Below are 57,671 nucleotides of genomic sequence, written 5' to 3'. Positions count from 1 at the left end.
GGGTGCAGGCGCCCGGTGTCGAGGCTGAACACCTTGACGTTCTTGTTCAGCTTCCAGGCCATGTCCACCAGCACCACATCCTCGGCGCCGCTGAAGGAGATCCACAGGTCGTCACCGAACTGGGCGAAGGCCAGCTTGAGAATGTCCTGGGCGGATTTGTTGGCATAGGTCGCGGCGAGTTCAGCGACGTCGAACGATGGGTTCATCAGGGCGGTTTCCTACAGGTCGGTGGCGCTGTGCGCTCTATAGGGGGGCGATCTTAACAAAATCCACCCGGCCCTGGCGCGCTCCTCTGCGTTGCGCCTGCGCAGGCGAGTCGCTAGAGTTCGGCAGTCCTTTTGCTCGCTCAACGTCAATAATCAGAACCAATGGGAGTGTCTTGTGGAAATTGCCTGTCTCGATCTGGAAGGTGTACTGGTCCCGGAAATCTGGATCGCCTTTGCCGAAAAAACCGGGATTGAATCCCTCAAGGCAACCACCCGGGATATTCCCGACTACGACGTATTGATGAAGCAGCGCCTGCGGATTCTCGACGAACACGGCCTGAAGCTGTCGGACATCCAGGAAGTGATCGCCACCCTCAAGCCCCTGGAGGGCGCGGTGGAGTTCGTCAACTGGCTGCGTGAGCGCTTCCAGGTGGTGATCCTTTCCGACACCTTCTATGAGTTTTCCCAGCCGCTGATGCGCCAGCTGGGTTTCCCGACCCTGCTGTGTCACCGCCTGATCACCGATGACGGCGGTCGGGTCACCGGTTACCAGCTGCGCCAGAAGGACCCCAAGCGTCAATCGGTGCTGGCCTTCAAGAGCCTGTACTACCGGGTGATCGCCGCGGGGGATTCCTACAACGACACGACCATGCTCGGCGAGGCCGATGCCGGCATCCTGTTCCATGCCCCGGACAACGTGATCCGCGAGTTCCCGCAGTTCCCCGCGGTGCACAGCTTTGCCGAGTTGAAGCAGGAATTCATCAAGGCTTCCAACCGCACCCTGAGCCTGTAAAGCGCACCTGTAGCCGCTGCCGCAGGCTGCGACAAGCCCCGCAGGGGCTTCAAGGCCTCAAGGGCGACGCCTGCTTCGCAGTCGATCGCAGCCTGCGGCAGCGGCTACAGGGGTTCAGAGCCCCTGCAGCGTTTCCAGCAACACCCGCACCTTGGTGATGGATTCCTGGTACTCCGCCTGCCAGTCCGAATCCGCGACGATTCCGCCGCCACCCCAGCAACAGATCTGCCCGTCCTTGGCCAGCAGGCTGCGGATGGCGATCGAGCTGTCCATTTCTCCGCGCACGTCCAGGTACAGCAGCGAGCCGCAGTACAGGGCCCGTCGTGTGGGCTCCAGCTCGTCGATGATCTGCATCGAGCGGATCTTCGGCGCGCCGGTGATCGAGCCGCCGGGGAAGCTGCCGGCAATCAGGTCCAGGGCGTCCTTGCCGGGTGCCAGTTCACCGGTGACGCTGCTCACCAGGTGGTGCACGTTGGGGTAGCTTTCCAGGCTGAACAGCTCCGGCACGCGCACCGAGCCGGTGCGGCAGGTGCGCCCCAGGTCGTTGCGCAGCAGGTCGACGATCATCAGGTTTTCCGCGCGGTCCTTGGGGCTGGACAGCAGCTCGGCGGCGTTGGCCGCATCTTCGGCCGCATCCCGGCCGCGCGGGCGGGTGCCCTTGATCGGCCGGGTTTCCACCCGGCCCTGGCTGACGTGGACGAAGCGCTCCGGCGACAGGCTGAGCACCGCGCCGCCGTCCGGCAGGCGTTGAAAGCCCGAGAAGGGCGTCGGGCACGCCGCGCGCAACGCGCAGTAGGCGACCCACGGCTCGCCCTGGTACTGGCCGCGAAAGCGTTGGGCGAAGTTCACCTGGTAGCAGTCGCCGGCCTGGATGTAATGCTGGATGCGCTGGAATGCCTGACGGTAATCCTCGGCACTCAGGTCGGCCTGCATGGGCCGGCTGAGTGTGAACGAGCCTGCCGCCGTGGCGGGCGGTTGGCTGAACAGCTGGATCAGGCGCCGACGCTCTGCCTCTTCCAGGTTGGGGTGGAACAGCAACTGGCTGGTGCCCGCCTGGTGGTCATTGATCAGCGCCCAGGCGTACAGGCCAAAGCGTGCGTCCGGCAGGTGCAGGTCATCCCGGGCCTGGCTCGGCAGGCGTTCCAGATGGCGGCCGAAGTCGTAGCTGAGGTAGCCGATCAGGCCGCCGGCGAAGGGCAGTTCATAGGGCGCCGGGACCTGGGCCGGACCCAGTTGCTGCAGGTTGTGCCGCAGGCGCTGGAGGAAGTCGCCGCCACTTTCGTCGGCGGCCACCGTCAGCTCGGCCAGCGGCCAGGCGCTGAGCAGGTCGTAGCGACCGCGCTCGGCAGTGGGCCGGCCGCTGTCCAGCAGCACGGCGCCGGGAGCGTGTTCGATTGCCGCGAAATACTCGGCGGGGTTGGCGCGATAGGGGAGCGGGTGTACGGAACAGGTCAACATGCGGGGCAAATCAGCCATCGGAGCGCGGTTGGCGATTGTATGCCTGTGCAGGAGTTGCTCCTAGAGGGGATGTCGGCGATTGCCTGATTCACGGCGCATTCACCGACCTGTAGCCGCTGCCGCAGGCGGCGAAAGTTGCCTTCGCACCCCGCGGCAGTCGTTATCAGCCTTCCACCGGCGGAATGTGACCGAACAGCTCCTGGGCGAAGCGCACCCGCTCTTCGACGCTTTCCACGATGCCGCGGGTCTTGAGTTGCTCAAGGTGGGCTTCGATGGCGTGGGTACGCTGGGTCAGGCCGCAGTCGTTGGCGATCTGGATGTTCAGCCCGGGACGGGCGTTGAGTTCGAGAATCAGCGGGCCTTTGTCCTGGTCCAGGACCATGTCCACGCCGATGTAGCCCAGGCCGCAGAGCTCGTAGCAACCGGCCGCCAGCTTCATGAAACCGTCCCAGTAGGGCAGTTGCACGCCGTCCACGGCGTTGGTGGTGTCCGGGTGCTTGGTGATGATGTTGTTCAGCCAGGTGCCGCGCAGGGTCAGGCCGGTGGCCAGGTCGACGCCGACGCCGATGGCGCCCTGGTGCAGGTTGGCCTTGCCCCCGGACTGGCGGGTCGGCAGGCGCAGCATGGCCATCACCGGATAGCCCATGAGCACGATGATGCGGATGTCCGGCACGCCTTCGTAGCTGATGCTCTTGAAGATCTGGTCCGGGGTCACCCGGTATTCGATCAGCGCGCGGTCGCGGTGGCCGCCCAGGGAGTACAGGCCGGTGAGGATGCTGGAGATATGGTGCTCGATTTCCTCGTGGCTGATGATCTTGCCCGACACCGTGCGATAGCGGCCCTCGAAGCGGTCGGCGATCACAATGATGCCGTCACCGCCGGCGCCTTGCGCCGGCTTGATCACGAAGTCGTTGCGTTCACCGATGATCGCGTCGAGCTTGTCGATTTCCTTCTCGGTGGAGATCACCCCGTACAGTTCCGGCACATGGATGCCGGCCTTGATCGCCCGCTCCTTGGTGATGATCTTGTCATCGACGATGGGGTACAGGCTGCGCTTGTTGTACTTGAGCACGTAGTCGGCGTTACGCCGGTTGATGCCCATGATTCCCCGCGCTTCCAGGGCTTTCCAGGTCTTCCACAGGCCGAACATCAGGAATCTGCCTTGACGAAGGCTTTGAAACGCACGAGTTCGGTCAGGCGGTAGCCGCGATAGCGACCCATCGCCAGCATGAAGCCCACCAGGATCAGCAGCATCGCCGGGAAGGTGAAGACGAAGTACGTCAGCTCCGGCACGCTCATGATCAGGTGCGCCAGGGACGCGGCGAACAGGGTGCCGATGGCGACTTTCATTGCATGGCCGGCGCCGCGCTCTTCCCAGGTGATGGACAGGCGTTCGATGGTCATGGTCAGGATCACCATCGGGAACAGCGCCACCGACAGGCCGCGCTCCAGGCCCAGCTTGTGGCTGAACAGGCTGATGGCGGCGATCAGCACCACGACGAAGGTCAGCACCACCGACAGCCGCGGCAGCATCTGCAGTTTCAGGTGTTCCAGGTAGGAGCGCAGGGACAGCCCGAGCGCGGTGATCACCGTGAACAGCGCGATACCGAAGCCCAATTGGGTTTCGCGGAACGCCAGGGCGATCAGTACCGGGGTGAAGGTGCCCAGGGTCTGCAGGCCGATCAGGTTGCGCAACACCAGGATCACCAGCACGCCGATGGGGATCATCACCATGATCATGAAGGTCTGCTGGGTCTGCAGCGGCAGGCCGTAGAGCGAGTATTCGAGGAAGTTGGCGTCAGTGTTCTCGTCGGTCAGCTTGGCCAGGCGAATGGCGTTCATTTCGCTGTTGTTGAGGCTGAAGGTGACGTTGGCTTTCTTGCCGCCATCGACGGTGATCAGGTTGTCGTCACCGGTCCACCACAGCAGGCGGTCGCTGGGCATGCCCTGTTCGCCGGTTTCCGGGTTGAAGTACAGCCAGTCGGTGCCATTGAAGCTGCGCAGCCAGAGCTCCGGAGTCTGCTGCTGGTCGGCCACCAGGCGGATGGTGTGGACCTTCTCCATCGGCACATGGGCAATGGACAGCAGCAGCTCGACGATCTTGGCCTTGTTGGCGCTGGACGTGTCGCCGGCCAGCAGCAGCTTGGCGTTGTCGTCATTGGCGTTGTTGACGCGCTTGATGGCTTCGCTGATGAAGGTCTCGACGTCCGCCGAGTGCTGGCGGATCGGCGCCAGCAAGGCTTCGGCGGCAATCTTTTCCGGGCCTTCCACGGCCATGCTGTCGCGGAAGGTCGGGCCCTTGATCTTGGATTTCTCGGCGCTGTAGCGCTTGGTCAGCACCAGGCGGTAGTACAGGGTCTGGTTGCCCTTGGCCCGGCGCGCCGACCAGGTGACCTTGCGGTTGCCGTCGACGCGGTTCACCGCCACCCCATAGTTGTTGGAGATGAAGCTCTCGTTGAGGCTCACGTAGTCGCGGCTCAGGGGCGGCACGAACATCTGGATCTTGATCGGGTCCTTGCCGTTGGCGACGAACTCGACCTTGGCATCGATGTTCCACAGATCGTCGGTGGCGTCTTCGGTCACTGGAATGCCCAGCACGAAGATCTGATAGGCCGTGATCGAAATGCCCAGCACCACCAGGATGGCGATCAGGACTTTCAGATGAAGGGTAAGAGAGCGCATTGGAATTACTCTGCGGTATGAGCGTCGGTGGCGCAGGCGGGTTTGCCAGCAGCGTATTTAAGACTGGGGTCGACCAGGGCATCGAAGCGTTTCAGGGCTTCGGAGCCAATCAGCAGCGGGTATTGGAAGGCGCTGCGGTCGGTCAAGTTCACTTCGATGCTGCGCAAGGCGCTGCCCATGCACACATCCAGGGCGATCACCGGCCGGGCGGTGTAGTTCTTGTCTTCATCGGGGTCATAGTCGCCGGCGCGGCGCTTGATCTTGCTGACCCGGGCCAGAGGCCGCTCGATGGGGTGGCTGTGGGCGGTGTCGATGGCCAGGTAGAAACGCACCCAGGATTCGCCATTGCGCTTGAAGCGCTTGATGTCGCGGGCACTCAGGGACGCGGTCTTGGCGCCGGTGTCGAGCTTGGCCGCGACTTCCAGGTCAATGTCCGACAACCGTGCGTATTCATTCAAACCGTAGACAGTCTTGCCGGCGGCGGCGCTGATGCCGGGAAGGGCAAGCAGGCAGAGGAGGGGGGGAGGGCCTTGAGTCTCATAGATCCTGATGGGCATGGGTTCTTCAATTCAAGGCGACCGGCATTGCTGCGCAAGCTCCCTCGTGTGCGTGCCATAAAAAGATGACAGGCCAATGCGGGCGGCATTCTAGCATGCTGGTTTTGCCGCGCCAGGGCTGGGGGCGGGCCTTTTGTCTCGTTTTGGTGCAAAGGGTTATTAGACGATTGTCGACAATCTCAATTTTTCCTTTGACTGTTTTCGGGGTATTGGCTAGTTTTTGCCTCATTGATTTTCAAGGTGTCGACAATATGCTGGATCAACTGGAACATCCGCTGCCGGCGCAGGACGATTCTGAAACCCTGTCCGAAAACGTCTTCCGGCGTATCCAGGCCGCCATCGTCAAGGGCGAGATCGCCCCGGGCAGCAAGATCTCCGAACCGGAATTGGCCCGAACCTACGGCATCAGTCGTGGCCCGTTGCGCGAGGCCATCCACCGCCTGGAAGGCCAGCGCCTGCTGGTGCGGGTGCCCCATGTCGGCGCCCGGGTGGTGTCCCTGAGCCACGCCGAACTGATCGAACTCTACGAAATCCGCGAATCCCTGGAAGGCATGGCCTGTCGCCTGGCGGCGGAGCGCATGACCGGCGAGGAGATCGACGAACTGCGCCGGGTGCTCGATACCCACGAGCGCGATGCGGCGTTCCAGGCCGGCGTCGGCTACTACCAGCAGGAAGGGGATTTCGACTTCCACTACCGGATCATCCAGGGCGCGGGCAATCGCACCCTCACGCAGATGCTCTGTGGCGAGCTGTATCAGCTGGTGCGCATGTACCGCATCCAGTTTTCCGCGACCCCCAACCGCCCGCACCAGGCCTTTGCCGAACACCACCGGATTCTCGATGCCATTGCCGATCGCGACGGCGAACTGGCCGAGTTGTTGATGCGCCGCCACATCGGCGCCTCGAAACGCAATATTGCGCGTCACTACCAGGACAGCGCCCATCAGACAGCCACTCCACGAGGTGAGTCATGAGTTCCAACAAGAGCACTCCAGGCCAGCGTTTCCGCGATGCGGTCGCCAGCGAACAGCCGTTGCAAGTGGTCGGCGCGATCAACGCCAACCACGCCCTGCTGGCCAAGCGCGCCGGTTTCAAGGCCATCTACCTGTCCGGTGGCGGGGTCGCCGCAGGCTCCCTCGGCGTACCTGACCTGGGCATCACCGGCCTCGACGACGTCCTCACTGACGTGCGCCGCATCACCGACGTCTGCGACCTGCCGCTGCTGGTGGACGTGGACACCGGCTTCGGCTCCTCGGCCTTCAACGTGGCCCGCACCGTCAAGTCGATGATCAAGTTCGGCGCCGCGGCGATCCATATCGAAGACCAGGTCGGCGCCAAGCGCTGCGGTCACCGCCCGAACAAGGAGATCGTGTCCCAGCAGGAAATGGTCGACCGCATCAAGGCCGCGGTGGATGCCCGCACCGACGACAGTTTCGTGATCATGGCGCGCACCGACGCCCTGGCGGTGGAAGGCCTGGAATCGGCCCTGGAGCGCGCCGCGGCGTGCATCGAGGCCGGTGCCGACATGGTGTTCCCGGAAGCCATCACCGAGCTTGAGATGTACAAGATCTTCGCCGACCGGGTGAAGGCGCCGATCCTGGCCAACATCACCGAATTCGGCGCGACCCCGCTGTACACCACCGAACAACTGAAATCCGTGGATGTTTCCCTGGTGCTGTACCCGCTGTCGGCGTTCCGCGCCATGAACAAGGCGGCGGAAAACGTCTACACCGCGATCCGTCGCGACGGCACCCAGCAGAACGTGATCGACACCATGCAGACCCGCATGGAGCTCTACGAGCGCATCGACTACCACAGCTTCGAACAGAAGCTCGACGCGCTGTTCGCACAGAAGAAAGGTTGAATGAATGCTTGCTCGCGACGGCCGTCAACGCTGACGCGCAGCCCCTGACTCGCTGGAGCGCGCGGGCCTGGATCGCGAGCAAGCTCGCTCCTACAGTGTCGGGGTGAGTCCCGACCAACGAAGTTGCCAAGTCCCTAACAAATTCAAGATTGGAGAGAGCAATGGCCGAAGCAAAAGTATTGAGTGGTGCAGGTCTGCGCGGCCAGGTTGCCGGGCAAACCGCGCTGTCCACCGTGGGCCAGGCCGGTGCCGGATTGACCTACCGCGGCTATGACGTGCGCGAACTGGCGGCCGATGCGCAGTTCGAGGAAGTCGCCTACCTGTTGCTGTACGGCGACCTGCCGACCCAGGAACAGCTGGCCGCCTACAGCGCCAAGCTGAGCAAGCTGCGGGATCTGCCGCAAGCCCTGAAGGAAGTGCTGGAGCGGATTCCGGCCCAGGCCCATCCGATGGACGTGATGCGCACCGGATGCTCGTTCCTCGGCAACATCGAGCCGGAGAAGGACTTCTCCCAGCAGCACGATGTCACCGACCGCCTGCTGGCGGCCTTCCCGGCGATCATGTGCTACTGGTACCGCTTCAGTCATGAAGGCGTGCGCATCAACTGCGTCAGCGACGAGCAGACCATTGGTGGTCACTTCCTGCACTTGCTGCACGGCAAGAAGCCCAGCGACTTGCACGTCAAGGTGATGAACGTCTCGCTGATTCTCTACGCCGAGCACGAGTTCAACGCCTCCACCTTCACCGCCCGGGTCTGTGCCTCGACCCTGTCGGACCTGTACTCGTGCATCACCGCCGCCATCGGTTCGCTGCGTGGCCCGCTGCACGGTGGCGCCAACGAAGCGGCCATGGAGCTGATCGAGCGCTTCCACAGCCCTGAAGAGGCGACCGCCGAACTGCTGCGGATGCTGGAGCGCAAGGACAAGATCATGGGCTTTGGCCACGCGATCTACAAAGACAGCGACCCGCGCAACGAGGTGATCAAGGGCTGGTCGAAGAAGCTGGCTGACGAAGTCGGTGACAAGGTGCTGTTCCCGGTGTCCGAAGCCATCGACAAGACCATGTGGGAGCAGAAGAAGCTGTTCCCCAACGCCGACTTCTACCACGCCTCGGCGTACCACTTCATGGGCATCCCCACCAAGCTGTTCACCCCGATCTTCGTCTGCTCGCGCCTGACCGGCTGGGCCGCCCATGTGTTCGAGCAGCGGGGCAACAACCGCATCATCCGTCCAAGCGCCGAGTACATCGGCGTTGAACAGCGCAAGTTCGTGCCAATCGAACGCCGCTGACCGGGAGGGCGCCGGCACCGTGGCTTGAATGCTCCACACCTGTAGGAGCGAGCTTGCTCGCGATCGCGATGGATCAGCCGACAGCGATGTCGGATCGGATTCAGTCATCGCGAACAAGCTTGCCCCCACAAGGGATGGATGCCCATTCAGCCCCGTGCCGGACGCTCCCTTTGAAACTACCGTGATCGAGTCCCCTGACCATGAACACTGAATTTCGCAAGACGCTGCCCGGCAGCCAGCTGGACTATTTCGACGCCCGTGCGGCGGTCGATGCGCTGCAGCCCGGGGCCTACGACAGCCTGCCCTACACCTCCCGCGTACTGGCGGAAAACCTGGTGCGTCGCTGTGATCCGGCGACCCTCAACGCCTCCCTCGGGCAACTGATCGAACGCCGCGACGACCTGGACTTCCCGTGGTTCCCGGCCCGCGTGGTGTGCCACGACATTCTCGGCCAGACCGCGCTGGTGGACCTGGCCGGCCTGCGCGATGCCATCGCCGATCAGGGCGGTGACCCGGCCCTGGTCAACCCGGTGGTGCCGACCCAACTGATCGTCGACCACTCCCTGGCCGTGGAATGCGGCGGTTTCGACCCGGACGCCTTCGACAAGAACCGCGCCATCGAAGACCGGCGCAACGAAGACCGTTTCCACTTCATCAACTGGACCAAGAAGGCCTTCAAGAACGTCGACGTGATCCCGCCGGGCAACGGCATCATGCACCAGATCAACCTGGAGAAAATGTCCCCGGTGATCCAGGTGCGCGACGGGGTGGCCTTCCCTGATACCTGCGTCGGCACCGACAGCCACACCCCTCACGTGGATGCCCTGGGCGTGATCGCCATCGGCGTCGGCGGCCTGGAAGCCGAGAACGTCATGCTCGGTCGCGCTTCGTGGATGCGCCTGCCGGAAATCATCGGCGTCGAGCTCACCGGCAAGCTGCAACCGGGGATCACCGCCACCGACATGGTGCTGGCGCTGACCGAGTTCCTGCGCAAGCAGAAAGTGGTCGGGGCCTGGCTGGAGTTCTTCGGCGCAGGCGCCGCGGCCCTGACCCTGGGCGACCGTGCCACCATCTCCAACATGGCCCCGGAATACGGCGCCACCGCGGCGATGTTCTACATCGACCAGCAGACCATCGACTACCTCAAGCTCACCGGTCGTGAAGACGAACAAGTGCGCCTGGTAGAGAGCTACGCCAAGCACACCGGCCTGTGGGCCGACAGCCTGAAGAGCGCGCGTTACGAGCGCGGCCTGCAGTTCGACCTGTCGTCGGTGGTGCGCAACATGGCCGGGCCGAGCAACCCCCACGCTCGGGTCGCCACCCGCGACCTGGCGGCCAAGGGCATTGCCGGGCAGTGGTCCGAAGTACCGGGGCAGATGCCCGACGGCGCGGTGATCATCGCCGCCATCACCAGCTGCACCAACACCAGCAACCCACGCAACGTGATCGCCGCCGGCCTGCTGGCGCGCAACGCCAACAAGCTGGGATTGACCCGCAAGCCGTGGGTCAAGTCGTCCCTGGCCCCGGGTTCGAAAACCGTGGCCATGTACCTGGAAGAAGCCGGCCTGGGCCATGAGCTGGAGCAGCTGGGCTTTGGCGTGGTGGCCTTTGCCTGCACCACTTGCAACGGCATGTCCGGTGCCCTGGACCCGGTGATCCAGAAAGAGATCATCGATCGCGACCTGTACGCCACCGCCGTGCTGTCGGGCAACCGCAACTTCGACGGGCGCATCCACCCTTATGCCAAGCAGGCGTTCCTGGCTTCGCCGCCGCTGGTGGTGGCCTATGCGATTGCCGGCACCATCCGCTTCGATATCGAAAAGGACGTGCTGGGCTTGGATGCCGACGGCCGGGAAATCCGCCTCAAGGACATCTGGCCGAGCGACGAAGAGATCGACGCCGTGGTCAAGTCAGCGGTCAAGCCGGAGCAGTTCCGCAAGGTCTACATCCCGATGTTCGCCATCCACGAAGACACCGGCCCGAAAGTCGAGCCGCTGTACGACTGGCGCCCGCAGAGCACCTACATCCGCCGTCCGCCTTACTGGGAAGGGGCGCTGGCCGGTGAGCGCTGCCTCAAGGGCATGCGCCCGCTGGCGGTGCTGCCGGACAACATCACCACCGACCACCTGTCGCCGTCCAACGCCATCATGCTCGACAGTGCGGCGGGCGAGTACCTGGCGAAAATGGGCCTGCCGGAAGAGGACTTCAACTCCTACGCGACCCACCGTGGCGACCACTTGACCGCCCAGCGTGCGACCTTCGCCAACCCGAAACTGTTCAATGAAATGGTCCAGGAAAACGGCAAGGTCAAGCAGGGCTCCCTGGCGCGGATCGAGCCGGAAGGCAAAGTGACGCGGATGTGGGAAGCCATCGAAACCTACATGCAGCGCAAGCAGCCGCTGATCATCATTGCCGGCGCCGACTACGGCCAGGGTTCGTCCCGCGACTGGGCGGCCAAGGGCGTGCGCCTGGCGGGCGTGGAAGCCATCGTCGCCGAAGGCTTCGAGCGCATCCACCGCACCAACCTGGTGGGCATGGGCGTGCTGCCGCTGGAGTTCCTCGCGGGCACCGACCGCAAGACCCTGGGCATCGACGGCACTGAAACCTACGACGTGATCGGCGAACGCACGCCACGGGCGCAGTTGACCCTGGTGATCAACCGCCGCAACGGCGAGCGGTTGGAGGTGCCGGTCACCTGCCGCCTCGACACCGCCGAAGAAGTGTCGATCTACGAGGCGGGTGGGGTGCTGCAACGCTTCGCCCAGGACTTCCTGGAATCGGCCGTAGCCAGCTAAGCAACGTACCGGGGGCGGGCCGCAAGGCACCGCCCCCGGTCATTATCGGGACCTGAAATTCATGGCATTTGTAGCGCAGATCAAGATTCCCGCCACCTACATGCGTGGCGGCACCAGCAAGGGCGTGTTCTTCAACCTCAAGGACCTGCCCGAGGCGGCCCAGCTGCCGGGCGCGGCCCGCGATGCCCTGCTGTTGCGGGTGATCGGCAGCCCCGATCCCTATGACAAGCAGATCGACGGCATGGGCGGCGCCACCTCCAGCACCAGCAAGACGGTGATCCTGTCCAAGAGCATCAAGGCCGATCACGACGTCGACTACCTGTTCGGCCAAGTGGCCATCGACAAGGCCTTCGTCGACTGGAGCGGCAACTGCGGCAACCTCTCGGCGGCGGTCGGTTCGTTCGCCATCAGCAGCGGCCTGGTGGACCCGGCGCGCATTCCGCAGAACGGCGTGGCGGTGGTGCGTATCTGGCAGGCCAATATCGGCAAGAGCATCATCGCCCACGTGCCGATCACCAATGGCGAGGTTCAGGAAACCGGTGATTTCGAGCTGGACGGCGTGACCTTTCCGGCGGCCGAAGTGCAACTGGAGTTTCTCGATCCGGCGGCCGAGGAGGAGGGCGCCGGCGGTTCGATGTTCCCCACCGGCAACCTGGTGGACGATCTGGAAGTGCCCGGTGTCGGCACCTTCAAGGCGACCCTGATCAATGCCGGGATTCCAACGATCTTCGTCAACGCGGCGGACATCGGTTATCGCGGCACCGAACTGCAGGGCGACATCAATGGCGACCCCAAGGCCCTGGCGATGTTCGAGACCATCCGCGCCCACGGTGCCCTGCGTATGGGCCTGATTCAGCACCTGGACCAAGCCGCTCAGCGCCAGCACACGCCGAAGGTGGCCTTTGTCGCGCCGCCGGCGGATTACCAGGCCTCCAGCGGCAAGGCGATCAAGGCCGGGGACGTCGACCTGCTGGTGCGGGCCCTGTCCATGGGCAAGCTGCACCACGCGATGATGGGCACCGCCGCGGTCGCCATCGGCACCGCGGCGGCGATTCCGGGGACCCTGGTCAACCTGGCGGCCGGCGGCGGTGCGCGCAGCGCGGTGCGTTTTGGCCACCCTTCGGGCACCTTGCGCGTTGGCGCCGAAGCCACCCGGAACGGCGATGACTGGACCGTGGTCAAGGCCATCATGAGCCGCAGCGCGCGGGTGCTGATGGAAGGCTGGGTGCGAGTGCCTGGCGACAGTTTCTAAGCAGAGTAGTGTCGGTGGTGGCGGGGCTTAAGGTGGCGCGGGAGCTTGCTCCCGCTCGGCCGCGTAGCGGTCGTAAGCCCTGAGTTCGCGATTGACCTGTTGCAACGCATGGACCGCCTTTGGGGCGGCTGTGCCACCCAGCGGGAGCAAGCTCCCTCGCCACCACCGCCAAGCGTGACGTTGTTATTGAATCGCTGAGCAGGCGCAGACCTGCGATGCCGTTATTGACCTGTACCCGAGGAATCACCGCTACCCACAACCTTGCAACAGGAGTGAAGCCCTCATGAGCGCCAACGTAGACCTGAACAACCGTCCCGAGTACGACCAGGTCCTGCAGGACATCGCCGACTATGTCCTGACCTATTCCATCGACTCCCAAGAAGCCCTCGACACCGCTCGCAACTGCCTGATGGACACCCTGGGCTGCGGCCTGCTGGCCTTGCGTTTTCCCGAATGCACCAAGCACCTGGGGCCGTTCGTCGAAGGTACCGTGGTGCCCTTTGGTGCGCGGGTGCCCGGTACCAGCTACCGCCTCGACCCGGTAAAGGCGGCCTGGGACATCGGCTGCATCGTGCGCTGGCTGGACTACAACGACACCTGGCTGGCGGCCGAGTGGGGGCATCCTTCGGACAACCTCGGCGGGATTCTGGCGGTGGCCGATCACCTGTCGCAAAAGCGCGTGGCCAATGGCGAGGCGCCGCTGACCATGAGCGATGTGCTCAAGGCGATGATCATGGCTCATGAGATTCAGGGCGTGATGGCCCTGGAAAACTCCTTCAACCGCGTCGGGCTCGATCATGTGCTGCTGGTGAAAGTCGCCTCCACCGCCGTCTGCGCCCAACTGATGGGGGCCGATCGCGAGCAACTGCTGGCGGCGCTGTCCCAGGCCTTCGTCGATGGCCAGGCGCTGCGCACCTACCGTCATGCGCCGAATGCCGGTTCACGCAAATCCTGGGCGGCGGGGGATGCAACCAGTCGCGGGGTGCGCCTGGCGGATATCGCCCTGCGCGGCGAGATGGGCATTCCCGGGGTGCTCAGCGCGCCGCAGTGGGGCTTCTATGACGTGCTGTTCAGCCATACCAACAAGGACCTGGCGCTCAAGCCCGAGGGCCAGCGGCAGTTCCAGCTGGCGCAGGAATACGCCAGCTATGTGATGGAAAACGTGCTGTTCAAGATCAGCTTCCCGGCGGAGTTTCATGCGCAGACCGCGTGTGAGGCGGCGGTGATCCTGCATCCGAAAGTGCGCAATCGCCTGCACGAAATCGACCGCATCGTCATCACCACCCATGAGTCGGCGATCCGCATCATTTCCAAGGTCGGGCCGCTGGCCAATGCCGCCGATCGCGATCACTGCCTGCAATACATGACCGCCGTGCCCCTGGCCTTCGGCACCCTGGTGGCCGAGCACTATGAGGACGACTTCCACGCCGCGCACCCGATCATCGACCAGTTGCGCGAGAAGATGCAGATCGTCGAGGACCCGCGTTACACCCGGGAATACCTGGAAGCCGACAAGCGCTCGATCGCCAACGCGATCCAGGTGTTCTTCAAGGACGGCTCCAGCACCGAACAGGTGGCGGTGGAATACCCCATCGGCCACCGGCGCCGCCGCGCCGAAGGCATCCCGCTGCTGGAAGGCAAGTTCAAGGCCAACCTGGCCACGCGCTTCACCGCCCAGCGCGCGACGCAGATTTTCCAGCTGTGCAAGGACCCGGCACGGTTGCAGGCGACGCCGGTGCACCGGTTCGTCGACCTGCTGGTGATCTGAGGCCGTTCCCTCCCTTGTAGGAGCGAGCCTGCTCGCGAAGCACGTCAAGGATGACGCGGACTTGCCGGGCGAACGGGGTGCCCTCAGAAGCATCGCGAGCTAGCACGCTCCTACGGATTTTCCTGGGGTTGGGCAGCTGTTTTGGACAGCCATTTATCCAGCGGCAATTTGGTGATGGCGAAGCCGCCGAGCAGGGTCGAGGCATACAGCAGCAGGTCGCTGGACAGGCTCAGGCCTTCGTACCAGGCGCCGATGATCACCGCGAACACCGGGAAGATGATGAAGACGAAGGACAGGATCACCGGGTTCAGGCGCTTGAGCAGGAAGAAGTAGACGATAAACCCGCCCACCGAGGCGACCAGTCCCAGGTACAGCAGGGCGCCCCAGGAGCGGGGACTGATGGCCGAGTAATCCGGGTTTTCCATCCACAGGCCGGCCAGGCACAGCAGCAGGCCGGCGATGCCGATGGGCAGGGCGTTGTAGGTGATGACGCTGATGGCGCTCCCGTGTTTCTTGGTGACGACGTAGCACAAGGCATGCAGTAGCGCCGCGCCGAGAATCGCCAGCACTCCCGAGAGTTCGTTGTGATCGTTGAGCAGGCCCTGGCCGCGGATGATCTGGAACAGGCTGGCAAAGCCGACGGCGATGCCGAGTACCTGCGCCAGGTGGATTTTTTCCCGCAGCAGCAGGGCGGAAAAGATCAGGATGAACACCGGCATGCAGCTGAACAGCAGGGCGGTCAGACCCGAGGACACGTGCACCTCGCCATAGTTGAGCAAGGTATAGGGCAGGCTGAAGTAGCACAGGGTGACGAACAGCAGGAAACCGCGGCTGCCCTTGGGGAACATCAGCGGCTCGCGGCGCAGCCAGGCAAAGCAGGCAAACAGCGGAAAGGCGATCAAGAAGCGCAGCCCGGCCGCGGTCAGGGGCGGCGTGCTGGCCACGGCCACCTTGATCCCCAGCCAGGTGGTGCCCCAGCTCAGGCAGACAATCAGGAACAGGGTGCAGGTCACCAGGGTGGCGAGCCAGTGGCGCGCAGGCACTTGAGCGGTCGGTGCTGCCGTGGTGGTTGTGGTCACGCTGACACTCCTTTCGTGATCGGTAATTGACACCTATATTGAGCGGGTCATTTCCGGTGATTGAACCTGTAAAGCACGTTATTGGGGTAAATGATGGCTGTCAAAGTAAGTATTGACATGGTGTCAATGTTGCGTTCCGCCTTGCACGAAGGTGCGGGGCCCAAGTACAAGCGCCTGGCCGACGCACTGGATCAGGGCATTGACCAGGGGCTGCTGGCCCCTGGCAGCAAGCTGTTTCCCCATCGGCAGCTGGCCGATCAACTGGGGGTGACCATTGGCACCATCAGTCGCGCCTATGCCGAGCTGGAGCGCATGGGGCAGGTGGTGGCGCGGGTTGGTGATGGCACCTACGTGCGTCAGGACGGCTTGCAGCGTTCGCGCGACGCCGGGTTTCGTCACGTCGGGGACGAGTCGCCCGCGCTGTTCGACATGAGCCGCAATACGCATATTCCCGGTGCGGAGAGCCGTTTGCTCGCTCAGGGCCTGCGGGCGCTGGCGGACGATCCCCAAGGGCTGCTGGAGGTGGCTCGCTACAGCCCGGAGGCCGGGCTGGCGCGCTATCGCGAGGCCGGCGCGCGCTGGCTGACCCAGGCAGGGTTGCAGGTCGATGCCTCGCAGGTGATTTGCGTCAACGGCGCCCAGCACGGCTTGCATATCGCCCTGCTGGCGCTGCTCAAGGCCGGGGATACCCTGGCCACCGAGCACCTGACCTATCCGGGCCTGATCAGTACCGCACGGATGCAGGGGATCAAGTTGCTGGGCCTGCCCATGGATGAGCAGGGGCTGCTGCCCGAGGCGCTGGAAGAAGCGTGCCGGCATCATCGGCTGACGGCCCTGTATTGCACGCCGACCTTGCAGAACCCCAGCACCGCGGTGCAGTCCGCGGCGCGCCGGGAGGCGATCGCCGACGTCTGCCGGCGGCACAACCTGTTGATTCTGGAGGACGAAACCCACGCGGTGCTGATGGCCCGGCGGCCGGCGCCGCTGGCGCATTTTGCCCCTGAGCGCACGGTGCTGATCAGCAGCTTGAGCAAGGCCGTGGCCGCGGGGTTGCGGGTCGGTTTCCTGTGCGGGCCGGCGCCGCTGGTGGGACGATTGGCCGCAGCGCTGCGGGCGACCTGCTGGATGGCCACGCCGCTCGCCCTGGAGCTGGCTGCCGGTTGGATCGACAACGGTATTGCCGAACGCCTGCGTCAGCAGCAAATGCTCGAGATCACTCGGCGCAAGGGGTTGGTGGCGGGGCTGCTACAGGGGTTGCAATGGCGCAGTCCAGAGGCCTGCCCGCATTTCTGGATCCGTGTTCCCGAGCCCTGGCGGGCCTCGGAGATCGAGGCGCACCTGAAGCAGCAGCACTATCTGGTGGCCACTGCCGAGACCTTTGCCGTGGGTCAGGCGGCGGTGCCGCAGTTCATTCGTGCCAGTGTCTGCAACACCACGGCCGATGATCGGAAGCTGACCGAGGGCTTTGCTGCCCTGGCGACGGCGTTACGCCAGGAGCGCGGATTGCCGGGGTGGTGACGGGGTGATGGGGGCAAGCCTTGTGGCAGGGACGATTCCTTGCCACATCGGGCGGGCTGAAGCCGTGGCGCGGCCTACTTGAAGCGGCGCTCCACGCCTTTTTCCACGAGGATCTTGGCCGAGATCTCTTCCACCGAGAAATGCGTGGAGTTGATATGGGGAATGTTTTCGCGGCGGAACAGGTTCTCCACTTCGCGCACTTCGAACTCGCACTGGGCGTAGCTGGAGTAGCGGCTGTTGGGCTTGCGCTCGTTGCGGATCGCGGTGAGGCGGTCGGGGTCGATGGTCAGGCCGAACAGCTTGTGCTTGTGGGCGCGCAGGGCATTGGGCAGTTGCAGGCGCTCCATGTCTTCTTCGGTCAGCGGGTAGTTGGCCGCGCGGATGCCGAATTGCATGGCCATGTACAGGCAGGTTGGGGTCTTGCCGCAGCGCGACACGCCCACCAGGATCAGGTCGGCCTTGTCGTAGTAGTGGGTGCGGGCGCCGTCGTCGTTGTCCAGGGCGAAGTTCACCGCCTCGATCCGCTCCATGTAGTTGGAGTTGTGGCCAATGGAATGGGACTTGCCGACGGAGTAGGAGGAGTGCTCGCTGAGCTCCTGTTCCAGGGGCGCGAGGAAGGTCGAGAAGATGTCGATCATGAAACCATTGGAGGTCGCGAGAATCTCACGAATGTCCTGATTGACGATGGTGTCGAAAATGATCGGCCGATGGCCGTCTTTTTCGGCGGCCATATTGATTTGTTGTACCATGGCCCGCGCTTTTTCCATGCTGTCGATGTACGGCCGCGTGAATTTGCTGAAGGTAATGTTTTCGAACTGCGCCAACAGGCTCTGGCCGAGGGTTTCCGCTGTGATACCGGTACCGTCGGAAATAAAGAAAGCAGATCGTTTCATTTGCGGCTTGGGCCTTAAGCTAGTGACGATTCTTGGATATGATAGGCGCGATTTGTCGGCCGGGAATGGCCCGCATTCTCACTTATTTTCCAGGTCCAGGCCATATAGCGGGCAAACGCTCCCCCGAGCAGCCGGCTTCTGAGCTTTTCCAACACAGTTAGTGGAGAGATCACCTTGGTAGAGTACGTAGTTTCCCTCGATAAGCTCGGCAAACACGATGTTGAGCATGTGGGGGGCAAGAACGCATCCCTGGGCGAGATGATCAGCAACCTCGCAGGTGCGGGCGTATCGGTCCCTGGTGGCTTTGCCACGACAGCTCAGGCTTATCGTGATTTTCTTGAGTTGAGCGGTCTGAACGACCAGATCCATGCCGCCCTCGATGCGCTGGATGTCGATGACGTCAACGCCCTGGCCAAGACCGGCGCGCAGATCCGTCAATGGATCATGGAAGCCGAGTTCCCCGAGCGCCTGAACACCGAGATTCGTACCGCCTTCGCCGCGCTGTCGGCCGGCAATCCTGAAATGGCCGTGGCCGTGCGTTCCTCGGCCACCGCCGAAGACTTGCCGGATGCCTCCTTCGCCGGCCAGCAGGAAACCTTCCTCAACATCCGTGGCGTGGACAACGTGATCCGTGCCGCCAAGGAAGTGTTTGCCTCCCTGTTCAACGATCGCGCCATTTCCTACCGCGTACACCAGGGTTTCGACCACAAGCTGGTGGCCCTGTCTGCCGGTGTGCAGCGCATGGTGCGTTCGGAAACCGGCACTGCCGGCGTGATGTTCACCCTCGACACCGAATCGGGCTTCCGTGATGTGGTGTTCATCACCGGTGCCTATGGTCTGGGTGAAACCGTGGTCCAGGGCGCGGTCAACCCGGACGAGTTCTACGTCCACAAGAACACCCTTGAAGCCGGCCGTCCGGCCATCCTGCGCCGCAACCTGGGCAGCAAGGCGATCAAGATGATCTACGGCGACGAGGCCAAGGCCGGTCGCTCGGTGAAGACCGTGGACGTGGACGCGGCCGATCGCGCACGTTTCTGCCTGACCGACGCCGAAGTCAGCGAGCTGGCCAAGCAGGCGATGATCATCGAGAAGCACTACCAGTGCCCGATGGATATCGAGTGGGCCAAAGATGGCGACGACGGCAAGCTGTACATCGTCCAGGCCCGTCCGGAAACCGTGAAGAGCCGTACCCAGGCCAACGTCATGGAACGCTACCTGCTCAAGGAAACCGGCACCGTCCTGGTGGAAGGCCGTGCCATCGGCCAGCGCATCGGCGCCGGCAAGGTGCGGATCATCAAGGACGTTTCCGAGATGGACAAGGTCCAGGCCGGCGACGTGCTGGTTTCCGACATGACCGACCCGGACTGGGAGCCAGTGATGAAGCGCGCCAGCGCCATCGTCACCAACCGTGGCGGTCGTACCTGCCACGCGGCGATCATCGCTCGTGAACTGGGGATTCCGGCGGTAGTGGGTTGTGGCAACGCCACCGAGCTGCTCAAGGATGGCCAGGGCGTGACCGTTTCCTGCGCCGAAGGCGACACCGGCTTGATCTTCGAAGGCGAACTGGGCTTCGACATCAAGCAGAACTCGGTAGACGCCATGCCGGAACTGCCGTTCAAGATCATGATGAACGTCGGCAACCCGGACCGCGCCTTTGACTTCGCCCAGTTGCCGAACGCCGGCGTGGGCCTGGCCCGCCTGGAGTTCATCATCAACCGCATGATCGGCGTGCACCCCAAGGCGCTGCTGAACTACGCCGGGCTGCCGCAAGAGATCAAGGACAGCGTCGACAAGCGTATTGCCGGCTACCGCGATCCTGTGGATTTCTACGTCGACAAGCTGGTGGAAGGCATCAGCACCCTGGCTGCGGCGTTCACTCCGAAGAAGGTCATCGTGCGTCTGTCGGACTTCAAGTCCAACGAATACGCCAACCTGATCGGCGGCAAGCTCTACGAGCCGGAAGAAGAGAACCCGATGCTGGGCTTCCGTGGCGCCTCGCGCTACATCAGCGAATCCTTCCGTGACTGCTTCGAACTCGAATGCCGTGCGCTGAAACGCGTGCGCAACGAGATGGGCCTGACCAACGTCGAAATCATGGTGCCGTTCGTGCGCACCTTGGGCGAAGCCAGCCAAGTGGTTGATCTGCTGGCTGAAAATGGCCTCAAGCGCGGCGAAAACGGTCTGCGCGTGATCATGATGTGCGAACTGCCTTCCAACGCCATCCTGGCTGAGGAATTCCTCGAGTACTTCGATGGTTTCTCCATCGGCTCCAACGACCTGACCCAGCTGACCCTGGGCCTGGACCGTGACTCGGGGATCATCGCCCACCTGTTCGACGAGCGTAATCCTGCGGTCAAGAAGCTGCTGGCCAATGCCATCGCCGCCTGCAACAAGGCCGGCAAGTACATCGGCATCTGCGGCCAGGGACCTTCGGACCACCCGGACCTGGCCAAGTGGCTGATGGAACAGGGCATTGAAAGCGTCTCGCTGAACCCGGACTCGGTGCTGGAAACCTGGTTCTTCCTGGCCGAAGGTCAGGGCGCGGCGTAATCGGTGAACGAAGAGCCGGTCGCGCTTGGGCGGACCGGCTCTTGAAGATTCAAGCAGGGCGTGCTTCTTCTGGATGCCGCCCTTTTTTGTGCAAGAAGAATATGCAAAGCAGCAGCAACCTATTTCCCGTCGCCTTGATCAGTGCCGAGCGTCGAGGCGACCTCAGCGAAGATGTCTATCGCTTGAAACCCGGCAACAGTCCGGACCCTTCGGTCGAACTGGCCGTGACCCGTCTGGGGCTGGCGGATGAGCCGCAAGCCCGGGGCGTGCCTGTGGTTCTGCTCCACGGCAGCTTTTCCAACCGGCGCTTCTGGTATTCGCCCAAGGGCGTGGGCCTTGGCGCCTACCTGGCCCGTGCCGGTTTCGATGTGTGGATTCCCGAGATGCGCGGCCATGGCTTGTCGCGCCGCAATGCCGACTACCGCAAGAACCGGGTGGCCGACTACGCGCGCTACGATCTGCCGGCGATTGCCGCCTTTGTCCGTGAGCAAAGCGCCCAGATTCCCCACTGGATCGGTCATTCCCTGGGGGGCACTACCCTGGCGGCGGCGCTGGGCGGGCAGTACCTGGGCGAGGCGGGGGTGGCTTCGGCGGCGTTTTTCGGAACCCAGATCAGTCGGACCTACTGGCCGTTGAAAATCCCCATGGTGGAATGGGGCGGGCGCCTGCTCATCAAGCGCTTTGCCCAATTGTCCGGTTCTCGGCTCAAGCGCGGGCCGGAAGACGAGCCTATTGGCCTGGCCCTGGAAAGCATGCGCTGGCACGGCCTGTTCGGTCGCTTTGGCGATGCCGACAAGGACTGGTGGGCCGGACTGGCGCAGGTGACGGTGCCGGTACTGGCGGTCAGTGCCGCCGGGGATCATCAGGATCCGACCTGGGCCTGTCGCAAGTTGTTCGATCAGCTGGCCAGTGAGCAGAAACAATTTATCTGCCTGGGGCGTGAGCTAGGGTTCAGTAGCAATTTCGGCCATGTCGAGATGCTGGTGAGCAAGCCGGCGCAGGCCGAGGTCTGGCCATTGGTGGCGCGCTGGCTCCAGGATCAGCAGACGCCGTTGCTGGCTTCTGCTGGCGAACAGGTGGCTGAGGTTTGAAGCGAGGGCTCTGACAAGGGCATTTCGTTGGATAGCGCTTGCGGCTAAGATATGACGCATTGTGCTGTTCTGGTCACATTCAGTTATTGAGTCGACTTTCCGTTCAGGTGGCAGGGCTGCAGATGCGCGACAGGCTGATCTGCTGCTTTGAGGGGCAGGTTAAACCTCGGCTTGCCGGACTCGTATGTCCAGAATGGCCCCCTGAAATGGCCGATACCTTCGATCGTGTTCTTTCTGCTACAGGAGTTTCTCGATGAATCATTACCTCACTCCCGACCTGTGCGACGCCTATCCGGACCTGGTGCAGGTGGTTGAACCCATGTTCAGCAACTTCGGCGGTCGCGATTCCTTTGGTGGTGAAATCGTCACCATCAAGTGCTTCGAGGACAACTCGCTGGTCAAGGAGCAAGTGGAGCTCAAGGGACACGGCAAGGTGCTGGTGGTCGATGGCGGCGGTTCCCTGCGCCGTGCGCTGCTGGGAGACATGCTGGCCGAGAAGGCGGCGAAAAATGGCTGGGAAGGCCTGGTGATCTACGGGTGCATCCGTGATGTGGATGTCATCGCCCAGACCGATCTCGGGGTTCAGGCCCTGGCCAGTCATCCGATGAAGACCGACAAGCGCGGCATCGGCGATCTCAATGTGGCAGTGACCTTTGCCGGTGTGACTTTCCGTCCGGGTGAATATGTCTACGCCGACAACAACGGCGTGATCGTGTCGCCAAGCCCACTGAAGATGCCTGAATAAACCATTGGCCTGACAAGGGATGAGGATGTTCGAGGAAGACAACGCGCAATGGGGGCTGGTGCATGCCCTGGTGCTGGATGGTGAAGGTGGTGCGCGTTCGATAGCCCGGACTGAGCTCGACGATCTGCAGTTGCAGGCCCATGAAAGCCTGTGGCTGCACTGGGATCGCAGTCATCCGCAAACCCAGACCTGGCTGCGCCGCTCCAGCGGCCTGAGCGAATTCAGCTGTGATCTGCTGCTGGAGGAAAATACCCGGCCGCGCCTGCTGTCCTTGCCCGACTCGGAGTTGCTGCTGTTCTTGCGCGGCATCAATCTCAATCCGGGGGCCGAGCCTGAGGATATGGTGTCGGTGCGGATCTTCGCCTCTTCCAAGCGGGTGATTTCCCTGCGTCTGCGGCCTTTGCGCGCCACTGACGAGCTTTTGCTGCAACTGACCGAAGGCAAGGGGCCGAAAACCGCTGCCGAACTGCTCCTTTATATGGCCGAGTATCTGACCCATAAGGTGCAGCATCTGGTCAGCGACCTGTCTGAAGTGGTCGATGTCGAAGAAGAAAAACTGGATGCCGACGAACGGTATACCCCGGAGCATGGCAGCATTTTGCAGATCCGGCGCCGGGCTGCCGGGCTGAAGCGGTTCCTGGCTCCGCAGCGGGATATTTTTGCCCAGTTGAGTCGGATAAAACTGCCCTGGTTTGCCGTCGACGATGGTGACTACTGGAATGAGTTGCACAACAGCCTGACCCGCTACCTGGAAGAGCTGGAACTGACCCGAGAGCGCGTGGGGCTTGTGCTGGAGGCCGAAGACCGGCGCTTGAGCGTGCGCATGAACCGCACCATGTACCGCTTCGGGATCATCACCGGGATCTTCCTGCCCATGAGTTTTCTCACCGGTCTTCTGGGGATCAACGTCGGTGGGATTCCGTTCTCCGCGAGCCCCTATGGATTCATCATCGCCTGCCTGCTGCTGGTGGCGGTGGCCCTCGGACAATGGTGGTTGTTCCGCCGTTTGCGCTGGGTGTGATGATGCGTCATGTGACCCGAATAAAACTGACCGCGTCTTTTCCAGACATCACCAGAGGTGCGTATGCACGATCCGTTTGAACAGTCTTTGCGTGACATGCTCAAAGCCTCGCCATCGAGCCGCGATGATGACGCCTGTCTGGGCCGCGTACTGAAAACCGCCAACCGCCAGGTGGGGGCGGGGGATCTGTTCAGCTTGCTGGGCCGCTGGCTGCCGGCGCTGATGATCGCCTTGAATAATGGATCGGCCCATATCGCGCCGGTATCCCGTCGTAAACCTTCTGCTCGCACTGCTGATAAGGCTGATTGAATATGGAACTTGATCTCTGGACGCAGAGCCTCGTCACGGCGATGACTGCTTTGTGGACCAAGGTGGCGAACTTCATTCCGAACCTGTTCGGCGCGTTGGTGGTGCTGTTGCTGGGCTTCGTGGTGGCCAAGCTGCTGGACACCCTGCTGTCGAAATTGCTGGCCAAGCTGGGCCTGGACCGTCTGATGGGCGGTACCGGCTTGACCAAATTGCTGTCCCGCGCGGGACTGCAGGTGCCGATCTCCACCTTGATCGGCAAGATTGTCTACTGGTTCGTCCTGCTTATATTTCTGGTATCTGCTGCTGAATCCCTGGGCCTTGAGCGAGTTTCGGCTACGCTCGACATGCTTGCGCTGTATTTGCCGAAGGTTTTCGGTGCTGCGCTGGTGCTGTTGGTGGGGGTTCTGTTGGCGCAACTGGCCAACGGCCTGGTGCGCGGAGCAGCGGAAGGCGTAGGTCTGGATTACGCCAGTGGCCTGGGGCGCATTGCCCAGGGGCTGGTGATCATCATCAGTATTTCCGTGGCGATCAGTCAGTTGGAGGTCAAAACCGACCTGCTCAACCATGTGATCGTCATCGTATTGATTACCGTTGGTCTGGCCGTTGCGCTGGCCATGGGGCTGGGAAGCCGGGAAATTGCCGGGCAGATTCTTGCGGGAATCTATGTGCGTGAGTTGTACCAGGTTGGGCAACAAGTACGTGTTGGTGAGGTCGAAGGCCAGATCGAAGAGATTGGCACGGTTAAAACTACATTGCTGACCGAGGAGGGTGAGCTAGTCTCTCTGTCCAATCGGATCCTGCTGGAGCAGCATGTAAGTAGCCGCTAACCCGGCAAACCCTGCTAATGTATGCCGCCGCAAAATGCCCTCACCGGGCAGCGGCGGACATTGACCTGACTGTCGGCACGACTCGTTTTGAATAAAACCCAATCGCTATCCACGCGCTATGACCCCCGTGAGCTCTCTGATGAGGAGTTGGTTGCGCGCTCACATACGGAGCTGTTTCACGTAACACGCGCCTATGAAGAGTTGATGCGACGCTATCAGAGGACCCTATTTAATGTTTGTGCACGTTATCTGGGGAACGATCGGGATGCGGATGATGTCTGTCAGGAAGTGATGTTGAAGGTGCTGTATGGCCTTAAGAACTTTGAGGGTAAATCGAAGTTCAAGACATGGCTATATAGCATCACGTACAACGAATGCATCACGCAGTATCGCAAGGAGCGGCGCAAGCGTCGGTTGATGGACGCTTTAAGTCTTGACCCCCTCGAGGAGGCCTCTGAAGAGAAGGCGCCAAAACCAGAGGAAAAGGGCGGACTTGACCGCTGGTTGGTGCATGTGAACCCGATTGACCGGGAAATTCTGGTGCTACGATTTGTCGCAGAGCTGGAGTTCCAGGAGATCGCAGACATCATGCACATGGGGTTGAGTGCTACAAAAATGCGTTACAAACGTGCTCTTGATAAATTGCGTGAGAAATTTGCAGGCATTGCTGAAACTTAGTTCGGCGCAAATATCTCTTACGTCTAGGTGAGTTCTGATAGACTTACCGCCGAGTTGTCCCCCGGTATGTGGGACTGCTTTACAATCACCAGATGGGGATTTAACGGATGAAACTGAAAAACACCTTGGGCATTGCCATTGGTTCTATTGTTGCCGTGACTTCGTTCGGCGTTCTGGCGCAAGGCCAAGGCGCGGTCGAGGGTGAACTGTTTTACAAAAAACAGTACAACGACAGCGTTAATCACGTTGAAGACGGCTTCAACCCAGGCGCATCGATCGGTTACTTCCTGACCGACGACCTGTCGTTGAACGCTACCTACGACAAGACCAACCACACCCGTTCTAACGACGGTACTGGTAACCAGAAGATCAAAGGCGACAACTTCGGCCTGAACGCTCAGTACCACTTTGGTACCGTGGGTGACGCTCTGCGTCCATACGTTTCCGGCGGTGTTGCTCACAAGAGCATGACCAACGTGATCGCTGACGGTCACAGCGGCCGCGACCAGTCGACTTTCCTGACTGCAGGCGCTGGTGTTAAGTACTACTTCACCGACAACCTGTTCGCTCGTGCCGGCGTTGAAGCTGACTACAAGCTGGACAACGGCAAGTGGGACTACGCTCCTACTATCGGCCTGGGTGTGAACTTCGGTGGCAGCGGCGGCAAAGTTGCTCCAGCTCCTGCTCCAGCACCGGCTCCAGCTCCAGAACCAGCTCCAGAAGCTCCAGTTGCTGAAGTTGTTCGTGTTGAGCTGGACGTGAAGTTCGACTTCGACAAGTCGGTCGTCAAGCCTAACAGCTACGCTGACATCAAGAACCTCGCTGACTTCATGAAGCAGTACCCACAGACCACCACCGTTGTTGAAGGTCACACTGACTCCGTCGGTCCTGACGCTTACAACCAGAAGCTGTCTGAGCGTCGTGCAAACGCCGTTAAACAAGTTCTGGTCAACCAGTACGGCGTTGGCGCTAACCGCGTTCAATCCGTTGGTTACGGTGAGTCCCGCCCAGTTGCCGACAACGCAACTGAAGCTGGTCGCGCTATCAACCGTCGCGTAGAAGCCTCGGTTGAAGCTCAAGCTAAGTAATTAGCCTTGTAGCTTGGAAAAACCCGGCCTAGGCCGGGTTTTTCTTTGCCTGCGATTTCTCCGGCCAGAGCCTCGACTCAGGCTTGGCCGACGCAGACTTCAAGGGCGGACGCCGTGGCCGCCACAGCCCCAATCACCAGGATCGCCGGGCTTTTGAGCGCAAAGCGCTGGGCGTCCCGTTCCATCCCCGCCAGATCGCTGCGACATTCCCGCTGTTCAGGCAGCGAGGCGTTTTCAATCATCGCCACCGGCGTATCGGCCGCCAGGCCGCCTTCACGCAATTGCCCGGCAATCTCCGCCAGCTTGGCCACGCCCATGTAGATCACCAAGGTCGTGCCGCCTTGCGCCAGGGCCTGCCAGTTCAGGCGACTGTCATCCTGAGTGTGCGCGGTGACCAGGGTCACTCCCCGGGCGACGCCGCGCAGGGTCAGGGGAATCTCGCAGCGCGTGGCGCCCGCCAGCCCAGCGGTGATGCCATTGACCAGTTCCACCTCGATGCCCCGTTCCCTGAGCCACTGGGCTTCTTCGCCGCCGCGACCAAAGATGCACGGATCGCCGCCCTTGAGGCGCACCACGCAGCGCCCTTGCCGGGCATAGCGCAGCATCAGGCGATGAATGAAGGCTTGCGGGGTAGAGCGGCATCCTCCCCGTTTGCCGACGGCAATGACCCGTGCCCCGGGGCAGTGCGCCAGCACAGCGTGGTTCACCAGATCATCGATCAGCACCACCTCGGCCTCGCCAAGGGCACGCACCGCCTTGAGGGTCAACAGCTCCGGATCACCCGGTCCTGCGCCAACCAGCCAGACTTTTGCACTCATATTTACTCCTCACCCAGGGACGCTGGCAGGTTGCACTGCCGCCGCCAGCAGGCGCTTGATCTCCGGCACGCAGGAGCCACATTGGCTACCGCAACCCAATTGCTGTTTCAGTTGTTCAAGGTTCAAGCCTTCAGCGACACCGGCACAGACCGCCCGATAACCAACGCTCTTGCAGTTGCACAGGGTCCGTTCCCGTGTCCCGCCCAGGCCGCCGGCTTCCGGCGGGGCGCTCATCGGCGCCAGCAGCCAGCGGCGCAGTTGCTCATCGGCGCGGCCTTCGAGCCACAACTGCTGCAACCAGTGCTGGGCCAGGGTTTCCCCGGCCAGTCGGATCGCGGTGATCCGTCCTTGTTCGATACGCACGCGCTTGCCGATGGCTCGGCGCGGATCGTCGTAGGCCAGGACCGGCCCACCTTCCAGCCCCAACTGCTGGTCGATCAGCTTGAGCAATGCCGGCTGCGGCGCCTCCTGGTGGGCGGCACGGATCACCAGGGCCGGACGCTCGCGACCGCTCAGACTGAAGCTGACATAGGCAAAGGCTTCGCACAGGGGGCGCAGAACCTTGAAGTGGGCCTGTACCTCGCCTTCGATCAGGGCGAACAACTGCCAGGGCAACTGCACCGGTTCCAGGCGCACGCCGCTGTGCTTGAGCTCCGGCTGTTTTGACAGGGGATCGAAGGCCGGTTGAGTCACGGCGTTGACCCCGCCCTTGAGGAAGCGATCGCCCCAGTGCATCGGCAGGAACGCCTGGCCGGGGCGTACGCCGTCATCACTGGCGACGGCGACAATCACAGCGCCACGCCGACTTTTCAGGCTCACTAGATCGCCCTCGCGCAAGCGTTGCCGGCGCAACTCGTCCGGGTGCAGGCTCAGCAGCGCCTCGCTGACGTGGCCAAACAGTTGCGCCGCAGTGCCGGTGCGACTCATGCCGTGCCACTGGTCCCGCAGCCGGCCGGTGATCAGGGTCAGAGGGAAACGCGCGTCTCGCTGTTCCTTGGCGGCCACATAGGGATCGGCGATAAAGCGTGCACGGCCAGAGGCGGTGGGAAACACGCCGTCGCCATACAAGCGTGGCGTGCCCTGTGTCGCACTGGCGGGAAAGGGCCATTGCTGCGGGCCGAGGCGGTCGATCAGGTGGTGACTGAGGCCGGACAGATCCAGATCGCGGCCCTGAGTCAGGCCTTTGTACTCATCGAACAGCTGGGCCGCGCAATTGAAATCAAACAGGCTCGGCTGGCCGGGACGCAGGCGGCGCTCCAGGCGTTGGGCGAAGTCCAGGGTAATGGCCCAGTCAGGCCGCGCCTCGCCGGGCGCGGGCACCGCCTGGCGCACGTGAGAAACCCGGCGTTCCGAGTTGGTCACCGTGCCTTCTTTCTCCCCCCAGCTGGCGGCGGGCAGCAGCAGGTCGGCAAAGGCCGCGGTTTCCGTGGTGGCAAAAGCTTCCTGCAGGACCACGAAAGGGCAGGCTTGCAGCGCCGCCCGCACCGTATTCTGGTCCGGCAGCGATTGCGCCGGGTTGGTGCAGGCGATCCACAGGGCCTTGATCCGCCCACTGCGCAATTGTTCAAACAACTCGATGGCGCTCAACCCGGGGCGAGCGGGCAACTGCTCCACGCCCCAGTAGGCGGCGACTTCTGCGCGATGCTCGGGATCGGCGGCCTCCCGGTGCCCGGGGAGCAGGTTGCTCAGGCTGCCGGTTTCGCGCCCGCCCATGGCATTGGGCTGACCGGTGAGGGAGAAGGGGCCGGCGCCGGGGCGGCCGATCTGCCCGGTGGCCAGGTGCAGATTGATCAGCGCGCTGTTTTTTGCGCTGCCGGCGCTGGACTGATTCAAACCCATGCACCACAGGGACAGAAAACTCGCCGCGTTGCCGATCCATTGCGCGCACTGCTGCAATTGTTCGACGCTGATCCCGCACAGCTGCGCCACCATCGGCGGGGTGTAGTCGCGGACCAGGGCCTTGAGCTCGGCCAGGCCCTCGGTGTGCTCGCGGATGAAGTCGCGGTCGATCCAGTCTTCCCACAGCAGTAAATGGAGGAGACCGTGGAACAGGGCCACGTCGGTGCCGGGCAGGATCGCCAGGTGCAGGTCGGCCAGGTCGCAGGTATCGGTGCGACGCGGGTCGATCACCAGCACTTTCATCTGCGGGCGCCGGCTTTTGGCCTGTTCCAGGCGTCGGAACAGCACCGGATGGGCGTAGGCCATGTTGCTGCCGACGATCATCACGCAATCGCTCAGTTCCAGGTCCTCATAGCTGCAGGGCGGTGCATCGGCCCCCAGGCTGCGCTTGTAGCCCACCACCGCCGAGGACATGCACAGCCGCGAATTGCTGTCGATATTGTTGGTGCCCACCAGGGCCCGGGCCAGCTTGTTGAAGGCGTAGTAGTCCTCGGTCAGCAACTGCCCGGAGATGTAGAACGCCACGCTGTCCGGGCCGTGCTCGGCGATGGTTTGGGCAAATACCCCGGCGGCATGTTCCAGAGCGCTGTCCCAGTCGCAGCGGCTGCGGGCCAGATCCTTGCCCAGGCGCAGCTCCGGGTACAGGGCGCGGGCACCGGGGTCGCCGGTCAGGTGCAGGCTGGCGCCCTTGCTGCACAGCTTGCCGAAGTTGGCCGGGTGCGTCGGATCGCCGCTGACCCCGAGGATCTGCCGGCCGTCATGCTCGATCAGCACGCCGCAGCCGACTCCGCAGTAGCAACAGGTCGAGGCCGTGCTCTGGCGCGACATCACCCGGCATCCCGCAGGATCAGTTGCACCCGGCCAGCTTCCACCCGTGCCTGATGCCGGTGGGCGCAACCGATGTCCGGTGCCTGGGCCTCGCCGGACTCCAGGTCGATCTGCCAGTTGTGCAGGGGGCAGGCCACGCGCTTGCCGTAGATCAGCCCCTGGGACAGCGGGCCGCCCTTGTGCGGACAGCGATCGTCCAGGGCGAAGACCTGATCGTCGCCAGTACGAAAAATCGCGATATCGCCCCGGGGCCCCTTGATCACGCGTGAGCCCAGGGCATTGATCTCTTCCAGGGCGCAGATATCCAGCCAATTCATGCCGGCACCTCCAGTTGTTTCACGGGGATCGATTCGTACTCTTTTTTCAGTTGCGGCTCGGCCAGGCGCTGTTGCCATGGGTCCTGCTCGAAGGACAGGGCGAACTGCAAGCGCTCGTTCAGTGCCTTGCGCCGCTCGGGGTCCTCCAGCACGGCCTTTTTCACGTGCTCCATGCCGACCCGTTGCAGGTAGTGCACGGTGCGTTCGAGGTAGAAGGCCTCTTCGCGGTACAGCTGGAGGAACGCGCCGTTGTACTCGCGCACCTCTTCGGCGGTCTTGAGCTTGACGAAAAACTGCGCCACCTCGGTCTTGATCCCGCCGTTGCCGCCGATGTACATCTCCCAGCCGGAATCGACGCCGATGATCCCGACGTCCTTGATCCCGGCTTCCGAGCAGTTGCGCGGGCAGCCGGACACCGCCAGCTTGACCTTGTGCGGCGACCACATGTTGAACAGGTCGTGCTCCAGCTCGATGCCCAGCTGGGTGGAGTTCTGCGTGCCGAAGCGGCAGAACTCGCTGCCGACGCAGGTCTTCACGGTGCGGATGGACTTGCCGTAGGCGTGGCCGGACGGCATGTCCAGGTCCTTCCAGACCCCGGGCAAGTCCTCCTTGCGAATGCCCAGCAGGTCGATGCGCTGGCCGCCGGTGACCTTGACCATGGGCACCTGGTACTTGTCGGCCACGTCGGCGATGCGCCGCAGTTCGGAGGGATTGGTCACCCCGCCCCACATCCGCGGCACCACCGAATAGGTGCCGTCCTTCTGGATATTGGCGTGGGCCCGTTCGTTGATCAGCCGCGATTGCGGATCGTCCCGGGCTTCCCCGGGCCAGGTGGAAATCAGGTAGTAGTTCAGCGCTGGGCGGCAAGTGGCGCAGCCGTTGGCGGTGCGCCAGTTGAGGTAGCTCATGGTGCCGGCGATGGTCAGCAGGTGCTGTTCGCGGATCGCCTGGCGGATCTGTCCATGGTTCAGGTCGCTGCAGGCGCAGATGGCTTTTTCGCTTTTCGGCTTGACGTCCGCCGCGCCGCCCACGGTATTGATCAGGATCTGTTCCACCAGGCCGGTGCAGGAGCCGCAGGAGCTGGCGGCCTTGGTGTGTTTCTTGACCTCGTCGACGCTGAACAGCCCGTGCTCCTGAATCGCCTTGACGATGGTGCCCTTGCACACCCCGTTGCAGCCGCAGACTTCGGCGCTGTCGGCCATGCTCATGGCCTTGTCCTGGCCCTGATGGCCGACATCGCCCAGCGCCTGCTCGCCGAACATCAGGTGATCGCGGATTTCGCCGATGGCCTGCTGCTCGCGGATCTGCCGGAAGTACCAGCCGCCGTCCGCGGTGTCGCCATACAGGCAGGCGCCCACCAGCACGTCGTCCTTGATCACCAGCTTCTTGTACACCCCGCCAATGGGGTCGGCGAGGGTGATGGTTTCGGTGCCGTCGCCGCCCATGAAATCCCCGGCGGAAAACAGATCGATGCCGGTGACCTTCAACTTGGTCGAGGTCACCGAGCCCTGGTAGCGGGCGAAGCCCAGCTGGGCCAGGTGATTGGCGCAGACCTTGGCCTGTTCGAACAGCGGCGCCACCAGGCCGTAGGCGATGCCGCGGTGGCTGGCGCACTCGCCGAGGGCGTAGATGCGCGGGTCGAAGGTTTGCAGGGTGTCGTTGACCAGGATCCCGCGGTTGCACGGCAGGCCGGCCCGTTCCGCCAGCTCGGTGTTGGGGCGGATCCCGGCAGCCATCACCACCAGGTCGGCGGGGATGATGTCGCCATTGTTGAACTGCACCGACCCGACCCGGCCGTTGCCGGCATCGATCAGCGCCTGGGTCTGCTCGCTCAGGCGGAATTTCAGGCCGCGGCTTTCCAGGGCGCTCTGCAGCAACTGGCCGCTGGTCTGGTCCAGTTGCCGCTCCAGCAGCCACTGGCCAATGTGCACCACGGTCACGTCCATGCCTCGCAGCTTGAGGCCGTTGGCGGCTTCCAGGCCCAGCAGGCCGCCGCCGATCACCACCGCGTGCTGGTGGGTCCTGGCGGCGTCGATCATGGCCTGGGTGTCGGCGATATCGCGGTAGCCGATCACGCCCTGCAGGTCCTTGCCGGGAATCGGCAGGATAAAGGGCGTGGAGCCGGTGGCGATCAGCAGGCGGTCGTACTCGGCTTGGCTGCCGTCGTCGGCGATCACCCGGCGCTTGATCCGGTCGATTTCCACCACCTTGCGATTGAGCAGCAGCTTGATGTTGTGCTCCAGGTACCAGTCCAGGTCGTTGAGGACGATGTCCTCGAACGTCTGCTCGCCAGCCAGCACCGGCGACAGCAGGATGCGGTTGTAATTGGTGTGGGGCTCGGCGCCGAACACGGTGATGTCGTACAACTCGTCGCTCAGCTTGAGCAGTTCTTCCAGGGTGCGGACCCCGGCCATGCCGTTGCCGATCATCACCAGTTTGAGTTTTTTCATGGGCTTCTCCGGGGCCAGGCAGGTTCAGTGGGGCCTGGCTCGACAAACTGCGCGCAAACAAAAAAGGCGTCCCGTCAGTGGCCTGACGAGGACGCCTTTGTCCGATCCCGTTCTCTCGGGAAGCCGGCCTTCGTCGTTGAAGGCCAGGCTTGATGTCTGTTGCCTGATGTCATGCAGCGCTTGTGCCAGGTTGTCGAGGGCGCGGTTTTATCGGGCCCTGGTGACGATTCTGTGCCGACCGAGTCCGGCTGGCGCACCGAATCGAGGCGTCACGCCCTCTTTCGGCTCTTTGCGGCGGCTGCTGGGTGGGGGATCGCCAGGCAAGTCCTGCGGAGCTTTTCGCAGCCTCGCTTTGGCTCGACAGCGGCTACACCAGCTGCCAATGCTGAAGGGGTTTGGGTAGTTTCGCAGCCTCGCTTTGGCTCGACAGCGGCTACACCAGCTGCCAATGCTGAAGGGGTTTGGGTAGTTTCGCAGCCTCGCTTTGGCTCGACAGCGGCTACACCAGCTGCCAATGCTGAAGGGGTTTGGGTAGTTTCGCAGCCTCGCTTTGGCTCGACAGCGGTTACACCAGCTGCCAATAGGGGGGGGTAGCCGCTGCCGCAGGCTGCGAACGGCTCCGCAGGAGGCGTAGGTGGGGCTGAGGAGGCTGGAGGTTATCGGGAGATTGAAAGGTTGTGCCCGCCACCTGGTGGCGTCAGCGATGCAGCAGGGCCAGCAGCAACATCAGGTTCAGCAGCAGGGCGAGCAGGGCGATGCCTCGCCAGACCTTCAGCGGCTCCCGTTCCAGCCAGGGCCGCGGGCGGGGGCTCAGGCTGCGGCGTTCACCCTGTTCCAGCGCCAGCAGCCATTCTTCCGCCGTTTCATAGCGCTGGGCCGGGTCGGCACAGACTCCGCGTTCCAGGCTTTGCTCCAGCCATTCAGGCAGGTCTGGGCGGTAGCGGCTGGGAGGCACCGCGGCGCCGAAGCGCGGGCGCTGGAAGGCTTCGATCTCGCCGTGGGGATAGTGCCCGGTCAGCAGGTAATACAGGCTGACGCCCACCGCATAGAGGTCCTGTTGCGGGCTCGGAGGTTCGCCGGTGAAGGCTTCCGGGGCGATGTAGCCCGGGGTGCCGGGCAGCAGGTGCGCCGGGTCCGCCGACAAGCCCGGGCAGTAGGCCAGGCCGAAATCCAGAATCCGCAGTTCGCCGTCGTCCCCTAGCAGCAGGTTGTCCGGCTTGATGTCGCGATGCAGGATCTGCCGCCGGTGCAGCAGGCCAACGGCCCGCAACAGGCGCTCGGCCAGGGATTGCCACTGGTCCAGGGGCAAAGGGCCGCTGTGGCGAAACAGCTGTTGCAGGGTGCGCCCGGGGTGTTCGCGCATCAGGTAATACAGGTGCTGGCGCGCCGTGCCGCCGTGCACCTGGGGAAAGTGCCGCCCGGCCACGCGGCGCAGCAGCCACTCTTCGGAGAGCAACCCCTGGCAGGCCGCCCGGTCGTCGTGCAGGGCCGCCGGCAGGGTTTTCAGCAGCCAGGCCTGTTGCTGTTCGTCACGCACCCGATACAGCAGCGTTTGCCGGCTGTGGTTGAGCAGTGCCTCGACCTGCCAGCCCTCGAACTGCTGCCCCGGTTTCAGCGGCGGTGGCAGGGGCCATTGCCGCAGGTGCAGCAGGGCATCGCCAATGCTGCGTTCCCCCAGTGCGTCGACCCGCACCAGCAGTGCGCTGGCATTGTCCTGGCTGCCGGCCAGGTGCGCGGCACTGACCAGGGTGGCCACCGCGCGGTCCAGGTCCGGCTGGTCGCGCAGGATGGCGGCGATGGCGCTGTCGCCCAGGGTGGCCCAGACGCCGTCGCTGAGCATCAGGAAGCATTCGCCCTGGCGCAGTTCGCCATCGAGAAAATCCACCACCAGGTGCTGGTCCAGGCCCAGGGCGCGCTTGAGCACATGCTGCATGCCCGGTTGCTCCCAGACATGGTCCTGGCTGATGCGTTGCAGTTGCTGCTGGTGCCAGCGATAGACCCGGCAGTCGCCGACATGGGCCAGGGTGAAGCGCTGCCCTCGCAACACCAGGGCGCTGAGGGTGGTGAGCAGGGGCTGGCCGCCGCCATTGGCCTGGAGCCAGCGATTCTGCGCGCTCAGCAGGCGTTCCAGGGCTTCGGCCACGGCCCAGGTCTGCGGGGTGGCGTAGTAGTCCAGGGCCAGGGCCTGCAGGCTGGAACGCGCGGCGAGGCCGCCATCGGCACATTGGCTGACGCCATCGGCGATGGCGAACAGCAGTCCTTTGCTGGCGGCCAGCTCCGGCGCCGGGGTGACCCGGCGCAGGGCGTCCTGGTTCTCCGCCCGCGGGCCGCTGGCGCTGGCCTCGGCGTGACTCAGTTGCAGGCCCATGACCTGCTCAGACCCGTGCTGCGGTGACGGCGGCGGAGCCCCAGGTGGTTCTCCAGCGGCGCTTGACCCCATGCAGGCCGAACCAGGCCAGGACTCCGAGGCTGGCGAACAGCCACAGGGCCAGTTGGTAGCTGCCGCTGCTCTGCTTGATGGCGCCCATGCCCGCGGCCAGGGCGAAACCGCCGATGCCCCCGGCCATGCCGATCAGTCCGGTCATGACCCCGATTTCCCGGCGAAAGCGCTGCGGCACCAGTTGAAACACCGCGCCATTGCCCGCGCCCAGGCCCAGCATGGTGCAGACGAACAAGGCCAGTGCGGCGTAGGAGCTGGGCAGGTTGAAACCCACGGCGGCGATGCACACCACGGCCACGCCGTACATCGCCAGCAAGGTGCGGATGCCGCCGAAGCGGTCGGCCAGGGCGCCGCCCAGGGGGCGCATCAGGCTGCCGCCGAAGACGCAGGCGGCGGTGTAGTAGCCGGCGGTCACCGGGCTCAGGCCGTACTGGTCGTTGAAGTAGCCGGGCAAGGCGCTGGCCAGGCCGATGAAGCCGCCGAAGGTCACGCTGTAGAAAAACATGAACCACCAGCTGTCACGGTCGCCCAGGGCCTTGAAGTAGTCGCCCATGGACTTGGCGCGAGGGCGCTCGGGAGCGTTTCGCGCCAGCCAGGCGAACAGCGCCAGGGTCAGGATCAGCGGGATCAGGGCGAAGCCGAAGACATTGCTCCAGCCGAAAGCCGCCGCCAGCAGCGGGGCGATCAGGGCGGCGAACACGGTGCCGGAGTTGCCGGCACCGGCGATGCCCATGGCCTTGCCCTGGTGTTGCGGCGGATACCATTGTGAGGCCAGGGGCAGGGCCACTGCGAAGGAAGCACCGGCCATGCCGAGGAACACCCCCAGCAACAATGCTTGTTCATAGCTGTGGATGCCCAGTTTCCAGGCCACGAACAGGGCGCCGATGACTATCACCTGGCCGATCAGGCCGGCGGTTTTCGGTGACAGGCGGTCGGCCAGCAGGCCCATGATGAAGCGCAGCACAGCACCGGCGAGGATTGGCGTCGCCACCATCAGGCCGCGTTGCTGGGTGCTCAGGTGCAGATCGGCGGCGATCTGCACCGCCAGAGGGCCCAGCAGGTACCAGACCATGAAGCTCAGGTCGAAATACAGGAAGGCTGCAAACAGGGTCGGGGTATGGCCGGATTTCCAGAAGCTTGAATTCATCGCGCACCTCAGCTGATAGGGGTCGTTGGAGCCGTCATGAGCTTGCAGGTGGAGCGCCGTGCAGCCGCGCCACCGGCCCCGTTCAGTGGGGCCAGAACGACAAAGACGTCGGCGTCCGGCTCGCGGTGGGCGAGCAGGGCGCGCGACGTCTTTGTCGTAGGTGGGCAACCGCCGTTGGTTACCGTTGTGGATTTGATAGCAAGAGCCGAGCCAACCGGCGGCCATGTTGGCTGGCATGGGCAGGCTCGCTGTAGGAGCTGGCTTGCCAGCGAAGGCGCCCTCAAGACTGGCACAAGGTTCAGAGGCCTATTCGCCGGCAAGCCGGCTCCTACGGGGCGCAGGTCAGCCCAGCAGTTCCTGCATGGCGATGATCTGTTCCGCCACCTGGATCAGTTTCTGCTGCCTGCTCATGGCCTGGCGGCGCATCAGGGTGTAGGCCTGTTCTTCGTCGCAGTCCTTCATTTTCATCAGCAGGCCCTTGGCCAGTTCGATGCGCTTGCGTTCGGCCAGTTGCTGGTCCCGGGCCTGGAGTTGCGCGCGCAGGGCCTGGTCGCTTTCAAAGCGCGCCATGGCCACGTCGAGGATGGGTTGCAGGCGCTGGACCTGGATGCCTTCGACGATATAGGCGCTGACCCCGGACTTGATCGCCTGGCGCATCACCCCCGGGTCGTGTTCGTCGGTGAACATCACGATGGGTCGGGGCTGGTCGCGGCTGACCAGCACCACTTGCTCCATGACGTCGCGGCTGGGTGATTCGGTATCGATCAGGATCACGTCCGGACGCACTGTTTCGACGCGTCCGGGCAGATCGATGGTCAGGCCGGATTCGTCGATCACCTCGAAGCCGGCCTCGCTCAGAGCAGCCTTGAGCCGGCCGACTTTCTTCGCGGTGTCGTTGATCAGCAGGATACGCAGCATGGTGGCGGGCTCCGGTCAGCGCTGGGCGACAAGGGACGGTGAGTCGTTGAGGGCGTGCAGGCGGAAGCTGCGGGCATAGGCGGCAGGCTGTGAACCGTCCCAGACCTTGCCGTCGATCAGTTGGCTGCTGCGCATGTCCTGGCCCCAGGCGGCGATGCCCAGCGCGCCAGCGGCTTCGCGGTACAGCTCCAGCTGTTGCACCTGGCGCGCGACGCCGAGGTAGTCCGGGTCCTCGCGCAGCAGGCCCCAGCGGCGGAACTGGGTCATGAACCACATGCCGTCGGACAGGTAGGGCAGGTTGACGGTGCCGTGCTGGTGAAAGCGCAGGGCATGAGGGTCCTGCCAGCGATTGCCCAGGCCGTCGGCGTAGTCCCCCAGCAGTCGCGGTTCGATGCAGGCCAGCGGGGCATTCAGGTAGTCGGCGGCGCTCAGGAGCTGGGCGGTGCTGCGGCGGTTTTCCGGACTTTGCTCGATGAAGCGGCTGGCTTCGAGGATCGCCATCACCAGGGCGCGGGCGGTGTTGGGGTATTGCTCGACGAAGGCGCGGGTGCAGCCGAGGACCTTTTCCGGGTGGTCGGGCCAGATCGCCTGGCTGGTGGCCAGGGTGAAGCCCAGGTCCTGCTGCACCGCGCTGGCGCTCCACGGCTCGCCGACACAGAAACCGTCGATGCGCCCGGCCTGCAGGTGGGCGACCATCTGCGGCGGCGGCACCACCACGCTGTCGACATCCTGCAGCGGGTGGATGCCCTGGCTGGCCAGCCAGTAGTAGAGCCACATGGCGTGGGTGCCGGTGGGGAAGGTCTGGGCGAAGGTCAGGCGCGCCCGGCTTTGGTGCACGTGGCGGTCGAGTGCTTCAGGGCTGGTCACCTTGAGGGCCTGCAGCTCGCGGGACAGGTTGATGCTCTGGCCGTTCTGGTTCAGGCCCATGAGCACCGCCATGTCGCAGGGGCTGGTCCCGCCGATGCCCAGGTGCACCGCGTAGATCAGGCCGTACAGGCTGTGGGTGGCATCCAGTTCGCCGCTCACCAGCTTGTCCCGCAGGCTGGCCCAGGAGCTCTGGCGCTTGAGGTTCAGGGTCAGTCCGTAGGGCTGGGCGAAGCCCTGGGTGGCGGCGACCACCACCGAGGCGCAATCGGTCAGGGCCATGAAGCCCAGGTCGATGGCGGACTTTTCCGGGGCATCGCTGCCGTTGACCCAGGCCAGCGGGGTGTTTGGGCGTTCAGTCATGACGGGGCACCTTGCATAAAAAAGCGTCGTACCCGCGGGCCGGGCCAAGCCCGCGCAGGTGACGACGCCGTTGTCCTTGAGCCCGGGCCGCCATTGGCTCGGGTTTGATGCGCAAAAGGGGTGCAAGGCATATGCCATTGCCGGGGATTTGCTTGTGCGCCTCGCCTGCAAGCCCCGGGCGCGGCTATAATCGGCGGCCAATTTCGCCGCCAACCGAGTTCATCCCGCCCATGTATACCCTGGCCCGCCAGCTGCTGTTCAAACTCTCCCCGGAAACCTCCCACGATCTGTCCCTGGACCTGATCGGTGCGGGCGGGCGTTTGGGGCTTAACGGTCTGCTGTGCAAGGCGCCGGCCCAGTTGCCGGTCAAGGTCATGGGCCTGGAGTTTGCCAACCCGGTGGGTCTGGCCGCCGGCCTGGACAAGAACGGTGCGGCCATCGACGGCTTTGCCCAGCTGGGTTTCGGTTTTGTCGAGATCGGCACCGTCACCCCGCGTCCGCAGCCGGGCAATCCCAAGCCGCGGATCTTCCGCCTGCCCCAGGCCGAAGCCATCATCAATCGCATGGGCTTCAACAACCTGGGGGTCGATAACCTGCTGTCGCGAGTTGCCGCTTCGTCATACAAGGGCGTGCTGGGGATCAATATTGGCAAGAACTTCGATACCCCGGTGGAGCGGGCGGTGGACGACTACCTGATCTGCCTGGACAAGGTCTACGCCCATGCCAGCTATGTCACGGTCAACGTCAGCTCGCCCAACACGCCGGGGCTGCGCAACCTGCAATTTGGCGAGTCGCTCAAACAGCTTTTGGCAGCCCTGAGCCGGCGCCAGCAGGAGCTGGCGGTTATCCACGGCAAGCGGGTGCCGCTGGCGATCAAGATCGCTCCGGACATGAGCGACGAAGAAACCGTGGAAGTGGCCCGGGCCTTGCTGGAAACCGGCATGGATGCGGTGATCGCCACCAACACCACCCTGAGTCGCGAAGGCGTCGAAGGCCTGGAGCATGGTGATGAGGCGGGCGGCCTGTCAGGCGCGCCGGTGCGCGACAAGAGCACCCATACGGTCAAGGTGTTGGCCGCCGAGCTGGCCGGCCGTTTGCCGATCATTGCCGTGGGCGGCATCACCGAAGGCAAGCACGCGGCTGAGAAAATCGCCGCGGGTGCCAGCCTGGTGCAGCTGTATTCGGGCTTCATCTATAAGGGCCCGGCGTTGATTCGCGAGTCGGTGGACGCTATCGCGGCCATGGGCTGAGAGGGCAAGGACGGCAGGCATAAAAAAGGGCTCCTCGAAGGAGCCCCTGGGCCGAAGCCCGCCGCCCGGATGGGGCGTGCGTGGTTAAGTCGTCATCTATTCAAGTTGTAGGTGTCGGAATGTGCCCTGATCAGCCGACAGCGCGAAGTTCGTTGAGTCTGTGGATGCCCGCAGTGCCTGTCATACCGTCCCAGTTGTCGCCGCGTCCTTCGCGCCAGCCGTTGATCCAGGCTTGGCGTACCGACGGTAGAGTAAATGGGCAAAGCTCACGGGACTTGCCATTAACGCCATACTGATATCCGCGTAAAAATGCTCTTTCCAACGGATCACGCTTTAGTCTTCTCATAGGGTGTTTCCCTCACTTGTTGACTGCTTTATGTCCCGTCGACCTTCTTCTGAGGTCGGGCAGAATGTCTCTGCCGTTGGTGCTCGCTGCCGGCGTGGCGAGCTTTGATGTTGACGTCATTGCGGCGTCAACCTGTGGTGAGTTCTAACCAATAGGTCACAGCAAGTGAATGATCGTTTTGTCATAAGGACGTAACGATATTGCTGTCCAGGCCATAAGCCGGGAGTGGTTTTGTCGCCTGTTTGTCAGGCGAAGCCCGCTGTGATCAGCCTCTGACTAGATGATGAGGTTAATGCTTTAGTGAGAATGTCGAACGGTTGCACTCAACTACTATTCGACGAAGGGTCGACTTATGTCATTTTGTTGCCCTGACTTTTTATCTGTCCCGGCCTCAAAGCTCTTTTGCCCTGCAAGAAAGCCTGCCTGCCGGGGTGGGACGGCACAGTTTCGTGCCACACGAGCGCTCTTGAAGAAAAGCGCTTGATTGAAAACCGAGCGGGCGATGCGTTGCCCGTTCACTTATTGCCAAAGGCTCTGGTACTCCCATGTCGGATCGTTACGAACTCTTCCTCACCTGTCCCAAAGGCCTTGAAGGCCTGCTGATCGAGGAAGCCGTCGGGCTTGGCCTTGAGCAAGCGCGTGAGCACACTTCTGCCGTGCGCGGCATGGCCGACATGGAGACGGCCTATCGCCTGTGCCTGTGGTCGCGCCTGGCCAACCGGGTGCTGCTGGTGCTCAAGCGCTTCCCGATGAAGGATGCCGAGGACCTCTACCACGGCGTGCTGGATGTCGACTGGCAGGACCACATGCTGGCTGACGGCACCCTGGCGGTGGAATTCAGCGGCCATGGTTCGGGGATCGACAACACCCACTTCGGCGCCTTGAAGGTCAAGGACGCCATCGTCGACAAACTGCGCACCCCGACCGGCGAGCGTCCTTCGGTGGACAAGCTCAACCCGGATTTGCGCATCCACCTGCGCCTGGATCGCGGCGAAGCCATTCTCTCCCTGGACCTGTCCGGCCACAGCCTGCACCAGCGTGGCTATCGTCTGCAGCAAGGCGCCGCGCCGCTCAAGGAAAACCTGGCGGCGGCGATCCTGATCCGTGCCGGCTGGCCACGTATTGCCGCCCAGGGCGGCGCCCTGGCCGACCCGATGTGCGGTGTCGGCACCTTCCTGGTGGAAGCCGCGATGATCGCCGCCGACATCGCGCCCAACCTCAAGCGCGAGCAGTGGGGCTTCACCGCCTGGCTCGGCCACGTGCCGGCGCTGTGGCGCAAGCTGCATGACGAAGCGCTGGCCCGGGCCCAGGCCGGCCTGGCCAGGCCGCCGTTGTGGATCCGTGGTTATGAGGCCGATCCGCGCCTGATCCAGCCGGGTCGCAACAACGTCGAGCGTGCCGGCCTGAGCGATTGGATCAAGATCTATCAGGGTGAAGTCGGCACCTTCGAACCGCGTCCGGACCAGAACCAGAAAGGCCTGGTGATCTGCAACCCGCCCTACGGCGAGCGCCTGGGTGATGAAGCCAGCCTGCTGTACCTCTACCAGAACCTCGGTGAACGCCTGCGTCAGGCCTGTCTCAACTGGGAGGCGGCGGTGTTCACCGGCGCTCCGGACCTGGGCAAGCGCATGGGCATCCGCAGCCACAAGCAGTACTCGTTCTGGAACGGCGCCTTGCCGTGCAAGCTGTTGCTGATCAAGGTCCTGCCGGATCAGTTCGTCACCGGCGAGCGGCGCACCGCCGAACAGCGTCAGGTGGAACGCGAGCAGGCCCAGGCCGCCGCGGACGAGGCACCAGTGCGCCAGTTCAACAAGAATGGCAATCCGATCAAGCCGGCACCGGCTCCGGCCCCGGTGGTCGAACAGGCACGCTTGAGCGAAGGCGGGCAGATGTTCGCCAACCGCCTGCAGAAGAACCTCAAGCTGCTGGGCAAATGGGCCAAGCGCGAAGGCGTCGAGTGCTACCGGGTCTACGATGCCGACATGCCGGAATACTCCCTGGCCATCGATCTGTATCAGGACTGGGTGCACGTGCAGGAATACGCGGCGCCCAAGTCGGTGGACCCGGAGAAGGCCCAGGCCCGTCTGTTCGATGCCCTGGCGGCGATTCCCCAGGCGCTGAACGTGGACAAGAGCCGGGTGGTGATCAAGCGTCGCGAGCGTCAGAGCGGCACCAAGCAATACGAGCGCCAGAGTGCCCAGGGCCAGTTCACCGAAGTCCGCGAAGGCGGGGTCAAGCTGCTGGTGAACCTCACCGACTACCTGGATACCGGGCTGTTCCTCGATCACCGGCCGATGCGCATGCGGATTCAGCAGGAGGCCGCCGGCAAGCGCTTCCTCAATCTGTTCTGCTACACCGCCACGGCCAGCGTGCATGCGGCCAAGGGCGGGGCGCGCAGCACCACCAGTGTCGACCTGTCGAAAACCTACCTGGACTGGGCGCGACGCAACTTCTCGCTCAACGGTTTCTCCGACAAGAACCGCCTGGAGCAGGGCGACGTGATGGCCTGGCTGGACAGCTGCCGCGACGAGTTCGACCTGATCTTCATCGACCCGCCGACCTTCTCCAACTCCAAGCGCATGGAAGGGGTGTTCGACGTGCAGCGCGACCAGGTGCAGTTGCTGGACCTGGCAATGGCGCGCCTGGCCCCAGGTGGCGTGCTGTACTTCTCCAACAACTTCCGCAAGTTCCAGTTGGATGAGAACCTCGCGACGCATTATCAGGTCGAAGAGATCACGGCAAAAACCATCGACCCGGATTTTGCCCGCAACAGCAAGATTCACCGGGCCTGGAAAATCACCGCCCGCTGATGGCCGGATAAGTCCCCCAAGGCCCGATTTTTCGGGCTTTGGAGGCTGTTTAGCGCTGGTCAAATTAATGGCTAATGGCTATAACTCTCACTTGATCCGGATGACACCCAAACTCGCTGGCGTGATGAGTTCTACTTATGCCGTTGCATGTGGTACGCCCGAAAATCCTGGGTTTCATTAGTGAAGAGGTCTCGGCCTGGCTGGTGGCGGTGCTGGTGTTGCTCGCGGGCAGCATTCTCACCGGACTCTTGGCCTGGTCCACTTACAACCTGAACAAGCAGCAGTTGCGCCAGCGCTTTCAGTTGCTGGTCAGCGAACGCTACAGCCGCATCGAAGAGCGCTTTCAAGACCAGGAGCAACGCCTGGACGGTTTGCGGCGTTTCTTTGTCAATTCCGATCATGTGACTCGCCAGGACTTCGAGGGGTACGCCAAGCCTCTGCTGCGTCGTACTCAGGCCTATGCCTTTGCGCCGCTGATCAGTCGTGCCCAGCGGGCGGATTTCGAGCAGGCGGTGCGCCGTGAGGGGCAGCCGGGATTTGCCATCGTGCAACTGAACGCGGCGGGGCAGATGGAGCCGGCCGGTGACCAGGATGAGTACGCGCCGGTGCTCTACAGCCAGACCCAGAGTCCCTTGGGCTCGCCCCTGGGGTATGACCTGCTGGCCCAGCCGCTGCGTCGGGCCACGCTGGAGCGTGCCCGGGTGCTCAATGGCCTGGCGGTTTCGCCGCCGATGCATCTGGTGGCGGTGGATCCGGCCTATGCCCGCGGGGTGCTGCTGGCGGCGCCGGTCAGGCGCGCCCTGGATGACCCATCGCCCCAGGGCAGGCCCTATGGCTATGTGCTGGCGGTGATCAGCCTGCGGCAACTGGTGGCGGACGGCTTGCCGGCCTCGGCCAGTGACAACCTGTCGGTGCGGATCCTCGATCTGTCCGCCGAGGGCCAGCATGAGGTGCTGTATGAATCGAACAACCTGCCGGTCACCAGTCACCTGAGTGCCAGCCGTCTGCTGCGGCTGGCGGATCGGGATTATCAAGTGGAAATCCGCCCCAGCGCGGCGTTCCTGCATGCCAATCATTCTTCATTGACCAGCCTGGTGATCCTCGGCAGCTTGCTCAGCCTGCTGCTCAGCGCCTTGCTCTACGTGCTGGTGAGTCAGCGGCAACGGGCCCTGGCCCTGGTCGAACAGCGCACCGGTGAGCTGCGCAGTCGCGAGCAGGAGCTGCGCGGGACCCACAGTCAGTTGCGCAGCGTGCTCAATGCCGCCACCCAGGTGGCGATCATCGCCACCGACTTGCGCGGGGTCATCAGCACCTTCAATGCCGGCGCCGAGCAGATGCTGGGTTACCGCAGCAGCGAGGCGGTGGGGCACCTGACCCTGGAAAGCCTGCACCTGCCCCAGGAGCTGGAAGCATGGGCCCACAGCCTCAGCCAGCGCTATGGCAAGCCCATCGAGGTGTCCCGGGCGATGCTGGTGGAAGAGGGCATGGCCGGTGGGCATGAGGCCCGGGAATGGACCCTGGTGCGACGCGACGGTAGCCACCTGCAAGTGAACATGCTGGCGACCCCGGTGCTGGACGATCAGGGGCTGTGGATCGGCCACCTGGCGATCTGCATCGATATCACCGAGCGTAAGCGGGTGCATGAAGCCCTGGCGGCCAGGGACCGGTTGCTGAACAGGCTCAGTGCCCATGTTCCCGGCGGCATCTATCAGTTCAAGCTGGACGCCGATGGCCATGCCAGCTTTACCTACGCCAGCGATGGCATTCGCGAGATCTACGAGATCGAGCCGCAGTTGCTGCAGGAGGATGCCGAGGCGGTGTTTGGGCGGATCCATCCCGAGGATGTGCAACGGGTACGCGAGTCGATCCGGATTTCCGCCCAGCAGTTGAGTCCATGGCGCGAGGAATACCGGGTCTGCCTGCCGCAACGGGGGTTGCGCTGGATGCGCGGGGCGGCGACCCCGGAAAGCCTGAGTGGTGGTGGGGTTCTATGGCACGGCTATATCTCGGATATCTCCGATCTCAAGCGGGTCGAGGAAGAACTGCGGGCCTTGTCGGTCACCGATTCGCTGACCGGAATTCACAACCGGCGCTATTTCCAGGAGCAGTTGCAGAGCGAAATGCAGCGCCTGGAGCGGGGTGGCGGCGAAATGGCGGTGATCATGCTGGATGTCGACCACTTCAAGCGGATCAACGACCAGTACGGCCACGGCGTGGGGGACCAGGTGCTGCGAGGGCTGTGCGAGCGCATTGGCCGGCGGCTGCGACGCACCGATGTGTTCTGCCGTCTGGGGGGCGAGGAGTTCATGGTTCTGTGCCCGGACACCAGCGCCCGCCAGGCGCTGATCCTGGCCCAGGAGCTGTGGCAAGGCTTGCGCAGTTCGCCGATCGCGCCGGTGGGCAGGGTCACCGCCAGTTTCGGTATCGCCAGCTGGCGTGAGGGCGAGGGGGCCGATGGCTTGCTGTTGCGGGCCGACTCCGGGGTCTATGCCGCCAAGCAGGCCGGCCGCGACCGGGTTCAGGCCGAGTTTCCCTGAACGGCGACGGCGACGCGGGGCCGCCGCCGTCGGCCCGGGGCGTTACAGCGGCGAAGCGCTGGTAGCCAGTTTGGGCTGGCGATACAGATCCAGCAGCACCTGATCCAACACCGAAGAGGCGCCGAACGGCCGTGGATCGTTGAGGATGGCAACCACCGCCCAGGTGTTGCCGTTGTCATCGCGGCTGTAGCCGGCAATGGCGCGGACGGTGTTCAGGGTGCCGGTCTTGATGTGGGCTTCACCGGACATGGCGGTGCGCTTGAGGCGCTTGCGCATGGTGCCGTCCATGCCGGCAATCGGCATCGAACTGATGAACTCGGCGGCGTAGGGACTCTTCCACGCCGCTTGCAGCAGGCCGGCCATTTCGCGGGCGCTGACCCGTTCGGCACGGGACAGGCCGGAGCCGTTCTCCATCACCAGGTGCGGCGCGGTGATGCCTTTCTTCGCCAGCCACTGGCGCACCACGCGCTGGGCGGCCTTGGCGTCATCGCCATCGGCTTCATTGCGGTACTTGGCTCCCAGGCTCAGGAACAACTGCTGGGCCATGGTGTTGTTACTGTACTTGTTGATGTCGCGGATGATTTCCGCCAGGTCCGGAGAGAAGGCCCGGGCCAGCACCTTGGCGTCCTTGGGCACCACCGCCAGGCGGTCCTGGCCCTGGATGCTGCCGCCCAGTTCGCTCCAGATCGCCCGCACCGCGCCGGCGGTGTAGGTGGCGTGGTCCAGCAGCGACAGGTAGGTCTGGGAGCTGCAGCCATCGCCCAACTGGCCACCGACGGTGACGATCACGCTGCCATCGGCCTGGGTGACCGGGTTGTAGCGCACGTCACCGGTGCATTGCTTGGTGTTGACCGCCTTGACCTGATTGTCGATGCGGATCTTGGCGATCGGCGGCTCCACCGACACCAGTACGCGCCCGGAATCGTTGCGGGCGACAAAGCGCAGGGCCTTGAGGTTGACCATCAGCGCATCGGGCTTGACCAGGAAGGGTTTGTTCTCGTCATTGCCGTCGTCATTGAACTCCGGCAGTTGCGGTTGCACGAAGTAGTTGCGATCCAGCACCAGGTCGCCGGTGACTTGCTGCACGCCATTGGCTCGCAGGTCGCGCATCAAAAGCCAGAGCTTTTCCATGTTCAGCTTGGGGTCGCCGCCGCCCTTGAGGTACAGGTTGCCATTGAGAATGCCGCCGCTGAGGGTGCCGTCGGTGTAGAACTCGGTCTTCCACTGGTGGGTCGGGCCGAGCATTTCCAGGGCCGCGTAGGTGGTGACCAGCTTCATGGTGGAGGCCGGGTTGACGGATACATCGGCGTTGAAAATCGTCGGGGTGCCCGGGCCGTTCAGCGGAATCATCACCAGCGACAGGGCGTTGTCCGGGAGTTTGCTGGCCTTGAGGGCTTGTTGAACCTTGGGTGTCAGGGTGGTGTTGACCGGGGCCGCGGAGGCGGGGAAGGCCAGGGGGAGGAAAACACTGGCCAGCAGAAGAGGACGCAACGATTTGATCATATGAAATTGAACCCTGCAGTCGAGGGGAAAAAAGGCGAGGGCATGCAGATAAAATCCCTCAGTGGTCATGAAAGTGTCGGCATTATGCCCCAAGGTATAGCGGCTTGTGCCGTGCCACGGCCCGCCGGGGCGGTATTTTTTTTACCAATGGCACGACCGCGTCCTCATAGAGTCAGGCAATCGCCCGCCTAAACTGGTAAAGTGCCGCCCGTTATTACTTATGAGGATTGTTCCATGGCCACTAACCGTTCCCGCCGTCTGCGCAAAAAACTCTGCGTAGATGAATTTCAGGAGCTGGGTTTTGAGCTGAACCTGGATTTCAAAGAAGATCTGGCTGACGAAGCTATTGACGCTTTCCTCGACGCATTCCTCAAAGAAGCGATGGAAGCCAACGGCCTGGGCTATGTAGGCGGCGACGACTTCGGTCTGGTTTGCCTGAGCAAGCGCGGTTCCGTGAGCGAAGAGCAGCGCGCCACCGTTGAAGCCTGGCTCAAGGCACGCACCGAGCTGACCAACGTTGAAGTCAGCCCGCTGCTGGACGTCTGGTACCCGGACAACGCGATCAACCCAGTCGCGTGATGTCATGCATGAGCGGCCCGTCCGGGCCGCTCATGCGTTGCTGTCCTGCTTGGGCGGCCTGTCGAATTTTTCCTTGTGTTTCTCGCCACTGCCACGGGCCAGCCCCGGGTTTCGTCGTGGGCGCTATTGGCCGGCAAAGCCCTTCAGGCACTGCGCCAATTCAGAATCATCAAGGTGATCACCCCGGCGACAATTCCCCAGAACGCCGAGCCAATGGAAAACAGCGTCAGCCCCGAGGCCGTGACCATGAAGGTGATCAACGCGGCCTCGCGCTCCTTCACTTCACTCATGGCGATGCTCAAGCCGTTGATGATCGAGCCGAACAGTGCCAGGGCGGCGATGGACAGCACCAGCTCTTTGGGCAGGGCCGCGAACAGCGCGGCCAGGGTGGCGCCAAAGACCCCGGCGATGCCGTAGAAAATCCCGCACCACACCGCCGCGGTGTAGCGCTTGCCGTGATCTTCATGGGCGTGGGGCCCGGTGCAGATGGCGGCGCTGATGGCCGCCAGGTTGATGCCATGGGAGCCGAATGGCGCCAGCAGCAGCGAGGCAAAGCCGGTGGCGGTGATCAGCGGCGAGGCCGGAACCTTGTAGCCGTCGGCCCGCAGCACGGCGATCCCGGGCATGTTCTGCGAGGTCATGGCCACCACGAACAGGGGAATGCCGATGCTGATGGTGGCCGCCAGGGAGAAGTGTGGCGTGGTCCAGACCGGTGTCGCCACTTCCAGGTGAAAGCCGCTGAAGTCCAGCAGGCCCATGGCGCCCGACAGGGCCGTGCCGATCAGCAGCGCGGCCAGCACCGCGTAGCGCGGCGACAGGCGCTTGACCACCAGGTAGGTGAAGAACATCCCCAGGACCAGGCCGGTGCGGTGCTGGGCGGCGACAAAAATCTCGCTGCCGATCTTGAACAGGATCCCCGCCAGCAGGGCCGCTGCCAGGGAAACCGGGATCTTTTTCACCAGGCGCTCGAAGCTGCCGGTGAGCCCGCACAGGGTAACCAGCACGGCACAGGTGATGTAGGCGCCGATGGCTTCGCCGTAGGTGACGCCGGACAGGCTGGTGATCAGCAGGGCGGCGCCCGGTGTCGACCAGGCAATGGTGATCGGGGTGCGATAGCGCAGGGACAGGCCGATGCTGCAGATCGCCATGCCAATGGAAATGGCCCAGATCCACGAAGAAATCTGACCGCTGGTCAGGCCGGCGGCTTGTCCGGCCTGGAACATCAGCACCAGCGAACTGGTGTAGCCGGTCATCATGGCGATGAAACCGGCCACGATGGCTGAGGGCGAAGTGTCCGCCAGGGGGCGTAATTGCGCGGGTGTGGCGTCGGACATTACTGCTATTCCTTGTTCTTGAAAGACACAAAACCCACGTCCAGCGAACATCGCTCGAATCATGCGCGAGCAACGGGCCGGTGAAGGGGTTCAGGGTTCAAGCCTAAACTTAAAAGCAACTTTGCATTGCAATACAGCCGTGACTACAAATAGCCGTACAGTCGCTGAAAGAGTGTGGGGGTCATTAACACTTTTTACTAATGATCCCCAGTGGTTGTGTACAATGTGCCCCTGTTTTAACGCGATACTTGCCAGCGACCCACCGTGACGTATTACAGTCACGCCGAAATCGCCGCAGTCCTCCCGACCCGAGTGCCCATGAACGAACAGTTGCAACCTCTCAAGAAACAACCGCGAGCAGGCAAAGCCGGTCGCAGCGGAACCCAGGACGATATTGTCTACGCGCACATCTTTGAGGCCATCCTCGAGCAGCGCCTGGCGCCCGGCACCAAGTTGAGCGAGGAGGCGTTGGGAGAAATATTCGGAGTCAGTCGGACCATCATCCGTCGCGCCCTGTCGCGCCTGGCCCATGAGGGCGTGGTGCTGCTGCGGCCCAATCGCGGGGCGGTGGTTGCCAGCCCGAGTGTCGAGGAAGCCCGTCAGGTATTCCTCGCCCGGCGCCTGGTGGAGCGGGCCATCACCGAGCTGGCGGTGCAGCATGCCACCGCCGAGCAACTGCTGGAGTTGCGGCAGATGGTCAACGAGGAGCGCGACAGCTTTTCCCGGGGTGATCGTGGCGCCGGCATCCGCCTGTCCGGGGAGTTCCACCTGAAGCTGGCCGAGGCGGCGAAGAATGCTCCGCTGATCAGCTTCCAGCGCAGCCTGGTGTCCCAGACCTCGCTGATCATCGCCCAGTATGAAAGTGGCAACCGCTCCCATTGTTCCTACGATGAGCACACTCAACTGATCGACGCCATCGAAGCCCGGGATGGCGAGCTGGCGGTGAACCTGATGATGCATCACATGGATCACATCGACAGCAAGCTCAATCTCGACGAGGAAAGCGCCTCGGACGACCTGCACGCGGTGTTCTCGCACCTGCTGCAGACCAAGAAGCCGGGACGGCCCAGCGCCAAGCTGTAAGCCTGGATCCGCTCTGAAAATCCCCCGCCGCGCGGCTCGCGCAGCGGGGGATTTTTGTTTGGCCTCAGGTTTGCCGGCGCGTCCGGCAGATTGTTTTAACTTTGCTAAAGTATTGTATACAGTGCCTGCTTCAATGCGCATGGCAGGCGAGTCCGTGCGCCTCTGGTCCTGCGCAAGGAGCCTGCGGCATGAGCGGCAGAACGCTACGTATTCATTCCTCCGCCATCCATTACTTCGACATGGTGCAGCGCTGCCATTCGATTCGCGAGGCGGCCCGGCGCCTGAATGTCGCGTCTTCGGCGGTGAACCGGCAGATTCTGAAGATCGAGGACGAAATCGGGGCGCCGCTGTTCGAGCGCTTGCCCGGTGGCCTGCGCCTGACCCTGGCCGGGGAGATCCTCAGTCGCCACGTCAATCTGGTGTTGCAGGACCTGGAGCGGGTGCGCCTGGAGTTCGACGCCCTGCGTGGCTTGCGCAGCGGGCACGTCGAGATCGCCACCGTGGAAGGCGCCACCGTGGACCTGCTGCCCTCGGTGCTCAAGCGCATGCGCGAGCACTATCCGCAGGTGACCATCGGCGTCACGGTCCAGGGGTCGCAATCGATTCCCCTGGCCTTGATCAACAGTCGCGCCGACCTGGGCCTGGCCTTCGCCTTGCCCCGCGCCCCGGAGATTCGCCCGTTGAGTGTCGGGCATTTTCGCCTGGGGGCCCTGGTCAGTCCCGACCATCCCCTGGCCGAGCGGGGCAGCGTCAACTTCGCCACCTGTGCCGAGCACGGCCTGATCCTGGCCAAGAGCGAGCTGTCGATCCATCACCTGCTGGCGCCGTTGCACAAGCGCCTGGGGCTGCTGGACAAGCCGCCATTGCAGAGCAACTCCATGGAACTGGCGCGGCAGATGGCCCGGCACAACATGGGCGTGGCGTTCCAGACCCGGGTCGGGGTGGAAGCCGATCTGAGCAAGGGCGAACTGGTGCACATCCCCCTGAGCGATCAGGGCGGGATCTACAGCGACCTGGGACTCTACGCGCGCAGCGGGCGCGAACTGCCCAGCGCGGTGGAGGCGCTGGCCCATCTGCTCAGCGAAGAGATCGCCATTCGTGAACGGGCCGAGCGGGTCTTTGGCCAGCCGGTGCTCTGAGTCCATGGTTACAGGCGCTGTTGCCGTTTTGGCAGCGCCCTGGTCGATATTCTGTTCTTTGGGCCCTATGGCGCTTGTGCCGATACTGCGTGCGGTCGGCAGCCAGCGAAGCTGCCTAACGCCACACCGCCACAGGACATAATAAAAATGAAAAAGGCATTACAAGGCGCAACCCTGCTGATGACGTTGATCGGAGCAGGGGAAGCGGCCGCCCTGGAGTGGATGAACAACAGCGTCGGCTTTCGGTACGGCAAGGAGTTCACCAATCCGAACAACCCGCACTACATCAGCAAGCGCATCTACAGCTTCACCCACGCCAGCGGCTACCAGTACGGCAGCAACTACCTGCACCTGGACGTGCTGCTTTCCGATAGCGACGATCCGCGCAAGGGCACCGACAAGGGCAGCAGCGAAGTCTACGGTGTATACCGTCACCAGCTCTTTGCCTCCCGGGTCCTGGATACGCCTCTGGGCACCGGCCTGATCAAGGACTACGCGCTGACCCTGGGGTTTGACGCCAGCCGCAACAACAACCTGGGATCGGCGAAGAAGCGCGCCCTGGTCTTCGGTCCGACCCTCAAGTTCAACACCGTCGGCGTCCTTGACCTGAGCTTGCTGTACTACAAGGAAAACAACCATTCGGGGATCCCCGGGGCCAAGGATCCGGACCACACCTTCGATGACACCTACCTGCTCAACCTGGCCTGGATGCGACCTTTCGAAGTCGGCAGCCACGCGGCCAAGTTCCAGGGTTTCATCAACTACACCGGGGAAAAGGGCCACGACTACAACTACCGCGACACCGCTCCGGAAACCCTGCTGCGCAGTTCGCTGATGGTGGCCGTGCTGCCGGGCAAGAACGTCAAGCCCAACCTGTACCTGGGGGTTGGCTACGAGTACTGGCATAACAAGTTCGGGGTGGACGGCGGACGTGGCACGCGGACCTCGGCGCCCACCCTGAACCTGGAAGTGACCTTCTAGGTTCCGTGCAACCCGCTTCAGGGTGCAGACAAAAAATCCCCCGTGCGACGCTGTCGAACGGGGGATTTTCATTTTCGCAAGGTCAGCGCTGGTGCACCTGCCGGCCGGCGGCGTAGGTCTGCAGCACGGTGCGGTCATCCCCCAGGGTCATCAGCACGAACAGGGTTTCGGCGATGCTCTTGGCCTGCTTCAGGCGGTAGCTGAGCAGCGGTGTGGCGTGGTAATCGAGGACCACGAAGTCGGCGTCGGTGCCCGGGTGCAGGGTGCCGATCTTGTCCTCCAGACGCAGGGCCCGGGCGCCGCCCAGGGTTGCCAGGTACAGCGACTTGAACGGGCTCAGGCGCGCGCCTTGCAGTTGCATGACCTTGTAGGCCTCGTTGAGTGTCTGCAGCAGCGAGAAGCTGGTACCGCCACCGACGTCGGTGCCCAGGCCAACGTTGAGCTTGTGCTTTTCCGCCATCGGCAGGTTGAACAGGCCGCTGCCGAGGAAGAAGTTCGAGGTCGGGCAGAAGGCCACGGCCGAGCCGGTCTGCGCCAGGCGCGCGCATTCCTCGTCGCACAGGTGCACGCCGTGGGCGAACACTGAACGCTCACCCAGCAACTGGTAGTGGTCGTAGACGTCGAGGTAGCCCTTGCGCTCCGGGAACAGTGCCTTGACCCATTCGATTTCCTGCAGGTTTTCACTGATGTGGGTCTGCATGTAGAGGTCGGGGTACTCGGTCAGCAACTGGCCGGCCAGGGTCAGTTGCTCCGGGGTACTGGTCGGCGCGAAGCGCGGAGTGACGGCGTAGTGCAGGCGGCCCTTGCCGTGCCAGCGCTCGATCAGCGCCTTGCTTTCCTGGTAGCCGGATTCGGCGGTGTCGGTCAGGTAGTCCGGGGCGTTGCGGTCCATCATCACTTTGCCGGCGATCATCCGCAGGTCGAGTTTCTCGGCGGCTTCGAAGAACGCGTTGACCGACTGCGGGTGCACGCTGCCGAACACCAGGGCGGTGGTGGTGCCGTTGCGCAGCAGTTCCTTGATGAAGATGTCCGCCACTTCATCGGCGTGGGTCTGGTCGGCGAACTGGCTTTCGCAGGGGAAGGTGTAGGTGTTCAGCCAGTCCAGCAGTTGCTCGCCGTAGGCACCGACCATGCCGGTCTGGGGCAGGTGGATATGGGTGTCGATGAAGCCGGGGGTGATCAGGGCATCCGGATAGTGCTCGACCTGCACCTGGGCGGGCAGGTTGGCCAGCAGTTCGCTGGCGTGGCCGAGGGCGCTGATCCGGCCGTCCTCGACCACCAGCAGGCCGTCTTCGAAATACTCGTAGGAGGCTTCGATGCCGACTTCGGCCGGGTCGGCGATGCTGTGCAGGATGGCGGCTCGGTAGGCTTTGCGAGTTAAAGGCATGGGGATTCTCGGTGTGTGGCGTTTCAGTTCGAAGCCTGACTGCGGCGCGAAGCCGGCAGCAGTTTGGCAATGGGTTCGGCGCTGGCGCTGGGCTGGCCGAAATGGGCGTTATAGGTGGCGATGATCTCACCGGCGATGGAGATGGCGATTTCCACAGGCAACTTGCCTTTGACTTCGCCCAGGCCCATCGGGCAGCGCATGCGTTGCAGGGTGGCGGCGTCGAAACCGCGGTCGCGCAGGCGATGCTCGAACTTGACCCGTTTGGTCTTCGAGCCGATCAGGCCGAAATAGGCAAAGTCGTTGCGCTTGAGCAGGGCGGCGGTCAGTTCCAGGTCCAGTTGGTGATTATGGGTCATGACGATGCAGTAGCTGCCAGGAGGCAGGTTGTCGATTTCTTCCACCGGCTCTTCGCTGACGATCTTGTGCACGCCCGGGGGAATCTGTTCCGGGAACTCCTGTTCCCGGGAATCGATCCAGCGTACCCGGCAGGGCAGGCTGGCCAGTAGCGGCACCAGGGCGCGGCCGACGTGTCCGGCGCCGAACACGGCGATCTGCGCCTGTACCTGGCCCATGGGCTCGAACAGCAGCACCGTGGCACCGCCGCAGCATTGGCCGAGGCTGGCGCCAAGGCTGAAGCGCTCCAGGTGGGTGGCCTGCTTGCCGGCGGCGAGCATCTCCCGGGCGATCTGCATGGCCTTGTATTCCAGGTGGCCGCCGCCGATGGTGTCGAACGCCCGGGTGGCGCTGACGACCATCTTCGAGCCGGCGTTGCGCGGCGTCGAACCGAGTTCTTCGATGATGGTCACCAGCACGCAGGGCTCTCCCTGGGTCTGCAGGTCGGCGAGGGCGCTGATCCAGTTGTACATGTTCACCTCGACATCTTGGTGGTCTGTCCGAGTCTTGTGCCGGCAGGCCCGCTCCCACGGCTGTTGCAGGAGCGGGCCGGCCCGCGGCGGCCGTTACAGCGGTGCCAGCTCGACGTGCTGATCCGTGCCCCTGCTCACCTGCAAGCGGAGCATCTGCTCGCAGCCCCACAACACCCGCTCGGGAGTCGCCGGTGCATCGATCTGGGGCTGGTGACGGTAGTCGCCGAGGCTGGCCACCGCGTCCTTGATCGCGCACCAGGCGGCAATGCCGAGCATGAACGGCGGTTCGCCCACGGCCTTGGAGTGGAACACCGTGTCTTCCGGGTTCTTGCGGTTTTCCACCAGCTTGACCCGCAGGTCCGCAGGCATGTCCGCCACCGCCGGGATCTTGTAGCTGGCCGGGCCGCAGGTCATCAGCTTGCCCTTGGTGTTCCACACCAGCTCCTCGGTGGTCAGCCAGCCCATGCCCTGGATGTAGCCGCCCTCGACCTGGCCGATGTCGATGGCCGGGTTCAGCGAGGCGCCGACGTCATGCAGGATGTCGGTGCGCAGCATCTTGTACTCGCCGGTCAGGGTATCGACGATCACTTCGGCACAGGCGGCGCCGAAGGCGTAGTAGTAGAACGGCCGGCCCCGGGCCTGGGCGCGGTCGTAGTAGATCTTCGGGGTCTTGTAGAAGCCGGTGCTGGACAGCGACACCTGGGCGAAATAGGCCTGCTGGATCAGTTCCTCGAAGGTCAGGATTTGCTCGCGAACCCGCACGTGGCCGTTGTGGAACTCCACGTCTTCCTCGCTGACCTGATACTTGCGCGCGGCGAATTCCACCAGGCGGTTCTTGATGGTCTGCGCGGCATTCTGCGCGGCCTTGCCGTTGAGGTCGGCGCCACTGGACGCGGCGGTGGGCGAGGTGTTGGGCACCTTGTCGGTGTTGGTGGCGGTGATCTGTACCCGCCCGATGTCCACCTGGAACACCTCGGCCACCACTTGCGCCACCTTGGTGTTCAGGCCCTGGCCCATTTCCGTGCCGCCGTGGTTCAGGTGGATGCTGCCGTCGGTGTAGACGTGGATCAGCGCTCCGGCCTGGTTGAGGAAGCTGGCGGTGAAGGAGATGCCGAACTTCACCGGGGTCAGCGCCAGGCCCTTTTTCAGGACCGGGCTATTGGCGTTGTACAGGCGGATGGCTTCGCGGCGTTCCGCGTACTGGCTGCTGGCTTCCAGTTCGGCGGTCATTTCCTCGAGCATGTTGTGCTCGACGGTCTGGTAGTAGTGGGTGACGTTGCGCTCGGTCTTGCCGTAGTAGTTGGCCTTGCGCACCGCCAGCGGGTCCAGGTGCAGGTGGCGGGCGATGGCGTCCATCACTTCCTCGATGGCGACCATGCCTTGCGGGCCGCCGAAGCCGCGGTAGGCGGTGTTTGACGCGGTGTTGGTCTTGCAGCGATGGCCGTTGATGGTGGCGTCGCCCAGGTAGTAGGCGTTGTCGGCGTGAAACATCGCCCGGTCGACGATGGACGCCGAGAGGTCCGGCGAGCAGCCGCAGTTGCCGGCCAGTTCCAGCTGGATGCCGTGCAGGCGCCCGTGGCTGTCGAAGCCCACGTCGTATTCGATGTAGAAGGGGTGGCGCTTGCCGGTCATCAGCATGTCTTCGACCCGCGGCAGGCGCATCTTGGTCGGCTGGCCGGTGAGGCGGGCGATCACCGCGCACAGGCAGGCGGGGCTGGCGGCCTGGGTTTCCTTGCCACCGAAACCGCCGCCCATGCGACGCATGTCGACCACGATCTTGTTCATCGACACGTCGAGCACTTCCGCCACCAGCTTCTGTACTTCGGTGGGGTTCTGGGTCGAGCAGTAGACGATCATGCCGCCGTCCTCGGTGGGCATTACTGAGGAAATCTGGGTTTCCAGGTAGAAATGCTCCTGGCCGCCGATATGCAGGGTGCCCTGGATACGGTGTTCGGCGCTGGCCAGGGCGCCGGCCGAGTCGCCGCGCTGATGGGTGTGGCTGTCCAGCACGAAGTGGCGCTTGCGCAGGGCTTCCACCACATCCAGTACCGGCTCCAGATCCTCGTACTCGATGATCGCGGCCATGGCCGCCTTGCGCGCGGTTTCCAGGTCACGGGCGGCAACCGCCAGCACCGGCTGACCGACGAACTGCACGGTATCGATGGCCAGCAGCGGGTCGCCGGGCAGCAGCGGGCCGATGTCCTTGAGGCCGGGAATGTCTTCGTGGGTTATGGCGATGCGCACGCCCTCGAAGGCGTAGCAGGGGCCGGTGTCGATGCTGATGACCTTGGCGTGAGCCCGGTCAGACAGCCGCGCGTAGACGTGCAACTGATTGGGGAATTCCAGGCGGTCATCGATGTACACGGCCTCACCGGACACGTGCTTGTCGGCACTGTCGTGCTTGACGCTGCGGCCGACGCCGGTGCTCAGGTCCTGTTGAAACAGGGCGGTCAGTTCGGCTTGAGTCTTCTCGACCTTGTGATGATTAGACATGAGCGGTCACCCGGGTTTCGATGTGCGGTGTTTGCAGTTCGATGAAGTATTTGCGCAGCAGGTTCTGTGCGCTCAACAGGCGGTATTCCTTGCTCGCGCGAAAGTCCGAAAGCGGTGTGAAATCCTGCGCCAGCGCGGCACAGGCGCGTTCGACCGTGGTCTGGTTCCAGGGCGCGCCCAGCAGCGCCGCTTCACAGCTACGGGCGCGCTTGGGAATGGCCGCCATGCCGCCGAAGGCGATGCGCGCATCGCTGACCACGCCGTTGTCGATGCGCAGGTTGAAGGCGGCGCAGACCGCGGAAATATCATCGTCCAGGCGCTTGGACACCTTGTAGGCGCGGAACAGTCGCTCGGCGCTGGCCCGGGGCACGATGATCTTCTCAATGAATTCGCTTTCCTGGCGGGCGGTGACCCGGTAGTCGATGAAATAGTCTTCCAGGGCCAGGGTGCGCCGCACTTCGCCCTTGCACAGAACGATCTGCGCGCCGAGGGCAATCAGCAGCGGCGGCGAGTCGCCGATGGGCGAGGCGTTGCCGATGTTGCCGCCCAGGGTGCCCTGGTTGCGAATCTGCAGCGAGGCGAAGCGTTGCAGCAATTCGCCGAAGTCCGGGTATTCGGCACACAAGGCGTCGTAGCAGTCGGTGAGGGCGGTGGCGGCGCCGATTTCCAGACGATCGTCAAAGCGTTCGATGCGCTTCATCTCGGCAATGTTGCCGACGTAGATCATCACCGGCAGGGTGCGGTGGAACTGGGTCACTTCCAGGGCCAGGTCGGTGCCGCCGGCCAGCAACCGCGCTTGTGGATAGGCGTCGTAGAGGTCGGCCAGGTCGGCTACGGTCAACGGCACCAGGCAGCG

The 57,671-nt window shown here is 63.5% G+C and carries 44 protein-coding genes and 1 pseudogene (2 of these 45 cut by a window edge); 23 read left to right on the top strand and 22 right to left on the bottom strand.

What is annotated here, in order from left to right; all coding sequences use genetic code 11:
- Positions 1-206, bottom strand: the 5' end (the start) of a protein-coding gene (locus ACMGG8_RS25280; RefSeq protein ID WP_414158652.1) for a phosphoadenylyl-sulfate reductase. The gene continues 529 nt to the left of window position 1, outside the view; the window shows 206 of its 735 coding nt (coding positions 1-206); it begins with the start codon at positions 204-206; the stop codon falls past the left edge of the window.
- 175 nt (positions 207-381) lie between these two features.
- Here ACMGG8_RS25280 and thrH point away from each other — a divergent pair, with 175 nt between their 5' ends.
- Entirely contained in the window at positions 382-999 is a 618-nt protein-coding gene (thrH, locus tag ACMGG8_RS25275) for a bifunctional phosphoserine phosphatase/homoserine phosphotransferase ThrH (RefSeq protein ID WP_060838275.1), read from the top strand.
- A gap of 114 nt (positions 1,000-1,113) precedes the next feature.
- Here the strand turns inward: thrH and pabB are convergent, their stop codons facing one another.
- From pabB to ACMGG8_RS25255, 4 genes and pseudogenes are all read right to left on the bottom strand, one after another.
- The gene (gene pabB / locus ACMGG8_RS25270) at positions 1,114-2,457 is read right to left on the bottom strand and encodes an aminodeoxychorismate synthase component I (RefSeq protein ID WP_414158651.1); all 1,344 of its coding nucleotides are present in this window, start codon (positions 2,455-2,457) and stop codon (positions 1,114-1,116) included.
- A gap of 163 nt (positions 2,458-2,620) precedes the next feature.
- Complete coding sequence (locus tag ACMGG8_RS25265) at positions 2,621-3,607, bottom strand: alpha-L-glutamate ligase-like protein (protein ID WP_060838276.1); 987 nt, start codon at positions 3,605-3,607, stop codon at positions 2,621-2,623.
- Positions 3,607-5,139: an inactive transglutaminase family protein gene (locus ACMGG8_RS25260; RefSeq protein ID WP_414158650.1), complete on the bottom strand. Its 1,533-nt coding sequence runs from the start codon at positions 5,137-5,139 to the stop codon at positions 3,607-3,609. Before ACMGG8_RS25260 ends, ACMGG8_RS25265 begins: the two co-directional genes overlap by 1 nt.
- Before the next feature lie 5 nt (positions 5,140-5,144).
- Positions 5,145-5,680 (bottom strand): annotated as a pseudogene (locus ACMGG8_RS25255) (ATP-dependent zinc protease).
- Positions 5,681-5,947: 267 nt separating this feature from the next.
- Between ACMGG8_RS25255 and ACMGG8_RS25250 the strand changes: the two are divergent.
- From ACMGG8_RS25250 to prpD, 6 genes are all read left to right on the top strand, one after another.
- The gene (locus ACMGG8_RS25250; protein ID WP_060838279.1) at positions 5,948-6,670 is read left to right on the top strand and encodes a GntR family transcriptional regulator; all 723 of its coding nucleotides are present in this window, start codon (positions 5,948-5,950) and stop codon (positions 6,668-6,670) included.
- On the top strand, positions 6,667-7,560 hold the full coding sequence (gene prpB / locus ACMGG8_RS25245; RefSeq protein WP_011060181.1) for a methylisocitrate lyase: 894 nt from the start codon (positions 6,667-6,669) through the stop codon (positions 7,558-7,560). Before ACMGG8_RS25250 ends, prpB begins: the two co-directional genes overlap by 4 nt.
- 161 nt (positions 7,561-7,721) lie before the next feature.
- The gene (prpC, locus tag ACMGG8_RS25240; RefSeq protein ID WP_016964349.1) at positions 7,722-8,849 is read left to right on the top strand and encodes a 2-methylcitrate synthase; all 1,128 of its coding nucleotides are present in this window, start codon (positions 7,722-7,724) and stop codon (positions 8,847-8,849) included.
- A 200-nt stretch (positions 8,850-9,049) separates the two neighbouring features.
- Positions 9,050-11,644: a Fe/S-dependent 2-methylisocitrate dehydratase AcnD gene (gene acnD / locus ACMGG8_RS25235; RefSeq protein ID WP_414158649.1), complete on the top strand. Its 2,595-nt coding sequence runs from the start codon at positions 9,050-9,052 to the stop codon at positions 11,642-11,644.
- Between the two features lie 61 nt (positions 11,645-11,705).
- Positions 11,706-12,896: a 2-methylaconitate cis-trans isomerase PrpF gene (prpF, locus tag ACMGG8_RS25230; protein ID WP_060838282.1), complete on the top strand. Its 1,191-nt coding sequence runs from the start codon at positions 11,706-11,708 to the stop codon at positions 12,894-12,896.
- Positions 12,897-13,179: 283 nt separating this feature from the next.
- Positions 13,180-14,664 (top strand): 2-methylcitrate dehydratase, encoded by a 1,485-nt coding sequence (gene prpD / locus ACMGG8_RS25225; protein WP_414158648.1) that lies wholly within the window; start codon positions 13,180-13,182, stop codon positions 14,662-14,664.
- 110 nt (positions 14,665-14,774) lie between these two features.
- Here the strand turns inward: prpD and ACMGG8_RS25220 are convergent, their stop codons facing one another.
- Positions 14,775-15,743: a DMT family transporter gene (locus ACMGG8_RS25220; RefSeq protein ID WP_060838284.1), complete on the bottom strand. Its 969-nt coding sequence runs from the start codon at positions 15,741-15,743 to the stop codon at positions 14,775-14,777.
- 93 nt (positions 15,744-15,836) lie between these two features.
- Here ACMGG8_RS25220 and ACMGG8_RS25215 point away from each other — a divergent pair, with 93 nt between their 5' ends.
- Positions 15,837-17,261, top strand: a complete 1,425-nt coding sequence (locus ACMGG8_RS25215; protein WP_414158647.1) for a PLP-dependent aminotransferase family protein — start codon at positions 15,837-15,839, stop codon at positions 17,259-17,261.
- Positions 17,262-17,335: 74 nt separating this feature from the next.
- Here ACMGG8_RS25215 and ACMGG8_RS25210 read toward each other — a convergent pair whose 3' ends face one another.
- Positions 17,336-18,154 carry a pyruvate, water dikinase regulatory protein gene (locus ACMGG8_RS25210; protein WP_016964354.1) on the bottom strand — a complete coding sequence of 273 codons (819 nt, stop codon included), beginning with the start codon at positions 18,152-18,154 and terminating at the stop codon, positions 17,336-17,338.
- A 174-nt stretch (positions 18,155-18,328) separates the two neighbouring features.
- On the opposite strand from ACMGG8_RS25210, the gene ppsA reads away from it, so the two are divergent.
- From ppsA to ACMGG8_RS25170, 8 genes are all read left to right on the top strand, one after another.
- Positions 18,329-20,704, top strand: coding sequence for a phosphoenolpyruvate synthase (gene ppsA / locus ACMGG8_RS25205; protein ID WP_414158646.1), 2,376 nt, complete (start codon positions 18,329-18,331; stop codon positions 20,702-20,704).
- A gap of 101 nt (positions 20,705-20,805) precedes the next feature.
- Complete coding sequence (locus ACMGG8_RS25200) at positions 20,806-21,795, top strand: alpha/beta fold hydrolase (protein WP_108544827.1); 990 nt, start codon at positions 20,806-20,808, stop codon at positions 21,793-21,795.
- A gap of 253 nt (positions 21,796-22,048) precedes the next feature.
- Positions 22,049-22,540 (top strand): ribonuclease E activity regulator RraA, encoded by a 492-nt coding sequence (gene rraA, locus ACMGG8_RS25195; RefSeq protein ID WP_009042919.1) that lies wholly within the window; start codon positions 22,049-22,051, stop codon positions 22,538-22,540.
- Between the two features lie 25 nt (positions 22,541-22,565).
- Complete coding sequence (locus tag ACMGG8_RS25190; protein WP_060838288.1) at positions 22,566-23,561, top strand: zinc transporter ZntB; 996 nt, start codon at positions 22,566-22,568, stop codon at positions 23,559-23,561.
- A gap of 63 nt (positions 23,562-23,624) precedes the next feature.
- Positions 23,625-23,870, top strand: a complete 246-nt coding sequence (locus tag ACMGG8_RS25185; protein ID WP_060838289.1) for a hypothetical protein — start codon at positions 23,625-23,627, stop codon at positions 23,868-23,870.
- Between the two features lie 2 nt (positions 23,871-23,872).
- Positions 23,873-24,697, top strand: a complete 825-nt coding sequence (locus ACMGG8_RS25180; RefSeq protein ID WP_016964357.1) for a mechanosensitive ion channel family protein — start codon at positions 23,873-23,875, stop codon at positions 24,695-24,697.
- Between the two features lie 87 nt (positions 24,698-24,784).
- Positions 24,785-25,375, top strand: coding sequence for an RNA polymerase sigma factor SigX (gene sigX, locus ACMGG8_RS25175; RefSeq protein ID WP_011060195.1), 591 nt, complete (start codon positions 24,785-24,787; stop codon positions 25,373-25,375).
- 107 nt (positions 25,376-25,482) lie between these two features.
- Positions 25,483-26,463 carry an OmpA family protein gene (locus ACMGG8_RS25170; protein ID WP_060838290.1) on the top strand — a complete coding sequence of 327 codons (981 nt, stop codon included), beginning with the start codon at positions 25,483-25,485 and terminating at the stop codon, positions 26,461-26,463.
- Between the two features lie 77 nt (positions 26,464-26,540).
- Here the strand turns inward: ACMGG8_RS25170 and cobA are convergent, their stop codons facing one another.
- The 8 genes from cobA to ACMGG8_RS25130 form a co-directional block, all read right to left on the bottom strand.
- Positions 26,541-27,281, bottom strand: coding sequence for a uroporphyrinogen-III C-methyltransferase (gene cobA, locus ACMGG8_RS25165; protein ID WP_414158645.1), 741 nt, complete (start codon positions 27,279-27,281; stop codon positions 26,541-26,543).
- A 9-nt stretch (positions 27,282-27,290) separates the two neighbouring features.
- Positions 27,291-30,008 (bottom strand): molybdopterin-dependent oxidoreductase, encoded by a 2,718-nt coding sequence (locus ACMGG8_RS25160; RefSeq protein WP_414158644.1) that lies wholly within the window; start codon positions 30,006-30,008, stop codon positions 27,291-27,293.
- A complete protein-coding gene (nirD, locus tag ACMGG8_RS25155) occupies positions 30,008-30,325 on the bottom strand; it encodes a nitrite reductase small subunit NirD (RefSeq protein WP_060838293.1) in 318 nt (105 codons plus the stop codon). Before nirD ends, ACMGG8_RS25160 begins: the two co-directional genes overlap by 1 nt.
- Complete coding sequence (nirB, locus tag ACMGG8_RS25150) at positions 30,322-32,775, bottom strand: nitrite reductase large subunit NirB (protein ID WP_414158643.1); 2,454 nt, start codon at positions 32,773-32,775, stop codon at positions 30,322-30,324. Before nirB ends, nirD begins: the two co-directional genes overlap by 4 nt.
- A gap of 697 nt (positions 32,776-33,472) precedes the next feature.
- A complete protein-coding gene (locus ACMGG8_RS25145) occupies positions 33,473-35,143 on the bottom strand; it encodes a protein kinase domain-containing protein (protein ID WP_414158642.1) in 1,671 nt (556 codons plus the stop codon).
- 7 nt (positions 35,144-35,150) lie between these two features.
- Positions 35,151-36,362, bottom strand: coding sequence for a nitrate/nitrite transporter (locus tag ACMGG8_RS25140; protein WP_060838296.1), 1,212 nt, complete (start codon positions 36,360-36,362; stop codon positions 35,151-35,153).
- Between the two features lie 342 nt (positions 36,363-36,704).
- Entirely contained in the window at positions 36,705-37,280 is a 576-nt protein-coding gene (locus ACMGG8_RS25135) for an ANTAR domain-containing response regulator (protein ID WP_060838297.1), read from the bottom strand.
- A gap of 15 nt (positions 37,281-37,295) precedes the next feature.
- Positions 37,296-38,507: a CmpA/NrtA family ABC transporter substrate-binding protein gene (locus tag ACMGG8_RS25130; protein ID WP_414158641.1), complete on the bottom strand. Its 1,212-nt coding sequence runs from the start codon at positions 38,505-38,507 to the stop codon at positions 37,296-37,298.
- A 230-nt stretch (positions 38,508-38,737) separates the two neighbouring features.
- Between ACMGG8_RS25130 and ACMGG8_RS25125 the strand changes: the two genes are divergently transcribed.
- Complete coding sequence (locus ACMGG8_RS25125; protein ID WP_414158640.1) at positions 38,738-39,757, top strand: quinone-dependent dihydroorotate dehydrogenase; 1,020 nt, start codon at positions 38,738-38,740, stop codon at positions 39,755-39,757.
- A 130-nt stretch (positions 39,758-39,887) separates the two neighbouring features.
- On the opposite strand, the gene rmf is transcribed toward ACMGG8_RS25125, so the two are convergent.
- Positions 39,888-40,103: a ribosome modulation factor gene (gene rmf, locus ACMGG8_RS25120; protein WP_016965693.1), complete on the bottom strand. Its 216-nt coding sequence runs from the start codon at positions 40,101-40,103 to the stop codon at positions 39,888-39,890.
- A gap of 545 nt (positions 40,104-40,648) precedes the next feature.
- Here rmf and rlmKL point away from each other — a divergent pair.
- Both rlmKL and ACMGG8_RS25110 read left to right on the top strand, forming a co-directional pair.
- A complete protein-coding gene (rlmKL, locus tag ACMGG8_RS25115) occupies positions 40,649-42,913 on the top strand; it encodes a bifunctional 23S rRNA (guanine(2069)-N(7))-methyltransferase RlmK/23S rRNA (guanine(2445)-N(2))-methyltransferase RlmL (RefSeq protein WP_414158639.1) in 2,265 nt (754 codons plus the stop codon).
- A 137-nt stretch (positions 42,914-43,050) separates the two neighbouring features.
- The gene (locus ACMGG8_RS25110; RefSeq protein ID WP_060838301.1) at positions 43,051-45,450 is read left to right on the top strand and encodes a diguanylate cyclase; all 2,400 of its coding nucleotides are present in this window, start codon (positions 43,051-43,053) and stop codon (positions 45,448-45,450) included.
- Between the two features lie 42 nt (positions 45,451-45,492).
- On the opposite strand, the gene dacB is transcribed toward ACMGG8_RS25110, so the two are convergent.
- Positions 45,493-46,953: a D-alanyl-D-alanine carboxypeptidase/D-alanyl-D-alanine-endopeptidase gene (dacB, locus tag ACMGG8_RS25105; RefSeq protein WP_060838302.1), complete on the bottom strand. Its 1,461-nt coding sequence runs from the start codon at positions 46,951-46,953 to the stop codon at positions 45,493-45,495.
- Positions 46,954-47,187: 234 nt separating this feature from the next.
- Between dacB and ACMGG8_RS25100 the strand changes: the two genes are divergently transcribed.
- Positions 47,188-47,532 carry a YggL family protein gene (locus tag ACMGG8_RS25100; RefSeq protein WP_047284881.1) on the top strand — a complete coding sequence of 115 codons (345 nt, stop codon included), beginning with the start codon at positions 47,188-47,190 and terminating at the stop codon, positions 47,530-47,532.
- Between the two features lie 143 nt (positions 47,533-47,675).
- Here ACMGG8_RS25100 and ACMGG8_RS25095 read toward each other — a convergent pair whose 3' ends face one another.
- On the bottom strand, positions 47,676-48,866 hold the full coding sequence (locus ACMGG8_RS25095) for a benzoate/H(+) symporter BenE family transporter (protein ID WP_414158638.1): 1,191 nt from the start codon (positions 48,864-48,866) through the stop codon (positions 47,676-47,678).
- 318 nt (positions 48,867-49,184) lie between these two features.
- Between ACMGG8_RS25095 and ACMGG8_RS25090 the strand changes: the two genes are divergently transcribed.
- From ACMGG8_RS25090 to ACMGG8_RS25080, 3 genes are all read left to right on the top strand, one after another.
- On the top strand, positions 49,185-49,949 hold the full coding sequence (locus tag ACMGG8_RS25090) for a GntR family transcriptional regulator (RefSeq protein WP_011060203.1): 765 nt from the start codon (positions 49,185-49,187) through the stop codon (positions 49,947-49,949).
- Positions 49,950-50,137: 188 nt separating this feature from the next.
- A complete protein-coding gene (locus ACMGG8_RS25085; protein WP_414158637.1) occupies positions 50,138-51,088 on the top strand; it encodes a LysR family transcriptional regulator in 951 nt (316 codons plus the stop codon).
- A 147-nt stretch (positions 51,089-51,235) separates the two neighbouring features.
- Positions 51,236-52,069 (top strand): hypothetical protein, encoded by an 834-nt coding sequence (locus ACMGG8_RS25080; RefSeq protein WP_060838305.1) that lies wholly within the window; start codon positions 51,236-51,238, stop codon positions 52,067-52,069.
- Positions 52,070-52,151: 82 nt separating this feature from the next.
- On the opposite strand, the gene guaD is transcribed toward ACMGG8_RS25080, so the two are convergent.
- The 4 genes from guaD to xdhA all read right to left on the bottom strand — a co-directional run.
- A complete protein-coding gene (gene guaD, locus ACMGG8_RS25075; RefSeq protein ID WP_414158636.1) occupies positions 52,152-53,456 on the bottom strand; it encodes a guanine deaminase in 1,305 nt (434 codons plus the stop codon).
- A 23-nt stretch (positions 53,457-53,479) separates the two neighbouring features.
- Positions 53,480-54,322, bottom strand: a complete 843-nt coding sequence (gene xdhC, locus ACMGG8_RS25070; RefSeq protein ID WP_060838307.1) for a xanthine dehydrogenase accessory protein XdhC — start codon at positions 54,320-54,322, stop codon at positions 53,480-53,482.
- 93 nt (positions 54,323-54,415) lie between these two features.
- Positions 54,416-56,815: a xanthine dehydrogenase molybdopterin binding subunit gene (gene xdhB, locus ACMGG8_RS25065; RefSeq protein ID WP_414158635.1), complete on the bottom strand. Its 2,400-nt coding sequence runs from the start codon at positions 56,813-56,815 to the stop codon at positions 54,416-54,418.
- Positions 56,808-57,671, bottom strand: the 3' portion of a protein-coding gene (gene xdhA / locus ACMGG8_RS25060; protein WP_235758661.1) for a xanthine dehydrogenase small subunit. It continues 591 nt past the right edge of the window; the window shows 864 of its 1,455 coding nt (coding positions 592-1,455); its start codon lies off the right edge, out of view; it ends in the stop codon at positions 56,808-56,810. Before xdhA ends, xdhB begins: the two co-directional genes overlap by 8 nt.

It is taken from the genome of Pseudomonas sp. BNK-45 (genome assembly GCF_047456255.1).
Taxonomy (GTDB): Bacteria; Pseudomonadota; Gammaproteobacteria; order Pseudomonadales; family Pseudomonadaceae; genus Aquipseudomonas.
The sequence above is the reverse complement of the archived record's forward strand: the minus strand, read 5'-3'. Positions and strand labels throughout refer to the sequence as shown.

Coding starts and splice junctions, on each gene's coding strand:
- ACMGG8_RS25215 (WP_414158647.1), top strand. CDS start 15,837: ATGGCTGTCAAAGTAAGTATTGACATGGTGTCAATGTTGCGTTCCGCC.
- cobA (WP_414158645.1), bottom strand. CDS start 27,281: ATGAGTGCAAAAGTCTGGCTGGTTGGCGCAGGACCGGGTGATCCGGAG.
- ACMGG8_RS25190 (WP_060838288.1), top strand. CDS start 22,566: ATGTTCGAGGAAGACAACGCGCAATGGGGGCTGGTGCATGCCCTGGTG.
- ACMGG8_RS25090 (WP_011060203.1), top strand. CDS start 49,185: ATGAACGAACAGTTGCAACCTCTCAAGAAACAACCGCGAGCAGGCAAA.
- xdhC (WP_060838307.1), bottom strand. CDS start 54,322: ATGTACAACTGGATCAGCGCCCTCGCCGACCTGCAGACCCAGGGAGAG.
- ACMGG8_RS25110 (WP_060838301.1), top strand. CDS start 43,051: ATGCCGTTGCATGTGGTACGCCCGAAAATCCTGGGTTTCATTAGTGAA.
- ACMGG8_RS25125 (WP_414158640.1), top strand. CDS start 38,738: ATGTATACCCTGGCCCGCCAGCTGCTGTTCAAACTCTCCCCGGAAACC.
- prpB (WP_011060181.1), top strand. CDS start 6,667: ATGAGTTCCAACAAGAGCACTCCAGGCCAGCGTTTCCGCGATGCGGTC.
- ACMGG8_RS25250 (WP_060838279.1), top strand. CDS start 5,948: ATGCTGGATCAACTGGAACATCCGCTGCCGGCGCAGGACGATTCTGAA.
- ACMGG8_RS25170 (WP_060838290.1), top strand. CDS start 25,483: ATGAAACTGAAAAACACCTTGGGCATTGCCATTGGTTCTATTGTTGCC.
- ACMGG8_RS25260 (WP_414158650.1), bottom strand. CDS start 5,139: ATGCGCTCTCTTACCCTTCATCTGAAAGTCCTGATCGCCATCCTGGTG.
- rmf (WP_016965693.1), bottom strand. CDS start 40,103: ATGAGAAGACTAAAGCGTGATCCGTTGGAAAGAGCATTTTTACGCGGA.
- ACMGG8_RS25100 (WP_047284881.1), top strand. CDS start 47,188: ATGGCCACTAACCGTTCCCGCCGTCTGCGCAAAAAACTCTGCGTAGAT.
- ACMGG8_RS25180 (WP_016964357.1), top strand. CDS start 23,873: ATGGAACTTGATCTCTGGACGCAGAGCCTCGTCACGGCGATGACTGCT.
- ACMGG8_RS25200 (WP_108544827.1), top strand. CDS start 20,806: ATGCAAAGCAGCAGCAACCTATTTCCCGTCGCCTTGATCAGTGCCGAG.
- prpC (WP_016964349.1), top strand. CDS start 7,722: ATGGCCGAAGCAAAAGTATTGAGTGGTGCAGGTCTGCGCGGCCAGGTT.
- prpD (WP_414158648.1), top strand. CDS start 13,180: ATGAGCGCCAACGTAGACCTGAACAACCGTCCCGAGTACGACCAGGTC.
- ACMGG8_RS25095 (WP_414158638.1), bottom strand. CDS start 48,866: ATGTCCGACGCCACACCCGCGCAATTACGCCCCCTGGCGGACACTTCG.
- nirB (WP_414158643.1), bottom strand. CDS start 32,775: ATGAAAAAACTCAAACTGGTGATGATCGGCAACGGCATGGCCGGGGTC.
- ACMGG8_RS25210 (WP_016964354.1), bottom strand. CDS start 18,154: ATGAAACGATCTGCTTTCTTTATTTCCGACGGTACCGGTATCACAGCG.
- ACMGG8_RS25185 (WP_060838289.1), top strand. CDS start 23,625: ATGCACGATCCGTTTGAACAGTCTTTGCGTGACATGCTCAAAGCCTCG.
- ACMGG8_RS25085 (WP_414158637.1), top strand. CDS start 50,138: ATGAGCGGCAGAACGCTACGTATTCATTCCTCCGCCATCCATTACTTC.
- pabB (WP_414158651.1), bottom strand. CDS start 2,457: ATGTTGACCTGTTCCGTACACCCGCTCCCCTATCGCGCCAACCCCGCC.
- guaD (WP_414158636.1), bottom strand. CDS start 53,456: ATGCCTTTAACTCGCAAAGCCTACCGAGCCGCCATCCTGCACAGCATC.
- acnD (WP_414158649.1), top strand. CDS start 9,050: ATGAACACTGAATTTCGCAAGACGCTGCCCGGCAGCCAGCTGGACTAT.
- ACMGG8_RS25135 (WP_060838297.1), bottom strand. CDS start 37,280: ATGCTGCGTATCCTGCTGATCAACGACACCGCGAAGAAAGTCGGCCGG.
- ACMGG8_RS25265 (WP_060838276.1), bottom strand. CDS start 3,607: ATGTTCGGCCTGTGGAAGACCTGGAAAGCCCTGGAAGCGCGGGGAATC.
- ACMGG8_RS25080 (WP_060838305.1), top strand. CDS start 51,236: ATGAAAAAGGCATTACAAGGCGCAACCCTGCTGATGACGTTGATCGGA.
- xdhB (WP_414158635.1), bottom strand. CDS start 56,815: ATGTCTAATCATCACAAGGTCGAGAAGACTCAAGCCGAACTGACCGCC.
- ACMGG8_RS25145 (WP_414158642.1), bottom strand. CDS start 35,143: ATGGGCCTGCAACTGAGTCACGCCGAGGCCAGCGCCAGCGGCCCGCGG.
- prpF (WP_060838282.1), top strand. CDS start 11,706: ATGGCATTTGTAGCGCAGATCAAGATTCCCGCCACCTACATGCGTGGC.
- nirD (WP_060838293.1), bottom strand. CDS start 30,325: ATGAATTGGCTGGATATCTGCGCCCTGGAAGAGATCAATGCCCTGGGC.
- dacB (WP_060838302.1), bottom strand. CDS start 46,953: ATGATCAAATCGTTGCGTCCTCTTCTGCTGGCCAGTGTTTTCCTCCCC.
- ACMGG8_RS25160 (WP_414158644.1), bottom strand. CDS start 30,008: ATGTCGCGCCAGAGCACGGCCTCGACCTGTTGCTACTGCGGAGTCGGC.
- rlmKL (WP_414158639.1), top strand. CDS start 40,649: ATGTCGGATCGTTACGAACTCTTCCTCACCTGTCCCAAAGGCCTTGAA.
- ACMGG8_RS25130 (WP_414158641.1), bottom strand. CDS start 38,507: ATGACTGAACGCCCAAACACCCCGCTGGCCTGGGTCAACGGCAGCGAT.
- rraA (WP_009042919.1), top strand. CDS start 22,049: ATGAATCATTACCTCACTCCCGACCTGTGCGACGCCTATCCGGACCTG.
- ACMGG8_RS25140 (WP_060838296.1), bottom strand. CDS start 36,362: ATGAATTCAAGCTTCTGGAAATCCGGCCATACCCCGACCCTGTTTGCA.